Genomic DNA, 53685 nt, shown 5'->3' with positions numbered 1-53685 from the left:
CCAAGGCGATAAAGGCAGTCTCAGTGGGGGCTATAGCTACAGTAATAATGCTCAATCCATCAATATGAACGCCAGTGGTGGCGCATTGTTACATTCTGAAGGACTAACCTTAAGCCGTTCGATGGGCGATTCCGTTGCCCTGATTAGTGCACCGGGCGCCGAGGGTGTCAGCGTCAATGGCGGTACTGCCGTGACCGATTGGCGAGGCTACGCCGTGGCGCCTTACCTCTCCGACTATAACAAAAACAGCATTGGTTTAGACCCCAGTACGCTGCCTGAAAATGTCGATTTGCCGCAATCCAATACCAATGTTTACCCAACCAAAGGTGCGGTGGTGAAAGCCAGTTTCCGTACCCGTATCGGCTACCAAGTGTTAATGACCTTAAAACAGGGTGCCAAGTCTGTGCCATTTGGGGCGATAGCCACCTTAATAACCGATAACAGTGCTGACAACATGAGCAGCATTGTGGGGGATGGAGGGCAAGTGTACCTCACAGGTTTACCTGAAACGGGGGAATTGTTGGTGAAGTGGGGGGACGCGGCCGCACAGCAATGTCAGGTGAATTTTGATTTACGCCATGTGGACGTCTCCGCCGATATGCCTATCCGCCAAGTGACATATCCCTGTGGTACTGAAAGTAGAACAGAGGTGGTGTTAACTACGAAAGAGCCGGTTAGCTTTGCTTCGAGAATACAGAAATTAGAAGACCTAGCGCATGAAGAAAAACCGCCATTTTCACAATGGACAAACTTTAGGTAATAAAAGGATTAATAAAATATGAAACATTATTTTTATAAATTGATTGGGAGTATTTGTTTCTTTTTGCTAGGTCAGCCTTACGCTTTATCTCTTAGCGGAGCTTCTGGTGAATATGATGTGGGAGAGGGTTTAGTATGGAGTGATGCTGTTAATGATACATATCGTTCAGCAACAGGTTGGGGGTACCAAACTCTCATGGGTCAAAGCTGTTTTGCTTTTAATATTCGTAGTGCTGATGATAATTCAATATGGAATAGCGCAAGCACAACATATACATCTTCAGATGGTAAATATACGGGATTAAAGATTGCTGAAGACATCCTTTTTATTGTAAAGGATGCTACGGTTAATACTTATGGAGGAGGAGGAGATAATGGTGGAGCCACGTTTAATTCTTACGGAAAGACGACTGCTACTGGTAGCGCAGTGATCCAAAATTCTCCATTTACATATTGTGTTACAGGAACATCTTATAATAGTTTTCCGAACCCGATGGGAGCGGGAAGAAGTATATCTTTTAATGGAATGGTTGCTATTTATGTGGGACCTAATGCACAGCCAGGGAAATATAGTATCCCTGCTTTCTACGCTGGTCTATATATGGAGCCGGGGATCCCCCTTTCTTCAGCAGGATTTATCACAGTAAAAACTCGGTTATCCTGCTCTATTTCTACACCACCTAAGATTGATTTTGGCAAAGTGAATATTTGGGAGTGGGAAGGCAATACCTCTGGCACACCAGGAGGAAACCGCAAAGATGTTTTAGGGTCGATTGATGGGAATTTTACAATCAACTGTACTGGCAGTGCAGATGCACATACCCCCGCCAAATTGACGCTTAACGGCACGACTCAAACATATTCAAATGACTTAAAAATGACTATGGATGCTACCGGCGAGATCGCTCCTGCAACTATACGTGCTTCGATTAAATCGATATATGCACCCTGCCATACAAGTGGGATCAATTTTGGTACTGGTAATCTCACCCCACCTGCAAACGAAGTGAATTTGGGGGAGCTAACTGTCGGTCAAAATTTAATCCCTTACCGTTTTAGCCTCTGTGCACTTGGGCAGGGCTTTAAATCCGGCGCCGCCTCTGCTTCTGCGACCGTCACCATTGACTGGGAATAACCCACCTCACCGCTTAGTGGTTTTCACCACGCGCCACTAAGCCCATATACTTCAACGATAAGAATCTCATGATAGCCACTTACCGCCGCCACTTTCTAACGCTACTGTTCATCGGGCTTCCAATGCTGTTATACCGCCCTGCACTTTCGGCAACACCCTCAACCTCCCTTGAGCAAATTCATGACCTCGGCGTGCAATCCATCAATGGCGATGGCGTCCCTGTTGATCTTGCAAAAGGGCGTTACTATATTCAGCAATCCGCTTTACAAGGTTACCCTCTTGGTCAATACCACTTGGGGATTTTGTTTTTTACCGGAGAAGGCGGACCTCAAAGCTCAGCCTGTGCAACGTGGTGGCTGAAAAAAGCCATCGCCGCAAATAACGAAGTACAAGCGATGGCGCAAGAAGCGTTAGATGACATTCAGGACGAAATGCGTGTCACAGCAGATGAGTTTAATGCACAACTTTGCCAACAGTATTCATACTCCTTAGTCCGTTCTCCGATGACGGAACCCGTTCAACCTGAGTCACAAGCTGACACGATGGAATTATCTTCCAAGGAAAACCATGCATTGCTAGAGGCATCGCAAAACCATAAACCGCACCGAATTTACACCTCTATTCGGGCATTACAAAATGCGCTGACGACAATATGGCAACCTATTGCCCAGTATCGAGAACGTCTGATGCTCGCCGCGGCACATAACGCCCACCTCCAGCAACAATTACCTCCCGTGATAGACGAAACTGTGCCTGACGAACCCACGGAAGTGATCATTACCCTCGTGCTACCCCCGTCCGAACAAAAAAGTGAAACTGAACAGATAGAATCGATACCAATCGACATGCCTAGCAAGCCGATAGAAGTCACGATCCCCACGACAAAAAAAACCGCTGAGAGCACCAATTTAGGCGGCGATATTCGTTCTGCATCCTCTCGCCATTACACGCTACAACTAGGGAGTGCTGCCAGCGCTGAAGGGCTTTATGAACAAGCTCGTCGACATAAATTGAGTAATTATTTGGTGTATGAAACCGTCAGAAATAACCGCCAATGGTATGTGCTCGTGTATGGTGAATACCCGTCAATCCGCTCGGCCAAACACGCCATACACAATTTACCTTCTGCGTTTCAACGGGATAAACCGTGGGTGCGCAGCATTCAACATGTTCAATCTGAACTGAATTAATATATCGATGTTTAGGTATAAGAACCAAGCTTATTTTTAGCACCCACTATAAGATGTTTTACCCGTATAAGATCAATAATTTTTTACTCGTTTTATACAAAAAAAATCACATTATCAGTATTATTTTTTAATCACTTCGCTAATCCCCTTAAAGGGGATTAGTTTTTCATTTTTTCTTTACTTTAGATGTCATGAAAAAACCACCTATTGATATTCAATTTTCAACACACCCGTTGAAGTAAACAAACCCAAATCAATCTTCTTGGCTGTATTTAAAACAGGCGAAACGGTAAGTAATGGTTTTTTATTGTACGTGAAATTACGATATTCTCCGGGTGATAACATTTTATTATCCGCTTGAATTTTCAGACCTAAATTCACATTAGATGTTCTGACTAAATCAGTATTAAATTCTGCACTTGAACTCTCAAATTTTAGTTTAAAATTTGAATTACTGGGCGATTGAGAGCCACAATCAAAATAATAATCAATATTTTTGGTATATCTTTCATTCGTAAACTCGCTCACATTTATCTCGCCAAATGAAACCTCAATAGGATGACCGGGTCCATTTCCCCATACACGTCGCATGTTCTTCCAATCACATTGACTTTAATCGCTAACGTATAGGTTTCTGCAATACAAAAATGACTAAAGAAAAAAACATTGAACGCTAAAAAACAAACACCATTTTATTATTCTTTCAATATCAAACACCATAATTATTCAAACTCCAAAATAAATACCCCATCATATAGAGTGAAAAAAGCTAAAGTTTCTATTAATTGATAATAATCGTTTTAATCTATATACCACGAGTTTCATTAACTCGCGGTGAAATAATATTTTCTACTTTTAATTATATGCTAACGTAAAATTAGTCATTGCTTGGAATTTCCCTGGTTTTACAGGAATAATTTTACTCTGCGCATCAACTTTCTGAACGCCAATAAGTGATGCTTGAATTCTCAACGTATTACTTCCTTCAACATAGTTCTGTTTGGCACTAGAGTTAATTTTAATATGAGAACCTGATGCATTCATTATCTTTACTGCAGCACCGCTTGTATCGCCCGTAATTTGTATATAGCCTGTATTTTCTCCTGCGTCTGTTCCTTTGAAAGTGACTGCGACTTGGTTATCACCTTTTAGATTACAACCTTCTAATTTAATCTGGAATGGTTGCGCGGATGATTCGCCACCATTATCTAATGTCATATTCGACACTTAACCCAATGGAACTTCTTGATTTTCCTCACCAGGGGCAATTGAGCATGGTGCTTCAATAATAGAACCAGAAAAAATCACAGTCCCACTACCAGCATCAACGGCCATAGCTGATGTACCCATTTCACTAAAAATGAGTGTTGATAGAATAGTTTTTTTCATATTATCCTCCTGTAATAAACATAGATAAAATAATTTATTAAAATAAATTAATAAAAATAAACAGTATCAGACGCAGATATTTTGTTTTTCAATTCAGTCGCATCATCTGAAGGCGATTTCTGTAATTCTAGGATGATGAATTTAATTATTCTCTCAAAAGGTATATCAAGAGCCACACTAATATTAAATAACATATCAAGACTAAATTTAGTTATTCCAAGCTCATAACGTGACATTTGCTGCTGTGAGATATTTATCTTTTTTGCTAACTCATGTGCAGAAATACCATTTTCTTTGCGTATTTCCCTTATAATTAAACCACAATAAAAAGATAATAAATTATCTCTCCCCTCACATTTAGAAGCACTTAATTTATTTTTATTCATAATAAAAATTCAAATCTCAAATTAATAAAAATTTAATTGAAATATTTAATTTCTCGCTGAATGATTAAAATTATAAGAGTGCTATTTTTAAATATCAAATAATAGAAACATAACACTTCATAGAAATAATTATATTTACATTTCTTACAATTAGGTTATTTCACTTACATAACAGCTAATTATATAATTAATCCTCTGATTCATTTTTAAAAATAAATATCTGACATTAATTAACTAGTTTTTTAATCTATTTTTCAAATAAAAATAATACATTCATCTAAAATTAATCCTTTTTAACAACTACTCACATATAGTAACAAAAATCGCAATTTCAACTCAAAAAACCCACATATGGAGTAATCGGAAGTGTTAAAAACAAGCAAAATCCCAATAAAATAACTAATAATCAACAGGATATAAAAAACCCATTTTATGGGTATGATTTACGCAAAATAATCTAGATAAGCAAAAGAAGGGATTGTTTTATTGATTTAAAAACAAAGCGTGTCGGTCTAATGGGCTAAAAAAAAATGATAAATAGCATCCCACCGCGCATGCTGACAATGCCACGATTCACCTTACGACATCCAATTTTCATGTGGTCACCCCCATGTGAGTCAGAGATAGAGACACATTGTATCCCTTTCACCCTCCCAGACAGAATGGTGTATACTTGCTGACAAGAAATTTATTCATGGTTAATTAATAATGAAAGAAATCGAAAAAACACAGATCAAACTTCTGAGCGACCGCTTAGATCTTATTCGTCACCAGATGGCAAGTCTGCAACTGTCGACACAAGCTGAAAAGTACGCTGAACTTGAAAAAGAAAAAGCGACACTGGAAGCCGAAATTGCTCACCAGAAGGAAAAACGTAGTAAGAAGCTCAGCAAAGAAGCGCAAAAGTTGATGGATATGCCATTCAAGCGTGCTATCACTAAGAAAGAACAAGCTGATCTTGGCAAACTGAAGAAATCTGTACGAGGTCTGATAATTGTCCATCCCATGACGGCATTAGGTCGCGAAATGGAATTGGATGATATGACTGGTTTTTCTAAGACTGATTTTTAGCTAAAAAATCTCCGCAACTAAAATCTGTTATGAACCACGAATACAAAGCGATTTTAACTGCACCTTTCACAGTTATCCGCCATTAGTGAATCATTTGCTGTATCTGCTTCTGACTGTGGATTCAATAGATAGATGTAAAAATTACGGGTGGCCCAGACCACCCTCGATATACTATTACGTTAATCTTATCTGTTTACCAAACCTGATTTTCTTTTTGCAGTGGCAGTACTAAATTCATGTCATTTTTAATATTGGTATCCAGAGTTCCGGCAATCTGCTTAAGAATTTCCCGATCACCATCAATCTTAGCTTTACCATTGGCGATTAAGTCATCCATATCCAGTGCAATGGTGTGGTTACCCAGTGTCCTCGCTTTAATCTAATCTGACACCATGCGATATAAAAAATCAGTATTTCTAGCAGCAGTGCTGCGATAACGTTAGGAGATGTGGTGCTCAGTTTATTCGGTACTCTCCCCCGTGTGCAGTGCGTATGCCCAAGACAAGCATATGAGGTATATGTTGCGATAAAGCACCGTTTCTTACTGGTAGCCTAACTGTTCCAACGTACCTACCAGCAGATAGTTGATATCTTTGTTACTCACGCTGTAAGCAACAATCTTGTTAAGTAAGTCTGCTTCGAAGCGATAAGCGCTTTTGTTATAACTCTGAACCGCAAGCTTAACGGGGTTCAGGACACCTTACATCCACTTTGACCATGAATATTCTCCGAGATAAATACCCTATATTACCAATTGAATACATGACTGAATCTGTAGGTATGTTTATTTTTCAATGAGTAACTGTAAATCAATGCAAATTAAAAAATTAGAATAATTATAGATATTAGGTGGTTATTTAACATAATACGATAATTTTTTATTATTATTGTAATTTTTACAATTGGAAGTGTATGAACAAGTTAATTACCGTAAGTTAAATGTATATTTTTCTTATTTTTCAATATGATAAACATGACTATAGTCACGTGGTTTATTTTATTTTTACTCGTATTACGCGATAATGTTAACGTTATCATTTGATATTACGAAGAGATTGAGAAGAAATAACACTGATATTTTTTATTGCTCAATAAAATGTAGATATTTTGTTAACACTCAAACTTTTTGTGTTATTAATTATTTCATTTTATGTCAATGTAATTTTTTATTACTGTAAAAAAGTAAGTGAATTAACGGAGATATGCTGAAAAAGAAATCAACATACTCAATATAAGTGTATTTGAGAAATAGTTGATGTTTGTTAAACCCAATAGAATAAATTAAATTAGTTTTACTTACCTAATATGAATAATCTATTTAATTATTTTTTGAATTATATTAATTAACATTAGAGATTCTGGTGATAAAAATGAACTTTACAGATGAAATGTTAAATGATGTTGCATCCTCATTTTTAAGGAGGATAAGAAAGCAGAATGGCATTACCGAAGGAGAATTGGCAGTATTACTGAAAATAAGCCAACAGCAAGTATCTAGATATGAAAATGGAAAGACGATGTTAACTATAGGACGTATTAATCAATATCTGAATGTTTTTGGTTTAAATTGGGAATGCTTTACCAATGAAATAATTAAAAGCACAGGAAAACCTCAAGATATTTAATATTATTTAATAATATTTTTTTATGAATACGGTTGCTCTGTATGAATAATTATTTTTTATTTTAAATAAATATATTAATTTGGAGTATATATGAATATTAATAAAAAAATTGCTATGTTGTCTGTTGTTATTTCCTCTATTGTTTGTAGTGCTGCATTTGCAGAAAATGAGCCGCTTCCTGCGCAAGTAGTTAATGGTGGTAATATTACATTTAATGGGGAAGTAACATCGGGACCATGTGCAGTTTCCAGTGCAGATACTGATAAAATTGTTACATTAGATACTGTTAAGTCTACAGTATTTACAGCTGCCGACCAATTAGCAAACGCAAGTAAACCATTTAATATCAATTTACTTGAATGTGATACAGACGTTCGTAAATCAGTTCAAGTTACATTTAATGGACAAACAGTAGAAGGTAAACCTGGTTTATTAGCTAATACTGCGGGTGTAGGTTCAGCTAAAAATGTTGCGCTACAATTATTCAACCCAGATGGTAGTGCATTAGACATTGGTGCATTAAGTTCTAAAGTCAATTTAGCTGAAACAACGACTATTCCATTATCTGTAGATTATAAATCAACAGCAGCCGCAGTTACAGCTGGTAAAGTTCAATCTGTTGCTAATTTCACGTTGACATACAATTAATTTTATTTAAATGCAATAAACTGATGATTAATCATAATGGTTAATCATCAGTCATGGAGTTTTTATGTTAAAAAAAACATATTTATTTTTTTGTCTTTTATTTTTCACTCAATATGTATATGCGGGAGGAGTATCCTTAAGTGCAACCCGATTAATCTATCCTTCGGATAAAAATCAAATATCATTAAAATTATATAATAGTGATAAAGATGGAAGTTATCTTATCCAATCGTGGGTGTCAGATGAAAATGGAAATAAGGTGTCTGATTTTATTGTCACTCCTCCATTATTTGTTATAAAACCTAATTCAGATAGTTTATTAAACATAGTCTATAGTGGAGATAAAAATAAATTACCTAATGATAGAGAAAAAATATTTTTCCTAAATTCAAAAGTTATACCTTCGTTGACAGAAGAAGAACAGAAGTTAGATAATGCATTATTAATTTCTACAACAACAAAAATAAAATTATTTATTAGACCTAGTTCAATTACCGAGAGCTCATTTAACTCTTATGAAAAATTAAAATGTTCTTATGAAAAGAACAAGTTAAAGATTGAAAACCCTACGGCTTTTTATATGAATTTAAGCTCATTATATATTAGTGGAAATGAAATATCTAAAGCCGAAACGATACCACCTAAGTCAGATATTTATTTAGATTTAACAAATAATAACAAAAGTAAAATTCTAAATTTCAATTTTATTAATGACTATGGCGTTCAAATAAAAAGCAAAGAATGTGTTTTTTAATTAAATTTGGAAATATATCTATGTGCCAAATAAAAAAATATTTTTTTATTATTTTTAGCTAATGTCAATAATTCATATGCGCAAGATTATTTCAATCCATTATTTTTAGGTTCTGATGTCGATTCAATCCAAGATTTATCGTATTTATCGGCAGGTAATAATGTTACTCCGGGTAAATATTTTTTAAATGTTAATATAAATGATAATTTCATTAAAAATATTAACATTGTATTTATAGAAGAAAAAAACAAGAAAGTTACGCCATGTTTTACTACAGAAATTATTAATGCCATTCCTTTTAATAAGGATGTATTAAATAAATTAAAATCATTGCCAGATAATGAATGCATAGATATAAGTAAGTATATAAATAATTTTAGTTATGATGTTGATTTATCTAAATTAACATTAACTTTATCAATACCTCAAATTTATCTTAAATCTATTAGATCAACATTAGCTGATGAATCTGATTGGGATGATGGCATCCCAATGTTTATGATGAATTATAATTTAAATGGCTCATTTTCTAAAAATAAAAATATGGATGATTATTCATCACTTTTTTTAAATTTAAATAATAGATTAAATCTAGGGTCATGGCGGATACAATCAAATTTATATTATAACAAAAATAAAGTTGGCTCTCGTACATATGATGACTGGAAATCTAATAACTCCTCAATATCAAGAAATATAAATTCAATAAAAAGTAATCTCATTGTTGGTCAGAGTGTTTTAGGCTCAATGCTATTTGATTCAGTTTCATATACAGGCATTACGCTCGCTACAGCTAATGAGATGCTACCTGATAGTGAAAGAGGATATAGTCCAACGATTAAAGGTATTGTAGACTCAAGATCTAAGCTCACTATTAGACAGAATGGCAATATATTATATCAGGAATACATCAACCCTGGTCCTTATAATATTGATAATTTAAATTCAGTAGGAACAAGTGGTGATTATGAAGTCGAATTAACCGCAGCCGATGGAGCTATCGTAAAATATAACGTTCCTTATTCTTCGTTACCAAACTTATTACGTAAAGATAGTTTTAATTATTCTGTGAGTTTAGGACAATTAGATATTACGTCAGCCAAAAGAAATAAATTTTCTCAAGGTACACTAGGCTTAGGATTGCCTTTAGATAGTACAATCTATACCGGTTATCAAATTGCTGATGATTACTTTTCTGCTGGATTAGGTTTAGGAACGGATATGGGAAAACTTGGTGCATTATCAATTGATGCTATGCAAGCGCAAGCTAAAATATATGACAAAAGTTATACTGGTGGCTCATATCGAATTTTATACGCAAAATCATTCAGTGACTCAGGAACTAATATTCAATTAACAGGCTACCGATATTCGACATCTAATTATTATACATTTACTGAAGCAAGCTATAGGAATAACTATAAAAATAGTTTCAGCGATGAACTATTTAATTATAATGAAAGAAAAAAGAATAGCTTTCAATTGAATTTATCTCAAAATCTAGGTGATTATGGTCAACTATATTTATGGGGTAATGTAAATTCATATTGGAATAGCGATTATAAGTCTAAAAACATCCAAGCTGGATGGAATAAAACACTTCCAGAGTTTAACAATATAATTATATCTACTAGTTATAATAAAAATACCTATATAAACAACACTGAAGATATTTTATATTTATCAATATCAGTTCCATTATCTAATGCAATAGATAAAAATACAGTATATTTAACCAATAGCACAAACTATAACAAATCTAAATATAATAATTTGACTAGTTTATATGGATCAGCTTTAGACAATAAATTAAATTACAATTTTTATCAAACTGTGAGTAATAATAGTGAGAATAAATCAAATTTAAATTTACGTTATAAAGCAAATATTGCCGAATTTAGTACGGGTACATCTTATTCTAGCACTACAAAAGAATTTGATTATGGAGTTACTGGTTCTATACTTGCTCATCAAGATGGAATTATATTTGCAAGAGAAGCAAATGATACCGCAATATTAGTAAAAGCAATAGGAGCAAGTGGCGCTAGGATTGATAAATCCGGAGAAAATATCACTATTGGTGATAACGGATATGCTCTTATTCCTTACGCTACCGCATACCACTATAATGATGTCGGGCTTTTCCCTGAAACATTTGGTATGGGTTACGATATAGATGGAAAAGTGATGAAAGTAGCACCAACTAGAGGTGCTGTAAGTAAAGTTGTTTTTGATGTACGTAAAGGATATAACTTTTTAGTATCACTTAACTATCAAGGAAAAAAAATAAAGTTTGGAACTCTTGTTATAAATAATGATGATAAAATGACATCAATAGTAAATGATGATAGTACAGTTTATTTAACTGGCGTTAAATCAAACTCAAGCTATACCGTTAAAATAGATAAGAGTACCAGTTGTCAATTTACTATTAATTATAATAAGAATAATGCGATGAATAACATTAATAAAGAAAGCGTCATTTGCAAATAATGGAATACTCAGAATGAAAAATAAATTTATTTTATTCATACTTTGCTTTTTTTGTTTTTCTGCATATTCTGCAGATGTAACATTAAATATTAACGGAGCTATATTAGGACAAAGTTGTAATATTTCCAGTAATGATTTAATTAAAAATGTTAATTTTCAAGATTTAAATCCAGGCGATTTTAATAATATAGGTGATGTTAGTCCTGAAAAATCAGTTTCAATACATTTAGAAAATTGTAGTGGTAATGTAAATAATATGATGTATCAATTTTCAGGGGAAGCAGATGCAAATGATACCACATTATTAAAGATTATAGGAAAATCAGGTAGCTCTATAGATGGGGTAGCTACAGGGCTCGCAATAGAAATACTAAATAAAAATAAAGATAGAATCAAATTAAATTCAAAAAAATTTTTGAATGAAACTATTACTACAACGAGTTATGATTTTACATTCTATTTAAGATATATATCAACAAACCAAAATGTTAGTTCAGGTGATGCATCTTCACTACTCTATCTGGATATCTATTATGAATAAAATAGTCTTGTTTTTTTTTACATTATTAATATTTCCAAGGTTAAGTATGAGTGATCGAATCACTATTAATATTAATGCGAATGTTATTGAGAAAAGTTGCACAATTTCAAAAAGTTTATCAAATTTAACAATTACATTAGGAACAAACGATTTAAGAGATAAAAAAATTGGAGTTCCATTTGGAGAAACTCCTTTTACAATAAGTCTAGAAGATTGTCCTACAAATATCTCTACTGCATATATTAAATTTACAGGAGAAAGTGATTTAGTAATGAGCAACTTGCTAAAAAATAATAATAATACAAATGAAGGAGCGAAATCAATTTCTATAGGGCTATATGATTTCAATAAAAAAAATATTGACATTAAAAACAATAAGACATCACTTAATATAAGTCATAATGAAAATAATAATATATTCCATTTTTTTGCTTATTACATTAAAACTAGCCAAAATTCATCTCCAGGAAAAATAACAAGTATTGTAGACTTTGAGATATTTTATGATTAATAAAGTTATAGTAATGTTTTTTATTTTATTTTTGAATCCTGCATTTAGTGGGATCACTATTGTTGGAACTAGATTTAATATAGATCAAAATGATAATCATACTAATATTAAAATTATTAATGATAATGAAAACGAATATTTGATAAAGAGTGTTATTGATGATGATAATTTTATTATTTCTCCACCTTTGTTTTTGATCTCAAAGGATAATAGTAGAAATATAACCATTATCCCAACTAATAAATTAAACTATCACACTGATAAAATCATAAACTTAACAATTATAGCAATACCGAAATCAGAATTTGATGACAATATATCATCCATATCTTTAGCTATAAGAAGTCATTTTAAATTGATTTTTCGTCATGCCGAGTTAAAAGAGAATGATTTTAAATTAATTAATATAGTAAAAGAAAATAATAAATACTTTTTATTTAATGAATCTAAACATGTATTTACCATCTCAATCTCGAAGAAAAAAACTACTGAAAATGAAAAAATATTTAGCATTTCCCCTAATGATAAACTTGAAATAAATAATATATGTGGAAATTCAAACCGTTGTGATTTTTTTATTCATTTCTATAATGAAAACAATGATGTAGTAAAGGTAACAAACTTATCATATAAATAAATTCAGGATTAAAATATGCAATTTTTTAATATAAAACATATGGTGTTTTTCATTATGCTATTACATATAAATTATTCTTTTGCCATGCCAGAGATTACTTATACTACAAATTCTTTTGGTTATGTTGATATTTCAGGGCCTGCTGACAGAATAACTTATGGCTCAGTTATTGCAAACACGGGCAGCTGGAGTGCTTTAAAGATCTGTAATAATAGCGATATTAATTATACGCTGAGCAGAATAGATTATGAGCCTATTGCGCAATGGACCGGACAAACATTTCAATCTACGAGTGCACATCCAGTGATTTATTTATTTGAAACTGGAGTTACTGGGTTTTCATTCGCTCCAGTAGGAGGGTTTAGTTATACTACAAATGATTTTCGACCCTTGCCTGGTATAACAACTACTGTTTGGCAAGGAAGCATAAATAATAGCTTGCGTATATCGTCTCCTAAGCTTGTGACTATCGGGGCTTATATTTATAAAGGTCCTGATAGAATTGTAGGGAGTACTGTTTTACCGTCTATGAAAATGTATCGCTATGTTTGCTACGATGAAGCGGGAAAAGCACGAGAAGCAGCCAATGTACAGTATAATGCAGTGACTATTAATGGTGCCGTTACTGGTTGTGAGCCAACGAGCAAAGTAATGGCATTAGATATGGATAAGATCCCAGCGAGTTCTATTGAGAATTCTGATGCATCCTCAAATATACGAACGAAACAACAAACATTTTCATTGCAATGTGATCCGAATATTGACGTTCTTGTCTCTTTTGTTGATTTAACTGATACAACGAACAATACCAGTGTCGCACATTTAACATCTGATTCCACTGCGTCGGGAGTTGGTTTTGCAGTTACTAGTGGAAGTGGTCAGCGATTTTTATTTGGGCCTGATGGTTCTGCTGCAGGCATTCCTGGGCAGAAAAAGTATTATGTACAGCGATCTGGAACTGCAAATAAAAACAACCCGATGAGCTTTACGATAGGTTTCAGCTATGTCAGAAAACCGGAAGAAACATTTAAGACTGGGTCAGCTAAAGCGATGATTGGTTTAACTTATTCTTATCAGTGATGTATGAGCCCTCATTTAGAAAACCGCTAAACGACATATCCTAACTAGTTTGAAATTGAGTATCAGAGAGCTTTAAAGAGAGAATGATCGGATATCATTAAATATCCGATTTAGATCGACAGCATAAAAACGCTCACCTGGAGAATTGTTCTCACTGGAGGGTATTTTTATTTAGCGAATAGACATTATTTCAGTTCTACTGAGAGGTTGTAATGCAAAGTATTACGATTAACTTGCCGATTACCTTCTTGCCGAACTTGTAAGAAAGACTCACAAGTTGAATTTTGAACAAACTCACCCTCTTCGTAGATAACTTTAACATGTTGAGTTATTGCTTGAGGAGTTACCTGATAAAGGTTGGCAATTTCAGCCTGAGATAATCACAGCGTATCCGATTCAAAGCGGCATTTGACGTGAATTTTCCCATCTTCACTACGGAATAAAACAAATTCACCCTGTGGTGCTTCAGGAAGATTTTCACTCATCAAATTGCCTCCATTTGGATATTCGGAAAAAGCTTCAAAACCAACAATATACTATGTTGCACACAAAGATAGGATGGTTAGCAAGAACCATTTTAGCTCTGCATGTCTTTATCGCGAAACCGCGAGCCAAAAAAGGGTAGTGAATGCCTACCAACCTTTATAGATTAAGACAAACTACAAAAAATGGTATTGATACAAAGGTAAGAGGAGAAAAAGTGGCGGAAGATCACAGGAGTCGAACCTGCCCGGGACTGCTGGCAGCCCCAACTGGATTTGAAATCCAGCCGCCTCACCGGAGACGACGATCTTCCTCTATTTGGTAGGTGTTCGATTATAAACTGAATTATTTATTTTCCAAGGTATTGTAAGAACAACCCTACAAATTATTGACGCACGCCAATAAGTCCTGTCTCCATTCTCAAAAACTGATAACAAAAAGCACAATTGTGATATTGAGGTTTATATATTTGTCCCCATATACTTATTCATGTCCACATACGGCGCGCTGATTTCAAGAGCAATCACCCCGCCAACACTTTCATTGTCAGCACAGTAAGCCTTGGCTCCCGAGCGCAAGCCTGCATTCAAGGATGTTTTTTTATGACAAATTCATTATTAGCCAATTCAGCATTACCTCGCTTTGAACACATTGAACCTGCACATATTTTTCCAGCTGTCGAACAAACTTTAGGCGAATATCGCCAAACCGTTGAGAAATTACTCGCCGCGAACAACCATTACACTTGGGACAATCTGTGCCAACCATTAGAAGAAGCAAGCGACAAACTTTCCCGTGTTTGGTCTCCTGTTAGCCACCTACATTCTGTGAAAAATAGCCCTGAGCTACGTGAAGCCTATGAACAATGCCTGCCATTACTGTCTGAATTCAGTACATGGATGGGGCAACATGAGCCGCTATATCAAGCCTATAAATCCCTAAAAGAAGGGGATGAATTTAAACATTTAAGCCAATCTCAGCGTAAATCTATCGAAAATACACTGCGTGACTTTGAACTGTCCGGCATCGGACTACCTGCTGAAAAACAGCAACGTTATGGTGAGATCGTCGCACGTTTATCGGAGATCGCCTCTAAATTTAGTAACAATGTACTCGATGCCACTATGGGTTGGAGCAAGCTTATCAAAGATGAAAGCGAGCTTGCTGGCATGCCTGAGAGTGCAATCGCCGCAGCAAAAGCCATGGCGGAATCCAAAGGTGAAGAAGGCTACTTACTGACGTTGGATATGCCAAGTTACCTGCCTGTTATGACCTATGCGGATAACGCTGAACTGCGCCGTGAAATGAGCTATGCCTATAGTACCCGAGCTTCAGACCAAGGTCCGAATGCTGGTAAATGGGATAACAGCGAACTTATTGATGAATTAATGGCGCTACGACATGAACTGGCTCAACTGCTTGGTTTTAAAAACTTCGCAGAAAAATCTCTCGCAACAAAAATGGCGGAATCCCCAGAGCAAGTGTTAGGTTTTCTGAATGACTTGGCTAACCGAGCTCATCAACAAGGTAAAGAAGAGCTCGCTGAACTCACCGCATTCGCGAAAGAAAATTATGGTGTTGAAACGCTTGAGTCATGGGACTTAGCGTATTACAGCGAAAAACAAAAACAGCATAAATTCTCACTCAGTGATGAGCAACTGCGTCCTTATTTCCCTGAACAGCGTGTATTAAATGGCTTATTTGAAGTTGTTAATCGTATTTATGGTTTAACAGCAAAAGAGCGCCATGATGTTGAAACTTGGCATAATGATGTGCGTTTCTTCGAGCTGTATGATGATACCAACACACTGCGTGGTAGCTTCTATCTGGATTTATATGCTCGTGAACACAAACGCGGTGGTGCATGGATGGATGATTGCGTGGGTCGCATGGTACATAAAGATGGCTCACTACAGAATCCGGTTGCTTACTTAACATGTAACTTTAATAAACCATTGGGGGATAAACCCGCGTTATTCACTCATGATGAAGTTATCACCTTATTCCATGAATTTGGTCATGGTCTGCACCATATGTTAACCCAAATTGATGTTGCTGATGTGGCGGGTATCAATGGGGTTCCATGGGATGCGGTTGAACTACCAAGCCAATTTATGGAGAACTGGTGCTGGGAACCGGAAGCGCTCGAGTTTATCTCTGGTCACTATGAAACCAATGAACCTCTGCCGGCTGAAATGCTAAAAAGCATGTTAGCCGCGAAAAACTACCAGTCTGCAATGTTTGTTCTGCGCCAACTGGAGTTTGGTTTGTTCGATTTCACCTTACATGCTGAATACGACCCAGCGAAAGGTGCGCAAGTGATGCCAACACTGTATGCCATCAAAGAAAAAGTTGCAGTGGTGCCATCTCCAAAATGGGGGCGCTTCCCTCATGCGTTTAGTCATATCTTTGCAGGCGGTTACGCTGCGGGTTATTACAGCTATTTATGGGCGGATGTCCTGGCTGCTGATGCCTTTTCTCGCTTCTCAGAAGAAGGTATTTTCAATCGCCAAACGGGTCAATCCTTCCTCGACAATATTTTAAGTCGCGGTGGTTCTGAAGAACCGATGGTATTGTTCGAGCGTTTCCGTGGTCGTAAACCTGAATTAGATGCGATGTTGAAGAGCTACGGTATTCATGGCTAATCACATTGCTATCCAATTAATCTGTGAAGAGGGTGCCGATGCAGGCACCCTTGCTCAACTTGCTGAAAAATGGCAACTCACTCATACGCCTGATGCTTTAATGGCATTAGTGCTAACCCCTGAAAACCTACAACTACGAAAAATGGATGAACCCAAATTAGGCGGCATTTTTGTGGATTTTGTTTCAGGTGCTATGGCACATCGCCGAAAATTTGGGGGAGGACGAGGTGAAGCTGTTGCAAAAGCCGTGGGAATTAAAAAAGAATATCTGCCTGATGTTATTGATGCGACGGCGGGTTTAGGTCGAGATGCCTTTGTACTCGCAGCATTAGGTTGTAAGGTGCGAATGTTAGAGCGTCACCCTGTGGTGGCAGCACTCCTCGATGATGGTTTACAGCGCGGTTATCACGATCCTGAAATTGGTGAATGGTTGCAATCACGTATGTCACTGATCCACGCATCAAGCATTACAGCATTAGCTGAAATCACTGAGGCGCCTGACGTTATTTACCTCGACCCGATGTACCCACATCGACAAAAAAGTGCATTGGTGAAGAAAGAGATGCGGGTGTTTCAATCATTGGTCGGGGCTGATGATGATGCTGATTCTTTATTGGCTCCAGCAATTGCGCTGGCTAAACGCCGTGTTGTGGTTAAGCGACCTGATTACGCTGAACCGCTTGCGGGGCAAAAAGCACCTTCAGCAGTCACAACCAAAAGCCATCGATTTGATATCTATCCCTGTATTAAACACAGCGATTAAAACGTAACGGCGAAGGGCGTTTGCACGGCTTATTACAAGTACATTAGCAACAAACTTGCGCGACCGCCCTTTCGCTTACGTTTTGGGTTAAACCTTACACAACACCTTGTGCAAACATAGCATCAGCGACTTTAACAAAGCCTGCAATGTTCGCGCCTTGGACGTAGTTGGTTTGTTTGGCTTCGCCACCGAATTCAACACAGTGGTGGTGAATGTCCAACATGATGTGGTGTAAACGCGTATCCACTTTTTCTGCTTTCCAGCTTAAGCGTGCTGCGTTCTGCGCCATTTCCAGACCAGAAGTTGCAACACCGCCAGCGTTTGCTGCTTTACCTGGAGCAAACAGAACGCCAGCTTCCAGGAATAACTCAGTTGCAGGAATAGTAGTTGGCATGTTTGCGCCTTCCGCGACAGCTTTAACACCGTTTTGGATCAGCACTTTAGCCGCTTCCACATCCAGTTCGTTCTGTGTTGCACATGGCAATGCGATATCCACAGGAACACCCCAAGGTTGTTTGCCCGCTAAGTAAGTCAAACCAAACTCTTTCGCGTATTCTTCAACACGGCCGTAGTTGTTTTTGATAGCTTCTAAGCGTGCTAATTTTTCAGGTGTGAAGCCTGCTTCATCGACCACTGTACCGCTGGAGTCAGATGCAGTGATGACTTTCGCGCCTAATTCCATACATTTTTCAATGGTGTATTGAGCAACGTTACCTGAGCCAGATACTGCAACACGCATCCCTTCAAAACCTAAACCGTGACGTTTAAGCATGGCGTCAGTGAAGTAAACGAGACCGTAACCGGTTGCTTCTGGACGAATTAAGCTGCCACCAAATGACAGACCTTTACCGGTGAAAACGCAAGAGGTGTCATTAGACAGTTTTTTCATCATCCCAGTCATAAAGCCAACTTCACGACCGCCCACCCCGATATCCCCAGCCGGAACGTCAGTATCCGCGCCTAAGTGACGATAAAGTTCAGTCATTAACGCTTGGCAGAAACGCATCACTTCACCATGGCTTTTTCCTTTAGGATCAAAGTCTGCCCCCCCTTTTGCACCACCCATAGGGAGGGTTGTTAGTGCATTTTTTAGGGTTTGTTCGAAACCTAAGAATTTCAGGATGGATAAGTTCACAGAAGGGTGGAAACGCATGCCGCCTTTGAATGGACCAATCGCAGAGCTGAATTGTACACGCCATGCGCGGTTTACTTGCACCTTGCCTTGATCGTCCATCCAACATACGCGGAACTGGATCACTCTTTCTGGCTCAACGAAGCGTTCGAGTAGTGCTTGATCGCGATATTTTGAATTTTGTTCAATGAAAGGCCAGAGAGAAGTGAATACTTCACGTACCGCTTGTAGGAATTCAGGTTGTGAAGGATCTCTTTTTTGGACAGACTCCAAGAATGAAGATAGTGTTTGCGCCATCTTTTTCTTCCTTTTTAATGTGGATATTGTTGTGAGATGCCTCACTATTTCTTATCTTTTTTTTTAGAAAATGTGAGGTCGATTTGTGTTTGCCTATTGAATATATCATTAGTTTATATTCTTAATTCAAGGTTTTTTTTTACTCATTTGAAAAAAAAATTACTTGACCTGCCAATCACTCCCTTCAGACGATTATTTTGTCACAAAAAAAACGCCTGCATAGGCAGGCGTTTTTAGTGAATAGTTTTTCAATTTGACTGTAATGAATTATTCTTCTTCATCATTCAGTGGAACAATCAGCATATCCACATGAACGGTATTAATCAGCTGACGAGCAGAAGACATCAACTTACTCCAGAAATCTTGGTGATGCCCGCAAACAACGAGGTCCATGTCGTATTTCTTGATAGCATCAACTAATACTTGACCTAAATCACCACTACCACTCAGTGTTTCTTGAATGTCATAGCCGGCGCCCGCTGAAAGGTCTTTTAATGAATTACGAGTTTCATCAGTGATGCGTTGCTGCATATCACCTAAATTCACATCGATAAGACCGGTGTACAGATCCGAGTAATTAACATCAACATGGATCATGGATACTTTGGCTCCGTACGGTTTCGCCATAGAGACAGCCTTATCCAGTAAAACTTTACTTTCAGGTGATAAATCAACCGCGACAAGAATATGTTTATAAGCCATAAGTAAACTCCTTCCAAATGCTGATTTAACTGGTGGTTAACGACGTTCACCAATATCTTATGAATATACTATACCTGCTAATAGCGATAATGAAGTGTCGTTTTGATCACATCTAGCAGATTAATTTTTAAGGATTAAAAGACAGAACATTTGATAAAACAATAACATCATTCATTCAATATTAATATATATCGACTCAAAATTCGAATTCCAATGATGCCTGTAAGTGTAATCAACAATCGATAAATTAACAGCTTGCAGCGAACAGTTTTTTGAGCTCAAAATTAGAACTAACTGCACTTTTTTTAAGCAACAATTTGTCCTACAATGAAAATAAATGATGTGTGTGCAGTATTTTGGCGGTATTTCCTTTAATGACAACGGGGCAATTTAGGTTCGTTCTAAGGAGGGGATTATGTTCAGTATAATCGCATTGTTTTGGGCATTATGCATTTTGTGCATCTTGAATATGATGCGCTATTTTTCTTCCATTCGCGTTTTATTATCTATTCTGCGGGACTCCGATCCCCTACTTTATCAATCCGTTGATGGTAATGGCTTTTTTACCACCCATGGGCAACTCAATAAGCAACTGCGCCTTGTTCGCTATATCAATTCCAAGCAATACCTTGAGCACTACGATCCTGATGTAATATTCCGTTGTGAACGTATTCGTAAGCAGTTTATGTTAATCAGCAGATTGAGCATTTTAGTCGTCGTGAGCTTGGCCTATATGCTAATCGCTAACTAGTTTGGCGTGGCTTATTCCCTTTATTCAAACCAAAAAAATAGTGATGACCGAAGCCGGTCATCACTATTTTAGAATGCTGATTGCACCATAGAACGTTAAATAAACGCACTATCGCTGATTAAATAATCTTCAGAGCAATCCAGTACAAGACACCCGATAAAACGATAGAAACCGGAAGGGTCAGTAACCATGCCAATGCAATGCTCTTAATGGTTTTACTCTGAACACCGCCACCGTCAACAACCATTGTCCCTGCAACCGCAGAAGAAAGGACTTGCGTTGTCGAAACAGGCATTCCCGTATAACTTGCCACGCCGATAGATACAGCCGCAGTTACCTGAGCCGACACACCTTGCGCATAAGTCATCCCTTTCTTACCGATTTTCTCACCGATAGTCACTGCCACACGCTGCCAACCGAACATGGTACCGAGAGCCAGAGCTAACGCAACAGCGACGATAATCCATAATGGAGCATATTCAACGGTATACAGCAGATCATTACTCAGTTTTTTCAGTAAGCTTGCATCTTTCGCACTCGTTTCAGGTAATTTCGCCACCGCATTCGCAGTATCCGAAATACACATTAACAAGCGACGAGTTTGGTTGCGTTGCTCTGGTGTTAACTCATCATAGCTCTGAATGCCACTCAGCATCTTCTGAGCTTGGCTTAAGATGATCGGGGTACGTGAACTATCACAATGGAACTCGCCTTCTTCAGGCTTGCTCTCAGCGACCATTGGCGTATTTTCAATCGCATGGTTTAACGCTGGTTTATGTGTTTCATAGTATTGTTGCAGGTGAACCACCGCATCATGGGTTCTCGCGATATCATAACCGTTAGAATTCATGTTAACGACGAAGCCTGCTGGCGCAACACCGATAAGTACCAGCATAATCAGACCAATACCTTTTTGCCCATCGTTCGCACCGTGAGAAAAACTCACACCAACAGCGGATAGGATCAAAGCGGTACGCGTCCAAAATGGTGGTTTGCGTTTACCATCTTTCTTCTCGCGTTCAGCTGGCGTTAAGTGAATACGGCGACGTTTTTTGGTTCCACTCCAATAACGGCGTAGCACAAAAATCATCAGCCCAGCGATCACAAAACCGATAGCAGGAGAAAGAATTAAGGACATGAAAATGCTGATCATTTTAGGAATATTCAGCGCATCAACCACCGAAGATTCAGTCACAATTGCGTTGGTCAAACCAACACCAATAATTGCACCGATCAGCGTGTGAGAACTTGATGCAGGAATCCCTAAATACCAGGTTCCAAGGTTCCAGATGATAGCTGCCAAGAGCAATGAAAAGACCATTGCAAGGCCGTGAGCAGAACTCACGTTAAGGAGAAGGTCTGTTGGTAAAAGATGAACAATGGCGTATGCCACGCTCAACCCTCCCAGCAAGACACCGAAAAAGTTAAATACCCCGGCCATGACAACCGCAAACTGAGCACGCATTGCTCGGGTGTAGATCACCGTCGCGACCGCGTTAGCAGTATCATGAAAGCCATTAATCGCCTCATAGAACAGCACAAATAACAGTGCTAGAACTAACAAAAGACCTGTGTAAAATTCTAAACCTGTAAAAAGATGTAGCATAGACGTTAAGCCATTATATGTTGGACATGAACGCGGCGCATTATCAGTGACAAACGCTAGCGGTGGAAGCGAAATCTGACCTTTTTTTGATTTAAATACTAATCAAAAAAGCATCAAATACAAACTATCCCTTTAATATCATTTGGTTACCATAATTAAAGTTATTCTGAATTTTTGAAACTTTTTTATGATAATTTGTGAATATAAGGGGGAAATAGTCTTTTTTCGCGATTTTTCCTAATTATAATACGTCTACCGTACTTTTCATTAATTCTTCGTTGATCCGTTGCATTACAACCGGCGCTAAATCGCGTAAAATAGCGGTATTAATTATCGTAATTACGATTAAAATCAAATATATATAGAGAATTCCAATTGTGAGAAATATCGATGTTATTATTTTAGGTGCAGGTGCTGCTGGGCTATTTTGTGCTTCACTCGCGGGTAAGCGCGGTTTAAACACCCTTGTGCTGGATAATGGCAAAAAATTAGGGCGTAAAATTTTGATGTCCGGTGGTGGTCGATGCAATTTCACCAATATGTACGCCGATCACAATAACTACCTTTCAACCAATCCTCACTTTTGTAAGTCAGCACTTGCTCGCTATACACAATGGGACTTTATTGAACTAGTCGGTAAATACCAAATTCCTTATCACGAAAAAACGCTAGGGCAGCTATTTTGCGATAATAGCGCACAAGATATTGTCGATATGCTGCAAAATGAGTGTGATTTGCCCAACATTACGATAAAACTACGTAGTGAAGTCACTCAAGTAGACAAAACAGATGAAGGTTATGTTGTTACTGTAAACGGAACTCAAGTAAGTGCTCGCTCACTTGTAGTCGCAACGGGTGGACTCTCAATGCCAGGTTTAGGTGCAACACCGTTTGGCTATCGCCTTGCTGAGCAATTTGGGCATACAATCATCCCTACCCGTGCAGCTTTAGTACCATTTACCTTACACAAACCGCTGTTAGAAGCCCTACAAGCGCTTTCCGGTGTATCTGTCGCGGCAACCGTCACTTCCGCCAGCGGTGTCCTATTCAAAGAAAACATCCTGTTCACCCACCGAGGATTATCAGGACCTGCAATTTTACAAATTTCAAATTACTGGCAACCCGGTGAGTATGTGAGTATTAACTTACTTCCAGAAATTTCTCTGGAGGACTATCTCACTACAGAAAAACAGCGACATCCTAATCAATCACTGAAAAATACATTGGCTACACAGTTGCCTAAGCGCTTAATCGAAGTCTTACAACAATTAGGGCAAATCCCCGACTGTCCGCTAAAACAACTTAACCACGCACAAATCGACTCTCTCAATGACACATTGCATAACTGGCAAGTGCAGCCGAATGGCACCGAAGGCTACCGTACTGCAGAAGTCACCCTTGGTGGCGTCGATACTCATGAAATTTCATCAAAAACGATGGAGTCCCTCAAATCATCTGGACTCTATTTCATTGGGGAAGTCCTTGATGTCACGGGTTGGCTAGGTGGCTATAATTTTCAATGGGCGTGGAGCTCAGCTTCTGCTTGTGCAGAAAGCTTACCCCATCACATGAAGTAGCCCATTTTATTTAATCCATTGAAAAATAATGGATATTATTTATTTTCAACCAAATCAGTTAGTTGAGCAGCGGGTTTAAATAAATCTAAAATTGGTTAAAAATAACCCTTTACAAACGATAGTGATAACTATTATCATTATCACATCTTCCGCAGGTGACTAACTTAGTCAGTCTCTTGTAGGAGGTACGACATTGCTCACATTGCTTCCAGTGTTTACTTTAGCCAGCTTAATGCTGGCTATTTTTTTATCTATAACTTTCTACAAATCACCTCTATTTGAACCTTTCTATAACCTGCTGACCCCCTCATTTCCATACGGCAAATAATCATTGTGATACGCCTCAATCTTATTCAAATTTTTTGGATCCTATGGTTAATGACCCCTACTTTTCTCTTTCTACAATTTGGCTAAACTGTCATCAACAAGTTAAGCAAGAGCCCAATGAAAATGGGATATCCGCTTTTAAGGAGATGACTCAATGATCTATTTACGCCAAGCAAATGAACGTGGACACGCAAACCACGGTTGGTTGGACAGTTGGCACACGTTCTCATTTGCTAACTATTACGATGAAAAATTTATGGGTTTCTCAGCGTTAAGAGTCATCAATGAAGACTACATCGCTGCGGGACAAGGGTTTGGTACTCATCCCCACAAAGATATGGAAATTCTGACCTATGTTCTTGATGGTGCCGTTGAGCACAAAGATAGCATGGGGAATATGGAGCAGATCCCTGCGGGTGAATTCCAAATCATGAGTGCGGGAACAGGAGTTCGCCACTCAGAATACAATCCTGATAACGAAAAAGAACTACGTTTATACCAAATTTGGATTATTCCAGATAAAAACGGCATTGAACCACGCTATGAGCAAAAACGTTTTGACTCAAAAAGTGGTAAACAATTGGTGTTATCACCAGATGCACGCGATGGCTCATTGAAAGTAAACCAAGATATGACGCTATGGCGTTGGGCGCTCCCTGCTAATGATCAAAGCACCTATGACATTGCAGAAAAACGCGTTATTTGGATCCAAGTCGTCAAAGGTAATATCGAAGTGAATGGTCAAAAAGCAACCACCAGTGATGGTTTAGCGATTTGGCAAGAAAAGCAGCTGACAATTAAAGCTGATGAAGAGAGTGAAATTTTAGTCTTTGACTTACCCGCTGTGGAATAAATCCTCCGGTAAGTAAACGCTAACACCAATGGGAAAGGCTCTACATCACTGTAGAGCCTTTTTTTATACCCTATGCCCGCTATTACAGTTTAGGACCGGCTTTAACCAGTGCTGCACCTGCTGGGGTATCAGTGTACTTATCGAAATTCTTCACGAAACGATCGGCTAAATCTTTAGATTTCTCATCCCACTGAGATTTGTCCGCGTAAGTATTACGTGGGTCAAGGATATTAGTATCCACGCCCGGTAATGCGGTTGGGACTTCTAAATCAAAGACTGGCAGCTTGATAGTATCCGCTTTTTCGATATCACCACTTAAGATTGCATCGATGATTGCACGCGTATCTTTAATAGAAATACGTTTGCCTGTACCGTTCCAACCAGTGTTAACTAAGTAAGCTTTCGCTCCTGCTGCTTCCATACGTTTCACTAACACTTCAGCATATTGAGTTGGGTGCAACGATAAGAACGCCGCACCGAAACATGCAGAGAATGTTGGCGTTGGTTCAGTTACACCACGTTCTGTACCTGCTAATTTCGCAGTAAAACCAGAGAGGAAGTGATACTGAGTTTGTTCCGGCGTTAAACGAGAAACAGGTGGTAACACACCGAATGCATCCGCCGTCAGGAAGATAACTTTTGTCGCGTGACCCGCTTTAGACACAGGCTTAACGATATTCTCGATATGATAGATTGGATAAGAAACACGGGTATTCTCAGTTTTAGAACCATCATTGAAATCAACAGAACCGTCTGCCAATACCATGACGTTTTCCAGCAATGCATCACGTTTGATAGCGCCGTAAATGTCTGGCTCAGCTTCTTTAGACAGGTTGATGGTCTTCGCGTAGCAACCGCCTTCAAAGTTAAATACGCCGTCGTCATCCCAACCGTGCTCATCATCACCAATTAGCTTACGTTTTGGATCGGTAGACAGTGTCGTTTTACCTGTACCAGATAATCCGAAGAAAATGGCAACGTCGCCTTTTTCACCCACGTTTGCAGAGCAGTGCATAGACGCGATGCCTTTTAATGGCAGCAAGTAGTTCATCATAGAGAACATACCTTTCTTCATTTCGCCGCCGTACCAAGAACCGCCGATTAACTGCATACGCTCAGTTAAGTTGAAAGCAACAAAGTTCTCTGAGTTCAGACCTTGTTCTTTCCAATTTGGGTTTGTGCATTTAGCACCGTTCATCACAATAAAGTCAGGTTCGAAGCCAACTAATTCTTCATCAGATGGACGAATAAACATGTTTTTAACGAAATGAGCTTGCCACGCAACTTCAGTGATAAAGCGAACTTTTAAACGAGTGTCTGCGTTTGCACCACAAAATGCATCAACAACAAACAAACGTTTGCCTGATAACTGCTCAGTCACTAAGTGTTTTAAGCTGCTCCACACTTCTTGACTCATTGGCTTGTTATCGTTTTTACCTTTACCTTGGTCAGCCCACCAAACGGTATCGCGAGTGATATCATCGCGAACGATATATTTATCTTTTGGGGAACGTCCTGTAAAAATACCGGTATCAACAGCAACAGCACCTAATGTAGTGACGGTACCACGTTCATAACCTTCTAGACCTGGTTTGGTTTCTTCCTGAAATAACAGCTCATAACTTGGGTTATAAACGACTTCAGCGACGTCATGAATGCCGTACTTTTCGAGATCCTTCAGGGTAATGCTTTTAGCGCTCATTATATTGCTCCTGGTAAACATAGCTATTCTGCCGACGATCATAAATCTTTACGACTAATTAACAGCGATAGCTATCAAAGAATTGAAAAAGCATAATTTTTTTTAATTCATAATGAGACTTAGAGCACGTTATAATCCTTTAAAATTATAAAAAAAGGGTGCAAAATTGCACCCTCGTCACATAATTAGGTTGCTAAATCGTATCAGTGAAGTTGCTGATTTTGCTCATTATTTAACCCAATGATATCGGATTCAATAAATACGTAGTGTGAGCCACAATATTCACACTCCATATCAATTTTTCCATCTTTGTGCAAAATATCCATAACATCTTCATGAGTTAACGTCGCTAGCGAAGCTTCGCAACGCTCACGTGAACATGTGCAACGAAACTCAACAGATTGTGGATCATACAGTGTGACATCTTCTTCATGATACAGACGATGCAGTACCTCTTTCACGTCTAACTCGCTCAGCTCTTTACCTTTGATAGTCGCAGTCAGTTGCACTAAGTGATCAAAGAACTCATGGCTCGATTCTCCCGCAGCAGGAAGAACTTGCAGCAGCATTCCACCCGCGATTGCTTTACCATCTTGTTCACTAACACGGATGAATAAACGAGTAGGTAACTGCTCTGATTGACGGAAATAAGCATCAATACTCTCTTCAATGCTATTGCCTTCAATTGCTACGATCCCTTGATAACGTTCACCTTGTTTTGGTGTAATTGTAATGACAATAAACCCATTACCAATCATTTGTTGTAATGTGCTACCCGCCACAACAGGACCATCAACACGGGCGACACCGCGCATTTGTTGTAAGTTATTACCGTTAATTACCGCTAACTTAACAGGGCCATCACCTTGAATTTGAACGGTAATATCACCATCGAATTTTAACGTTGCAGTGAGTAAGCTGGTCGCTACCAGTAATTCACCCAGCAGCATTTTAACGGCTTCTGGGTAATCATGATTTTCTAAAATATGATGAAAAGTCTCATCGACAGTAATCATTTCTCCACGTACCGCATGCTGTTCAAACAGGAAACGGTGGAGTTGGTCTTGTTTAGCCATAATTTCTCTCTATTACTCAGGCAGTCTATTAAGACGATTCATGGGAATTAGTTTGTTTAAATTTTAGCAAAGTCCGACGCTCTTTTTTATCTGGGCGTCGGTCAGGATGTGGCATCGTAAGTGCATTCATTTTACGTGCCATTGCCATTTTTTCGCGTTGACTAAGGCTTTCTACTGTTTCACGGTAGAGCAATTGCGCTTCTGGAGCGCCTTTACGTTGGCTGCTGATTTCCAGCACTTCGATAGTCCGTTCGTCATTACCTTGTCGCAATTTTATCATCGCGCCGAGTTCAACAATCTTTCCAGGCTTACTTCTTTGCCCATTATAGTGAACCTTACCACCATCAATCATCTCACGGGCAATGGAGCGTGTTTTATAAAAACGTGCAACCCATAGCCATTTATCAAGGCGAACTTGCTCATCAGGCGCTTGTTTTGTAGATAACGACTTCATGGTGCCTCCTCACACTTAGTTTGAATGCCAAACCAAAATGAGGCTCCATCATTGGGAAAGGATAATACTATCTAGAATCGGAAGGATTATCGGCCTCATAGCATTTATCGTAATATTCAGTGATTTTACGCAAACGCCGTTTGTTATTCAAAACTCGAATAATAATTAATGTTCCATTTACTAAGGTGCAAATGATCAAGAAAAAACCAGCATTGAACGACAAACATATTCAGATAAAACATCTTCATCCAAGCGCTCATGAATCACCACTTGCAATGTGCCATTCGCATCTGTCGAAATATTCGTAACCACCCCTTCAACATCAAATGGCGTATTAATCAGAATACTAGACAAACGCTTTAGCTCATTCCATCGCTGAACTTGGTTCATTTCGCTTAATGTCGTCACTGGCACTAAATCTACCAATGGAAGGTTTTCATCATTGATCAACAACACACCACCTGGTGGCGGGCTATTCAGTTTGCGGACTTCGGTATCAAGTTCTTTCTTGATAAAATCATATGTGGTGTCTTCAACTAAGTTTTCCAAGGCATCCGCACTTCCTGCACGTAATAAAACATGCGCACCGCTCAATTTACCTGAAGAAGCCTTACTCACCAATACAGGCCAATCATCCGCACTTCCGCCTAAGTTAGACAGTGCGCTTTTGAGTTTAATACAATGGTCTTTTTGTTCACACAATGCATTGGTTTTTAAAACAATTTCTGAAAAATCAAAGATAATATTCATCCCTGATTTCATAATTTCACGCTGTAGTCTTGGGTTAATTCCTGGGGCATCTTTATCTGGATGTAATTGATTTTTCACACTGTTCAGCAAATCAATTGCTCGATTGACAACCTCAGATTGCGGCTCTGTAATCAGATTAATATTATTCCAATACACACCAGAACAATCGAAAGGTACAAACAGCGCTTGGTTTGCATCATTTAAATTAGGCGGGCGATAACACATACCCATACCCTTGGCTAATAAGGTATCTCCCACTCTAATTTTTCGCGATGTTAAATCAGACGGATCGACAACAGTGACTTTTTTGGCGCCCTCAAGCCACGCAAAACCTAACTTAACGGGTAAACTGATCGACTGATAAGAGAACACTAACACTAAAACACACAATGCACTGAAAAACATCAGTATATTCTTTTTAAAGCGTTTATAAGGGTAATAACGTTCCTCTTCATGAATAGAGAGGCAGCGACCGTATTTTAAAACTTCGCCCGTCGAATAGAGATCGATATTCGTGGGATGACCGAGTTCATATTTTAGGTAGGGAAGCCAATACGTTGGGTAGTGTAAATCTACCCCCCCAATCGAAATCGTTGATGAATATTTTTTGTCTAATTCTCCGTACAGTTCCCACCGTTTAGCCTGCCCATAGATGCATTGCACATCTTGATAGGGTTTAGGAAAAAGACGTAATCGAAATAACAAAAATACCCCGATAAGAAATACCACAGCCGTGAATGTGACTCCCCACCCATGAAAAATAGGAATAGAGATAATCGTTAGGTAACCAATAAAAAAGCTGAGACTGACAACGATGGCGCCTAACCATCCTGAAGAGTTGTGTAACCGATGCTCCTCTTTGCTTTCCTTACGCATTTTCAGCAGTTGGATGGTGTTAGGTTCACCTTCATGAATAGCTGCTTCAGGTTGAGTGCGTTGGTCTTCTAACGGTGTTTCCCACTCATAGTTAAATTCTTTCAAAGAGTGGTTATTGAGCCCCACAATTAAAGGCAAATGATCCGTTTCCACAATTTCCATGACATTTTGTCGTTGTAAAAACGGTTCTAATTGAGAAGGCAACTGCACTTCAATCGTATCAATAAAATAACGCCAACCTTGACCTTGCTCTTGGCGTAAATTGAATCGTGTAACAGCATTACAGATGGTTGCAACGGTAGCATTTTTTTTGATTTGCCGTGCAGGCTGAGAAGGCGAATGAAGATTCTTTGAGGCGCTGTGATTAAGGTACTGGGTAATAGTCTGGAAATCAGACTCAATCATTTTTTTGAACGCGGGTGTCGCTAGAGAGGGTATTTGATAGACACTCGAACGCCGTCCCCGCCGAAAAAACAGAACGGAAACCATTATAATTAGGCTAGCGATGATCAAAGCCAGTATAATGACGGTGTTTAGCATTTTTTTCTCAACAGAATTGCCTACCTGAAAAGCATAGCAACACAATGCCAATCACTATATAAGCCAATTCCTATTCTCTTCTATTTTTTGTTTTATTTTACAATATGTTGTAAATAAAATATTTTACTTATTAATCCGTGTGATTTTCATAAGTAGATTATACTAACAGCATTTTATCCACCCTATAATCTCTATCATTTTTTTTTGATATGCGTCATAGTTAAAGACAATGTAAGCTTGCCCTCATGGATCCCATTCATCTGATTCGGAAATTGTTATGACAGAGTTAAAAAAACCAAAAATCCTGAATATTCAAGACATTGCTCAATCTAAATTATTCAGTATCCAATCTGTTGATCTCGAATTCAGTAATGGTGAAAAACGTGTTTATGAAAGAATGCGCCCAGCAAAACGTGAAGCGGTTCTTATTGTTCCAATTATTGATGACCATCTTATCTTGATCCGTGAATACGCCGTTGGTATCGAAAACTATGAGTTAGGTTTTCCAAAAGGAGCAGTTGACCCTGGTGAAGCCCCTCTCGATGCTGCTCAACGCGAACTCAAAGAAGAAATCGGTTATGGAGCTCGCCAGATTACACCTCTGGCAAAACTCACCATGTCTCCATCGTACTTTTCCAGCAAGATGAACATACTTATCGCTAACGACCTATTTAGCGAAAAACTTGAGGGTGACGAGCCAGAGCCTCTGCAACAGGTCAGATGGCCAATTGCACGTATGATGGAGCTCCTCGATCATCCGGACTTCAATGAAGCCCGCAATATCAGCGCCCTGTTCTACGTTGAACGCTACCTAAAAAATCACGCTAAATAACCGCTCACATATTTCCTCTTAAACAATTGCACCCCATGCCAAACGGCAATGGGGTGCAGTGTATTTGCCTATCAGACAACGGGTTAAAATAGCTCTTGGCTCGCTCCACTTTCCGTTGAAATTATCGTACCCACTTCTTGAACTGCGCGCTCTTTTGGTTCCGTGCCCTCAATGAAGTACTCATTACGAGAAGGTCCGCCTGATGACAGTTTGCCAGTACGGGTATCGATAGAGACAGAAATGACCCCTTTTGGCGGCTGCATAACTTTCACAGGGACACCGTCAAGAGCTGCTTTCATAAAATCATCCCAAATCGGCTGAGCGCTTTTCGCACCAGCTTCACCGCCACTGATCCCCGTACGACCTAATGTGCGCTTGTTATCATCAAAGCCAATCCATGCGGAAGCCACGATATCAGGACCATAACCGGAGAACCACGCATCTTTTGAACTATTCGTGGTACCCGTTTTTCCGCCGATATCCCGACGACCACCGAGGTCGCGACCCGCTCGCCAACCCGTACCCGACCAACCTGGTTCCCCATAAATATTAGTCACCATGGCATCACGAATTAAGAACGCCAGCGGTGTACTGATAACGTGCGGGGCATACTTGTCTTCTGGGCTAAGCTGTTCAGCGGTTGTAGAGAGCGCCATAGTCGGCTCTTGATTCACCGCGCTGCTCTGCGACTGGGTAACTTCTTCCGTCGTGTCATCGCCTTCAGAATCGCTCAGCGCAATCGTACGGGCTGTATCACCATAAATCACCGGAATATCTGTACACTCAGGGCAAGCAATTTTAGGCTTGGCTTCGAAAATCACTTCACCATTATGATTCTCAATTTTTAAAATGTAGTAAGGGTCAATAAGGTATCCGCCGTTTACCATCACCGCATAACCTCGCACCATTTGCATTGGTGTAAATGATGGCGCACCGAGGGCTAATGCTTCAGTACGGTTGATGTTCTCTTTCGGGAAACCAAAACGGAGTAAATAATCCGCAGCATAGTCAACCCCCATCGCACGCATCGCACGTACCATCACCACGTTTTTCGACTGACCTAAGCCTTGACGCAAGCGGATAGGACCATCGTAGCGTGGCGGTGAGTTTTTCGGGCGCCAGTCTGAACCAGCTCCCGCATCCCAGCGGCTAATCGGTACATCGTTAAGTAACGAAGCAAGCGTTAAGCCTTTATCCATTGCAGCGGTATACAAGAATGGCTTAATGTTTGAACCCACTTGGCGCAATGATTGCGTCACGCGGTTAAATTCACTCATATTGAAGTCAAAACCACCCACAAGAGCGATCACCGCACCATCATTTGGATTCAACGCAACAAACGCCGCATTGACATCAGGAACTTGCGCTAACCACCAGCTATCTTTTACCTGACGAACCCAAATTTGTTCACCAGGCTGTACCACTTTATTCACCGCAGATGGTGTGCCACCTTGCTGAGTATCTGAAATAAATTTACGCGCCCAGCGAACTCCTGCCAGTGTGATTTGAATTTCAGAGCCATCGGCCAGCATCACGTTAGCATCGCTATTCGTAGCTGCGGTGACCACCGCAGGAATGAGAGAACCGTAATTGGGTAACTTTTTCAGTTTTTCTATGATTTGTTCTTTATCCCACGCGGTTTGGCTTCCGCTCCAGAGCACTTCAGCAGGTCCGCGATAACCATGGCGAATATCGTAATCTATCAAATTATTACGTACCGCTTCTGTTGCCGCTAACTGGTCTTTACGCACAACCGTGGTATACACCTTGTAGCCATCGGTATAAGCATCTTCACCATATTTTTCATACATGGTTTGACGTGCCATTTCCGCTAAATAAGGCGCTGAAAAATCCACTTTAGGTGCATGATAAGAAGCAACAATTTTCTCACTCTTCGCTTGTTCATACTGGTCTTGCGTAATGTATTTCTCTTCTAACATTCGCATCAGCACGACGTTACGACGGTTTACCGCGCGTTCATAAGAATAAAGTGGGTTAAATGTTGATGGCGCTTTTGGCAAACCAGCAATCATCGCCATTTCACTCAGCGTCAATTCATTTACGGTTTTACCAAAATAAACATAAGCGGCTGCCCCCACCCCATAGGCTCGGTTACCTAAATAAATTTTATTTAGGTACAGCTCCATAATTTCATCTTTGGTAAACAATTGTTCAATACGAATTGCCAGAAATGCCTCTTTGGCTTTACGCATTAGCGTTTTTTCTGGACTTAAATAGAAATTTCTCGCCAGCTGCTGAGTAATTGTACTCGCGCCTTGGGATGCATGACCCGATGAGGCCATCACAGTCACCGCGCGGAAAATACCAATTGGGTCAATGCCATGGTGCTCATAGAAACGGCTATCTTCAGTGGCAATAAACGCATGCACCAACATCGGAGGAATGTCAGCTAATGGTAATGGAATACGACGTTTCTCACCATATTGGGCGATCAGTTCATTATCTGCACTGAATACCTGCATTGGCGTTTGCAGACGAATGTCTTTCATTGTTGCAACGTCAGGTAGCTCACCTTCGACATATTTATACATGCCATAAATCGAGGCGCTTCCCAAAAAAATGCAACAGAAAACCAGAATTAAAAAATATTTTACGAACTTCACCGAAGAATTCCCATACGCAACTGACAGGCGGGTTTAGATATCACTGCCGCATAGTATAAAGCTTATACAGCCCAATAGAAAACGTAATTTAATTGCTAATGATAAGGATATTATGTATGTATTCACCAAAATGGCACATAGGAATTGAGCTATCGCAACACCACATCCAATTAGTCGCTGTGAAAAAACATCGCAAATTCTGGTCGTTATGTGAATGTTGGCAACAAGAGATACCTTTTGACAGCTCATTACACGTACTTGACGAATACCGAGTAATTCTACGCAATATTTTGCGCCAATGGCGTCAGAAATTACCTAAAAACTGTTCCGTTTCGATTGCATTACCCTCACTACGCTCACTTAAGAAACAACTCTCGCTTCCCAACCAAATGAGCTTACAGCAACCTGAACTTAACTGGTATTTACGCGCTCAAATTGACCAACTCTTCCCGATGCAAGCACAAGAGCTGACAGTAGATTATCGGATCATTGGGCAACAAGTTTACTTTCATGCCGCTCGCCAATCTGATATTACCTTTTGGCAAAATTTATTACAGGAAACGGGTTACCATCTGGTTGCTATCGATATTGCACCGATTGCGCTGCGCTATCTTGCAAAATATGCACAATTACCCGATGAGTGCTGGATTGTTTATTATCGCCAAAATGAGTGGCTCTGGTCAGGACCCGTCAGCCAACCTGCAAACTATAACCATATTCAAAATAGTCAATTAACACATATCCATCAAATTCAGCCCTTATTGACCGATAATCCCGATGCACTAGCATTACCAATTTACTGTATTAGCGATCAACATATTCCAGATGCACAAAAACAATGGGATTTACTGCAAGCTTTTCACCACTACCCCATCAAGTTACCTCATCAATTAGGAAGTTTTGTGATTGCGGCCGGACTCGCATTACGCCATGGGGACCGTTGATATGCACCAAGTTAATTTTCTCCCTTGGCGCATGAATCAACTCATTCATCAACGCCGCTATTTTTTTATCATCATCTTCACGAGCTGCATGACAACTGCCACTATTTTTGGTTATTTAGTGGGTTTGCTTCTGCTAGATATTTCACAAAACCACTATCGCCTTGCTGCTCATCAGCAACATCAACAACGCACTGAGCAGCTAAAAATACAGTTACAAACACAGCAACAGCAATTAGAAAAGCTCACTCTTCGGCAAATCCAACGTCGAACTTATACTCAACACAATCAATCTCTACTTGATTTATTAACCTCACTGTCCAATTTAACGCCCCCTAAAAGCTGGTTATCTTCCTTCCAGCTACAAGCGGGACATCTAGAAGTCAACGCACTTAGTTATCGTTTTGAAGATCTTAATGTGCTTTTGGCTCAATTTAGCCAAACGCCACAGGTTAGCAATGTGCAGCTACGCAAACTACGGCGAGTTGATACCCTACATCAGTTACATTTAATTGCTGATTATCAAGGGGTTTCGAATGAATAGCAGTCTGGATAAGCAGAAAGATCAGCACGTTGAATATGGGCGCTTTTGGTATCGACCACGGTGGCAGCAGTATCTTGTACTGCCTTTGACTCTGGCTACACTGCTTGCTAGCGGCTATATTTTTATTTGGAAAGATAAGCAAAATCAATTAGCAAACTTACGGCAAGATAATGTCGTTTTCGCACATAAAAACCAAGAAAGTAGCCAGTTTTTCGCCCAAAATCCGACACGCTTTTGGATAGAACAAGAAATGGCTTCATTGGATTTCGATGAAGAAACCATTCCCGACTCCCAATACCTCGTTCTTCATTTACAACGGCTAGTTTCTCACGCTAACGTGGTTTTAAATCAGCTTCAGCCAACGGATCCAACGAATTCTCATTACCAACTTGAGATCCAAGGAAAATTTAAGGATCTCCTTGAATTCATGCGCTCACTCATGATCTTTCTACCTCAGCCGCACTGGCAATTCTCTAACGTTATCTTCACCACGAAAAACCAGATACTCACAGCCCATTTATCTCTCTCATTTATCAAGGATGAACAACAGCACAATGAGCAACACTAATTTTTTCACTATTCTGTTAACGCTATGCATAACACTTTCGGGATATGCTCAATCCCCCCGAGATCCCTTTGAGCCAATCCTGCCGACATTGGAAGATACGCAACTTTTAGATGCCATCATCCCACCTAAAGCAGAGATCACACTGACAGAAAAAATATTTCCGCTCGTCTCTATCGATGCCAACAGCACTTACCAACAAATTACTCAGCCAAATATGCACCTACTTTCAAGTAACGGTAAGGCTCATGTCGATACCATCACCAACAGTTTAATCATCACGGATACCCAAGAACGCTTCGCATTAATTGAAACATGGCTAACGCAAAAAGATATTCCCCAGCAACAAGTGCAAATCACGGCTCACATAATTAGTAGCTCACGTACAGCCTTGCAAGCACTGGGGTTAGAGTGGGGAGTCCACAATGATTCAGCAACGGATGGGCATCATAGTCGTTATAACCGATACAGTAGCCAGTCGGGGCAAATGGCGTTAAATGTTTTACGACTTGGAGAGGGATTACTCGAAATGAAGCTCAATGCCTTAGAAAAAGAGAATTTACTGTCTATTATTGCGAGCCCACGCTTAGTTGCCTCCCATAAGAATCCCGCAAGCATTCAACAAGGGAGCGAAATTCCTTATGTCACCACTTCAGAGAAAAAAAGCCACGTACAATTTAAAGATGCGGTATTGGGTATGGAAGTGACCCCGACAATTTCTCGTAATGACAACGTCGAAATGGTATTAAAAATCAGCCATAACTCCCCAGATACTGCCTTAACAACCAATCCTAATCAGCATTTAGCCATTAATAAGCAAGAGATAGCGACCTCAGTCACCATCAAAAATAACAACACATTAATTCTTGGCGGTATTTTTCAGCAAAAGCAGGAAAAAACAGATTCAGGGGTCCCTTTTCTGTCACAAATCCCATTATTAGGAAACTTATTTATCAATAAGACACAACATGTTGATAAACGTGTTTTAGTGGTATTTATTACACCAAAACTTATTAATATTTAGCGTAAAAAATAACACTCATACATTCAATTAGTTGAATGTTCAAAGCATCAAAGTGCCGTGAAATTATTACTTTTTGTGCCATAAACCTACCGGATAAATTTGACGCTGAGGTCGTTTTAGCATACAAGGTTATCCATTGAGTGTTCTAACTATCGGTAGATGAAAGAACAAACTATCAGCCGCTTATAAAATAGCTACATAAATTTTACTTTATAATTAACAGGTTAGATTATTTTCACGGACTAATCGACCTGTTAATAAGCTCACTAAACAGTGCATAATGTAATGTAGACGGCTCAAATATATAGAAACCCGCAACGAAGAATATGGCACTTTGTTTTCTAAGTGCCATATTTATATAGTTGCAATTCAGGTTGATGTATTGAGATAATTTTCTTATCTGATCTCACATCATCACTTATGAGGTTTCAGTTTAGGTCCCGCCGCTAATTCGATTGGCGGGGCGGGTGATCATTAACGAATAATCGTAGTAATACCAAAAAACATGGCAGAGAAACGCAATATCTTTCTGGTTGGACCAATGGGAGCCGGAAAAAGCACTATTGGTCGTCAGTTAGCTCAACAGCTTAATATGGAGTTTTTTGACTCCGATCACGAGATTGAAAAACGCACTGGCGCAGATGTAGGTTGGGTATTCGACCTAGAAGGTGAAGAAGGCTTTCGCGATCGCGAAGAAAAAGTCATCAATGAACTCACCGAAAAACAAGGCATTGTCTTAGCGACAGGTGGTGGCTCTGTTAAATCCAAAGAGACACGTAACCGCTTGTCTGCTCGTGGGGTTGTCGTGTATCTCGAAACCACCATTGAGAAGCAATTATCCCGCACGCAGCGCGATAAAAAACGTCCTCTATTACAAGTGGATGAACCTGCTCGCGAAGTTTTAGAGAAATTAGCTGATGAACGCAATCCTATGTATGAAGAAATAGCAGATATTACTATTCATACAGATGAGCAAAGCGCCAAAGTTGTTGCTAACCAAATCATTGAACTGTTAGAAAAAAACTAATTTTTATACATCAAAAGTCATGAATTCAAGGTAAAGCAAGATGGAAAAAGTCACTGTTACGCTGGATGAACGCAGTTATCCAATCAATATTGCACCCAGTTTATATCAACAGCAGGATGCATTTTGGCCACTAACTGCAGGCCAGCGAGCAATGATAGTGACGAACGAAACCCTCGCCCCACTTTATCTGCATAAGATCCAAACTGTTCTTGAAGCCTCAGGCGTAAAAGTTGATTCCATCATCCTGCCTGATGGCGAACAGTATAAATCTTTATTCATCATGAATGATGTTTTTACCGCATTACTCGAAAAGCACCATAACCGAGATACAACCCTCATCGCCTTAGGTGGGGGAGTTATCGGTGACTTAACTGGATTCGCAGCAGCGAGCTATCAACGAGGCGTACGTTTTATTCAAGTGCCCACAACATTACTTTCCCAAGTAGACTCTTCGGTGGGTGGAAAAACAGCTGTTAACCATCCGTTAGGGAAAAATATGATCGGGGCATTTTACCAGCCGGCTTCCGTGGTCATTGACCTTGATTGTTTAAAAACCTTACCTAAGCGTGAGCTCTCTTCAGGTCTAGCTGAAGTTATCAAATACGGCATCATTCTTGATGGTGAGTTTTTTAGCTGGCTCGAAGAAAACATTGATGCGTTAATGGCGCTGGATAACCAAGCCATGGCGTACTGCATTCGCCGTTGTTGTGAATTGAAAGCACAAGTTGTTGCCGCTGATGAAAAAGAAACTAGTGGGCTGCGAGCATTATTGAATTTAGGGCACACATTTGGTCATGCGATTGAAGCCGAAATGGGCTACGGCGTATGGCTTCATGGTGAAGCTGTTGCCGCAGGGATGGTCATGGCCGCGAAAACCGCTGAACTTATCGGTCAATTTACGCCAGAGCAAACTGGTCGTGTCATCGCCCTGTTAAAACGCGCAGAACTTCCAGTCACCGGACCAGCAAAAATGCAGCCCGATGACTATTTACCTCACATGATGCGAGATAAAAAAGTCATGGGAGGCAAATTGCATCTTATCCTTCCAACCACAATTGGTCATTCAGAAATGCGTTCCGATGTGGATGCCTCAACGGTTACTGCCGCCATTTCGGCTTGCATACCATAAAAATCACCGAACTAAGTAAAAAGCATTAATTAGCTCCTGAATATTTTTAGGGGTTTTAAAATGTTACTGGCAGATATCCACTAAAGCCGTTAAATTATAACGCTATGCCTAGCACCTATAACGAATCACAAACAAGATAGTCGCAGTCTCATTGAAATTGGAATGAAATTGCTAAACAATCTATTCTTTAAATGTGAGCAGAAGCAACTGCTTAGTCGTGAACAGGTCGTAATGATAAGAGACATTTTATCTCTACTACAGGCGAACTAATTTCGGGAGAGGAAAATGGACGAATTTAAACCAGATAATCAGCCTCAAGTGCAAAATGATTTAAGGCCTGATACATCAGATAGACCAACCGGACGCTCGCGCCCTGCTGCTGCGGCTAAGCCAAAAATCGCGTTATCACGTCAACACATCATGATTGGTGTAGGCGTTTTAGTGCTATTGCTGCTGATAATTGCCATCAGTTCTGCATTGAAAGCACCAACAGAACACGAGAAATTACAAACAGATAGTGCTAACCAACGTAATATTGATTTATCAGGTTCTTCATCACTAACGAATTCAAATACCCAAACTCCAACGCAACCACAAACAGGTCAAGCGCAAGAGTTAAATGGTCAGCAAATCAACCCAATGCCAACGCAAGCCGACACTCAGACACAACAAAATGGTCTTGGTGAGCGTATTGAAATTCCTGGTGATGTTGCCGATGCTCTCAGTCAAGGTCAAAGCCTGCCATCTGACGGCACTACCACGCCACCACAAAACGTGACTCCATTGACGCAACCGCAAGTTAAACCTGTGGAAAAACAGCCAACAGTGAAACCTGTCACACCAGAAAAAACTCAGCCTAAAACGACTAAGCCGGTTGAACAAAAACAGCCTGCCCAGCCAAAAACAACCACGAAATCGACTACTAGCACAAGCTCAAATAGTCATGCAGCTGCACCATCTGGTAGCTATACATTACAATTAAGTAGCGCAAGTCGTTCAGATACACTGGAAGCTTTCGCAAAAGAGAATAAACTTGCTAACTATCAAGTGTATAAAACCATTCGTAATGGACAAACTTGGTATGTTTTAATCCACGGAAACTACAGCTCAGTGAACGAAGCAAAAAATGCAATTGCGACCTTACCTGCCGCAGTGCAAGCGAAGAAACCGTGGGTGCGTAATATGAAACAAGTTAAACAGGATCAAAAATAACAACGTTTTTCCCCGGGCGCATTATGTTGTCCTGAAAGAGCCGCCAAGTGGCGGCTCTAAACGATTGTAATAATAAGACGGCATGAAAAAGAAACGCGCTTTTTTAAAATGGGCTGGGGGTAAATACCCTCTTGTGGATGAGATCAAAAAACACCTTCCACAAGGTAATTGCTTAATAGAACCTTTTGTTGGTGCAGGATCGGTGTTTTTAAATACTAACTACGATTCATATGTACTGGCAGACATAAACAGTGATCTCATCAACCTCTACAATACGGTTAAATATCGCTCTGAGGCTTTTATTGAAGAAGCTCAGCGGCTGTTCACACCTGAATTTAATACTTCAGAACAGTATTATTTAATGCGTAAAACATTTAACCAATCAGATGACCCTGCTAAACGCAGTATTCTCTTTTTGTATCTTAATCGCCATTGTTATAACGGACTATGCCGTTACAACTTACGAGGGGAATTCAATGTCCCTTTTGGGCGCTATAAAAAACCGTATTTTCCAAAAGACGAGCTCTTGTGGTTTGCAGAAAAAGCCCAGAAAGCCACGTTTGTAACACAGTCTTACAGCAAAACATTACTCGACGCCCCAATGGGCTCAGTGATTTACTGTGATCCGCCTTACGCTCCGCTATCTGAAACTGCGAATTTTACGGCATATCACACCAACTCATTTAGTGCTCAAGAACAACAAAATCTCGCTTTGTTAGCACATAAGCTATCATCTGAGCGCGAGATCCCAGTTCTTATCTCAAATCATGAGACCCCGATGACCCGAGAGTGGTATCATCAGGCACAATTACATATCGTTAAAGTACGTCGCACCATTAGTAGAAATATTTTGAACCGTGCCAAAGTCAACGAGCTTTTGGCTTTATATGCGGGAGCATCTAAAAAATAATAGGTGCTGTCAGATAACGACGAATAATCGGAGACAATTATGAAAGATTTTCTCATTGCCCCATCTATTTTATCTGCTGACTTTGCACGTTTAGGCGAAGATACCGCCAAAGTTCTTGCTGCAGGCGCAGACATTATCCATTTTGATGTCATGGATAACCACTACGTGCCGAACCTCACGTTCGGTGCGCCAATCTGCAAAGCGCTACGCAATTACGGTATCACCGCGCCAATTGATGTTCATTTAATGGTTAAACCTGTCGACCGTATCATCCCTGACTTTGCAAAAGCGGGAGCAACTCACATTAGCTTCCACCCAGAAGCCAGCGAACACATCGATAGAACGCTACAACTCATCAAAGAGAATGGTTGCACCGCAGGTCTGGTATTTAACCCAGCAACCCCGCTAAGCTATCTGGATTATGTGATGGATAAAGTCGATATGATCCTACTGATGTCGGTTAACCCAGGATTTGGTGGTCAATCTTTTATTCCACAAACCCTGAATAAATTGCGCCAAGTTCGTAAACTAATTGATGAAAGTGGTTATGATATTCGCTTAGAGGTCGATGGTGGTGTGAAGGTGAATAACATTGCAGAAATTGCCGCAGCAGGTGCAGACACCTTCGTTGCTGGCTCCGCAATTTTTGACCAGTCCGATTATAAAAAAGTCATCGATGAAATGCGCCAAGAATTAAAAAAGGTATCTCAATGACACATGCGGTTTTAGAAAGTATTAAAGCAATTGCGTTTGATTTAGATGGCACCCTCGTTGATAGCGCCGGCGGTTTAGCGGACGCCATCGATAAAACGCTGGAAGAACTTAACCTGCCACCAGCAGGTAAAGAGCGCGTCTCCATCTGGGTAGGCAACGGCGCCGATATGCTCGTCGAGCGCGCGCTAAAATGGGCGGGAATGACGGTTACTCCAGAGCGACAAAAGCAAGCTCGTATACGCTTCGATGAACACTATGCAACAACCGTTAATACCGGCAGCCAGCTGTTTCCTGAAGTCAAAGAGACCCTCGAAACGATTGCAAAACACAATATGCCAATGGCCATTGTGACCAACAAACCGACCCCGTTTGTGGCGCCACTATTAGAAAAATTGGGTATTGATAGCTACTTTTCATTAGTGCTTGGTGGTGACGATGTTGTGAAAACTAAACCACACCCAGCGCCACTCTATTTAACAATGGGTCAGTTCGGTTTACGCAAAGAAGAATTGCTTTTTGTCGGCGATTCCCGTAATGATATTATCGCAGCCCACAATGCTGGCTGCCCAAGCGTAGGGCTAACCTACGGCTACAACTATGGTGAATCAATCGCAATTACCGAGCCCGACTACGTGTTAAGCCACTTTTCTGAGCTACTTTCCGTTATTGATTTAGCAAAATAAAATCCCCAATAATTCGAGCTACCCATTCACTACGTCGCTCGAAACCTAAAAGGGTATAAAAAAATACTACAAGGACATACAAAGAAATGAGTACACCCACTGAGAAATCTAAACAACCCCATAAACCTATTGTATTCAGCGGCGCACAGCCTTCCGGTGAATTAACCATCGGTAACTACATGGGTGCGTTACGTCAGTGGGTTAAGATGCAAGATGATTTTGACTGCATTTACTGTATCGTTGACCAGCACGCCATTACCGTTCGCCAAGACCCAACTGAACTGCGTAAAAGAACTCTCGATACATTAGCGCTCTACTTAGCTTGTGGTATTGATCCGAAGAAAAGCACCATTTTCGTTCAATCTCATGTACCACAACACGCACAATTAAGCTGGGCATTAAACTGCTACACCTATTTCGGCGAACTCAGCCGTATGACCCAGTTCAAAGACAAATCTGCTCGCCACTCAGAAAACATCAACGCGGGTCTGTTTGACTACCCAGTTCTAATGGCCGCCGATATTCTGGTTTATCAAACTAACCAAGTTCCTGTCGGTATTGACCAGAAACAGCACCTTGAACTGAGCCGCGATATTGCTCAACGCTTCAATGCAATTTACGGTGATATTTTCACCGTACCAGAGCCATTTATCCCAACCGATGGCGGTGCTCGTGTAATGGCATTACAAGAGCCAACGAAGAAGATGTCTAAGTCTGATGACAACCGTAATAACGTCATTGCGCTGTTAGAAGATCCGAAATCGGTGGTGAAGAAAATTAAACGTGCCATGACTGACTCTGAAGAGCCACCACGTATTTGCTACGATGTTGAAAATAAAGCAGGGGTTTCTAACCTATTAGACATCCTTGCAGGTGTGACAGGCAAAAGTGTGAAAACACTGGAAGCTGAGTTTGAAGGCCAAATGTACGGTCATCTGAAAGGCGCTGTTGCTGAAGCAGTTTCTGACATGCTAACGAACTTACAAGCGCGCTACCATGAGTTCCGTAACAACGAAGCGTTACTGAACCAAATTATGGATGAAGGTGCTACCAAAGCAGCAGCTCGCGCCCAAGAAACCTTAGATAAGGTTTACGATGCAATCGGCTTTGTAAAACGTCCACAGCTGTAATCGTACATCGCTATTCAATAGCAAAAAGCCAATAACTCACTCACGGTTAATTGGCTTTTATTTTATCTGTAGTCCACTTACTTCACAGTATACAACTTACCGTCTTTAATCAGCCCCTGCTTTAATAGCTCGCCATCCTGTCCGCGCTCTTCAAGAACACCTTCGGCGGCCCCATTCACAAAACTCGTTTTAAGATGCAGATTATTTTTCGGTGTATCGTAGTAGGATTTATAATCGCCGTTTAGCCTGTCATTGCTATATCCCATCTCAGTATCTAAATTCCCATTAGGATGGTAAGACTTAATGACGCCATCTACTTTGCAATCTTTTATCGGAATAAACATTTTTGGCTGACCGTTTTTATAATAAACCGTAATGCTCTTATCTAAGCAGTTGTTTTTCACCCACGATTTAAACTGAATGGCACCATTTCCATAACGTTCGATATAGTCCCCATCCGGCGCCCCTTCAGGAATGTTCAGCTCTGGCATTCTCAAGCTTTCTAGCTCTTTAAACTCTTCTAACTGGATGCCATTGTTATCATACTGAGGTGCGGGTTGAGAAAGGCATCCAGATAACATAAAGGCAATAGAAAATGCCATAGCGATATTAATAGTTTTCATAACAATCCTTTTAACGGAATCACGGGTTCACACGGAGACATCATACCTATTTAGTATTCCTGATCGTTCATGTTTAAGATGAATAAATGAAGAGGAACGCTCCGATTTTGGCTAATCCGAAGCATACTAGAAACCCACATTCAACTCACTTATCAATGCTTTGATTGTTCTATTTTCAGAACAATCAAACCTATTTTTGCCTCTACTCACCCAGCTTTAGCTCTTCTATTATTAGTTCATCGAAATGATGAGTTCATAGAGCTGATCTGTTTATAAAACCAGTTTGGAGTCACACCATGAAAAAGATTATTGGTATTTATCAATCCCCACGTAGCCACTGGGTTGGTGATGGTTTCCCTGTTCGCTCGATGTTTAGCTACAACAATCACGGGAAATACTTGAACCCATTTTTACTGTTGGATAGAGCGGGTCCGCACCCATTCCCTGCATCTGAAGGGGATAATCGTGGTGTTGGCGAGCATCCGCATAAAGGCTTTGAAACCGTCACCATCGTATATGACGGCGAAGTCGCTCACCACGACTCTACGGGTGAAGGTGGCGTGATTGGTCCAGGCGATGTGCAATGGATGACCGCTGCATCAGGAATACTTCATCAAGAATATCAGTCTGATAACTTTATGAAAAATGGCGGAACCTTAGATATGGTGCAACTGTGGGTTAATTTACCCGCTAAAGATAAACTTGCCGCACCGGGATACCAGTTATTGGCGAGCGATACCATTCCAACCATTAGCCTCGCGAATGAAGCAGGTACGTTACGAGTCATTGCCGGTGATTATTTAGGAAACACGGGTGCCGCACGCACATTTACCGCCCTTGATGTGTGGGATCTGCGTTTAAATAAAGGCAAGGTCATAGGGTTACCGACTAAATCAGGTCGTAACGTTGGATTGGTCATGCTCAAAGGCAGTCTCTTTGTGGATGGGCATACCGCATTGAATGAAGGCGAATTGATGATTTTGGATGCTACAGATAGCAATGTGCTGTTAGAAGCCACTACCGATGAGGCTTTAGTGCTACTGCTCAGCGGTGATCCTATCGATGAGCCAGTGGTGGGATATGGTCCATTTGTCATGAATACGAGCCAAGAAATCAATGAAGCAATTAATGATTTCAATAGTGGCAAGTTTGGGCGCATCCCTAATGCCAGCTAATCATAATGTCCTCTGAATTTTCAGAGGACATTATTTTTCTCCTGCCACCATATTTTCCGCTAAGTACGTTAAAAATAGCTGTACTGCGGGTAACAGCCCTTTACGCGATGGGTATACGGCATGAATAATATCTTCAGGAAACTGCCAATGAGGCAGCACCTCAACCAGCTCCCCTCTTTTTAGCTCTTTTTCAACCACGCCCTGTGGCAAACGAGCAATACCTAACCCTTTTACTGCTGCCCGGTACAATGTCAAAATATCAGTCGTTGCCAATTTTGGGGTCACATGAACCGTCACACTAAGATCATCGCTGTTTTTCAATGAAAGTGTATAACGCTGGGAATGCTCAGTATTGGCGAGAATAGGATAATCCACCAGCTGCTCTGGCGTTGAAGGGTAACCTTTTTCGTTAAATAAGCTTGGGCTTGCAATTAAAATTCGCCGAGAATACCCCAGCACTTTCATCATCAACCCTGAATCATCAAGGGGGAGCGAACGTACTCGCAGCGCTAAATCCAGCCCTTCACTAATGACATCAACAGGACGATTTACCGCGAGAATTTGCACATCGATATCTGGGTATTTCGCCATAAAATCAATCAATGTATCTTGCAAATATACCTGTAATAAAGTCACTGGGCAGGAGAGTTTTATCGTCCCTTTTGGGTGAGTTTGAACTGAACAGATCAGCTCGTGAGCAATATCCGCTTCTTCCACCACATTCTTACATTGCTGATAAAAAACTTGTCCAATTTCAGTTACATGAAATTGCCGAGTTGAGCGGTAAATCAAAGAGACATTTAGTTTTTGTTCTAAGTCTGCAATACGGCGGCTCAACTTGGATTTTGGAATGCCTAACGCTGCACCCGCCTGAGAAAAACCACCATATTCAACAACTTTAACAAAATAGTAGAGGTCATTTAAATCGTACTGCATGCGTTTTCCTCCATTCGAATCTGGCGGGTAAATAATCAGTGACGTCGACCAAATAACCGATGGCTAAATTCTTCAATCTTATGATGCTCTAAGCGATTTTGCATCGTCAGGCTCCAGCTCGCCGATAGCCCCGCAGCTGAGAGCAACCGCTGATACAGTTCTTCGTCATACGGTGCATGGAACGCAATCATGATGGCTTCTTGCAGAGAAACATCACTATTACGGCTAAGGAGCCTCAGAGGCGTCTCTGCGCTTACACTGCCACCTTTGATTACACGATACAACCAGCCACAGCGACCTTCGTCTTGCATGACCTGAGCAAAGTTTTCCACTCCCGTTAATCCATTTAGTTTATAGCAAGGGGAACGGGGTTGAGTGATTTGAATACGTGCATCACCCCAAGCATAGATATCACCGATAAAGACATTTTCTTCAGTCATTCCTTGAGTGGATAAGTTTTCACCAAAAGCAGAAGGAAGGAATAAATCCTCTAATTGTGGGTATCGCTGTCGCCAAAATTCATAATGTTCTTGCGGGTAATGGCATAGCGCTCTATCAGGTCCACCGTGAAAACGCGTTTCTGCTTGTTCATCCCCTTCAATTCCTAAACTATTTAAGGTTAATACCCCATCCGCAGCTCGCTTATGAATAGCACTCACACCACAATGGGCAGTGCTTTGAATGGTACCAATAAAAACTTGAGGATGTATCTGCACGGTTTGGCTCCCTAATGAACCCATCTGAACGAGTTTTCATCATAAAGAATGACCATAGAGATAACAACGTTATCCCCAAGACAAAAACAAAAAACGCGGCTCTGAAGAACCGCGTTAAGCGAAAATTTGATTAATCAAAAATCTTATTTGGTTTTTTCTGCGAAGCGTTTTGCTGCTTCATCCCAGTTCACAACTGACCAGAATGCCTTGATGTAATCTGGACGGCGGTTTTGATATTTCAGGTAATAAGCATGTTCCCAAACATCTAAACCAAGGATTGGATAGCCCGAAGCGCCAGAGATAGCTTCACCCATCAATGGGTTATCTTGGTTTGCAGTGGAGACCACCGCCAACTTACCATCATCTTTTAATACCAGCCATGCCCAACCAGAACCAAAACGGGAAGCCGCTGCTTTTTCAAAAAGGTCTTTAAACGCATCAACGCTGCCAAAATCACGCTCAATCGCGACTTTCAACTCGCCATTCAGTTCTGTGCCTAGTTTTAAGCCTTTCCAGAACAGGCTATGGTTTGAGTGTCCGCCCGCGTTGTTACGTACGAAAGTACGTTGATCGGCAGGAATTTGATCTAATTTTTGAATTAATACATCGATATCTAGACCTGCAAGCTCAGGTAATTTTTCTAATGCTGTGTTGGTGTTATTCACGTAGGTTTGGTGGTGCTTGGTGTGATGGATTTCCATGGTTTGTTTATCAAAATGAGGTTCCAGCGCATCATAAGCATAAGGTAAAGCAGGTAATGTGTAACTCATATTGTTAGCCTCCAGTGACTTCTTTTCTATCTCACAGACTGAATTAGGATTTCAGTAACTGCGTGTTTGTAACCACGCAACCATTATAGTTATTTTAGTGTTAATGAAAATCATTATCATATCCATGTGAATTCTGTGGATTTTTCCATCGGCTATCATCACGAGTTTATTCAGTAACTAATACCACTATAGTTCGTCTTTGTTTTTCTTTAATTCCAATGTTAGTTATATTTTTGAATTTTTATTTCAATCATGGATTTAGCATCAAATGATCATACTGCAAATCCCATTACTATTAATACGTGATCTTCCGCGCAAAAGAAAAACAAAATAACCCGCCATACTTCAGTTAACCGATTTTTGACATACTATTAACATCTGCAAGGAGATAATAATATGACACAAATAACTAAACATCCCGTTCCTGCTAATATTGCTAAAAATGCCCTGATAAACGAACAACAGTATAACGATGAGTACCAACGCTCGATTCAAGACCCCGAAGGATTTTGGGGCGAAAAAGGGAAAATCGTTGATTGGATTAAACCTTACACTCGGGTGAAAAATACTTCATTCGATCCCGGACACGTGAACATTCGCTGGTTTGAAGATGGCACCCTAAACCTGAGTGCCAACTGCTTAGATCGTCACCTCGCCACTCGAGGAGATCAAACCGCTATCATCTGGGAAGGCGATGACCCAACCCAATCAAAAAATATCACTTACCGTGAACTGCACCATGATGTGTGCCAATTCGCAAACGTCCTGAAGAAGCAAGGTATCCGTAAAGGTGATGTCGTCGCTATCTATATGCCAATGGTGGTTGAAGCAGCGGTAGCAATGCTGGCGTGTGCACGTATTGGTGCTATCCATACTGTCATCTTTGCTGGGTTCTCACCTGAAGCTGTTTCTGGGCGTGTTATTGACTGTAAAGCTAAGCTTATCATCACCTCCGATGAAGGCTTGCGTGCCGGTCGAGCCATTCCGTTGAAAAAGAATGTTGATGACGCATTGCAAAATCCACAAGTGACTACGGTCGCCAATGTGATTGTTTATCGCCGTACAGGTAATGCACCAAGCTGGGTTGAAGGTCGTGATCTTTGGTGGCACGACGTTATCCAAGGTGTCAGCGCGGATTGCCCACCGGAAGAGATCAATGCAGAAGATCCGTTGTTTATTCTCTACACTTCCGGCTCAACTGGTAAACCTAAAGGGGTTCTCCATACTACGGGCGGTTATCTGGTCTATGCCACGCTGACATTCAAATACACCTTTGATTATCATGAAAATGAAGTCTACTGGTGTACGGCGGATGTGGGCTGGGTTACGGGTCATAGCTACCTGCTTTATGGACCGCTATCCAATGGTGCAAAAACCTTAATGTTTGAAGGTGTGCCAAACTATCCGGCAGTTAACCGTATGGCACAAGTCGTTGATAAACACCAAGTCAATATTCTTTATACCGCACCAACCGCTATCCGTGCACTGATGGCTGAAGGTGATAAAGCGATTGAAGGTACTCAACGTGATTCTTTACGGATTTTAGGATCGGTCGGTGAGCCTATTAACCCAGAAGCGTGGGAATGGTTCTACAAGAAAATGGGGAACAGCCGTTGCCCTGTTGTGGATACATGGTGGCAAACAGAAACAGGCGGCTTCATGATTACGCCTCTGCCGGGGGCAACTATGTTGAAACCAGGTTCTGCAACACTACCATTCTTTGGTGTTCGTCCTGCATTGGTAGATAACCTTGGTGAGCCTATCGAGGGTGCAACCGAAGGTAACTTAGTCATCGTAGACTCATGGCCAGGTCAAGCACGAACTCTGTTTGGTGATCATGAGCGTTTCGAGCAAACTTATTTCTCCACGTTTAAAGGCATGTACTTTAGTGGTGATGGTGCGCGTCGTGATGAAGATGGCTATTACTGGATCACGGGTCGTGTTGATGACGTACTCAATATCTCAGGTCACCGATTAGGGACAGCGGAAATTGAATCAGCTCTCGTTTCACATCCGAAAGTTGCTGAAGCTGCAGTGGTAGGTATTCCTCACAGTATCAAAGGTCAGGCGATCTACGCCTATGTAACCTTGATCTCTGGCGAAGAACCATCCCCAGAGTTGTACACTGAAGTGCGTAATTGGGTTCGTAAAGAAATTGGCCCGATTGCCACACCAGACGTTTTACATTGGACAGATTCTTTACCGAAAACGCGTTCCGGTAAGATCATGCGCCGTATCCTACGAAAAATTGCATCAGGTGATACCAGTAATTTTGGAGATACTTCCACACTGGCAGATCCAGGTGTTGTCGAAAAACTGCTCGAAGAAAAACAGTCAATGAGTATCTCGTAGCTATATAAATAGTTGTGTAGATAGCTCATGGCACTACAGGTCGCCTACGGGCGACCTAAAATCAATACTCAGCATCACTCAATCAGCAGAAATAGAGTCTGACCGAATACCCAGTTAATTCCTTGGGTAGCCATGTGTCGCCCTAAAATCCGCCTTTTGAGCTATCAGAGTATGCCAATAATACAATAACAGAGGAGAACTCTGATGAATGCTACTGCTTACGAAAAGGTCGAGGCGAACCCTCTCTTTCAAGAATTAGTGAGAAAACGTAGTCGCTTTTCATGGTTGTTATCTGCAATAACGTTAGTTCTGTATGTTGGTTTTATCTTTCTTATCGCGTTTGATCCAAGCTGGCTAGGTACCCCAATTGCTGAAGGTTCCTACATCACCCGCGGTATTCCTGTGGGTGTTGGGCTGATTGTAATCTCGTTTATCTTAACGGGTTTGTATGTCATCCGTGCTAACAGTGAATTTGACCGCTTAACCGCCGAAATCTTAAAAGAGGTAGAAAAATGAAAGTCTTGCTCTCGCTTATTCTGTTTTTCACCTCATCAATGGCGCTCGCTGATGCCCTGACAGGCAATGTTGAGCGTCAACCTGTCAATATTCAAGCAATCGTGATGTTCTTACTGTTTGTTGGCTTTACGCTCTACATCACTTACTGGGCTTCAAAAAGAACTCGCTCTCGCTCTGATTACTATACCGCTGGCGGAAAAATTACAGGTTTCCAAAATGGAATGGCGATTGCGGGTGACTTTATGTCCGCAGCCTCATTCTTGGGGATCTCCGCACTGGTTTATACTTCAGGATACGATGGGCTTATCTACTCCATCGGTTTTTTAATTGGCTGGCCAATTATTCTGTTCTTAATTGCCGAGCGCTTACGAAATTTAGGTCGCTATACTTTCGCGGATGTGGCTTCATATCGATTACAACAAAGACCTATCCGCATTCTGTCTGCAATGGGTTCCTTGGTGGTTGTGGCGCTGTACCTAATCGCTCAGATGGTTGGGGCAGGAAAGCTGATTGAGTTATTATTTGGGCTTAACTACCACATTGCTGTCGTGATTGTTGGGATATTGATGGTGCTGTATGTGCTATTCGGCGGGATGCTCGCAACCACATGGGTACAGATAATCAAAGCCATTTTACTACTAGCAGGTGCAACCTTCATGGCGGTTATGGTCATGAAACATGTCGGCTTCAACTTCAATACGTTATTTAAAGAAGCCGTTGAAGTACATAAAAATGGTATCGCCATTATGAGCCCCGGAGGACTGGTTTCTGACCCAATATCCGCCTTGTCTCTTGGGTTAGCCTTGATGTTCGGTACAGCAGGTTTACCTCACATCATCATGCGCTTCTTCACCGTTAGTGACGCAAAAGAAGCACGCAAGAGCGTATTCTACGCGACTGGATTCATCGGTTACTTCTACATTCTGACATTTATCATCGGTTTCGGGGCTATCGTTCTGGTTAGCTCAAACCCTGACTTTAAAGATGCCGCTGGCGCTTTAATCGGTGGAACCAACATGGCAGCGGTACACCTCGCTGATGCCGTCGGTGGAAACTTCTTCCTTGGGTTTATCTCTGCGGTTGCTTTTGCCACTATTCTCGCGGTTGTTGCTGGTTTAACGTTGGCGGGTGCGTCTGCGGTTTCCCACGACCTGTATGCGATGGCGATTAAAAATGGTAAAGCCGATGAGCGCGATGAATTGCGCGTATCAAAAATTACCGTGGTGATCCTCGGTTTTGTAGCGATTGGGTTAGGGATTTTGTTCGAGAAACAAAATATTGCCTTCATGGTTGGCTTGGCCTTCTCTATCGCGGCAAGCTGTAACTTCCCAATTATCTTGCTATCAATGTATTGGAGCAAGTTAACCACTCGGGGTGCGCTTGCAGGTGGTTGGTTAGGCTTGATTACCGCAGTCGTACTCATGATCTTAGGCCCAACAATCTGGGTGACTATTCTTCATCATGAAAAACCAATTTACCCTTATGAATACCCTGCATTCTTCTCATTAATTGTCGCATTCTTTGCTTCATGGTTATTCTCAGTTACCGACCATTCAGAAAGAGGCAAAATGGAAAGAGCACGTTTCAAAGAGCAGTTTGTACGCTCGCAAATTGGCTTAGGTATCGAGCAAGGCAAATCTCACTAGTTTCTCCTCTGAAAACAAAAAAGCGACTCCAATGAGTCGCTTTTCTTTTGTATAAATCAACTTATTAAATAGCAGCCCGTTTTTCTATTGATAACCAATCCTCTATCAAAGAATAAAAATCTTGTGGCTGACTTTGCTTTGCAGACATCAGTTTTTGATATTCAACTTTATCTTTAGGCGTATAGCGGGAAAGTAACTGTTCAAGCGTAGGGCGTTTATCTACAAATTTAATACCGACTTTAAACGTCTTATATAAACCTGCTGCAATCCCAAGACTTAAAGCAACAACAGCGATAATTGCTATCGCGTTATTCTCTAATCCTAAATGGTTTTTTATCATAACTAGCAACGAGAAAGGTACAAAAAACATCACTAAAAGTGAAAGAATGATGGCACCATCTTGCCCATTGTTAAACTCGTTTTCTTGCTGTTTATTGACAGAAATAATCTGCTCTAAAATCTGGCTATTCGTACTTTTCATTTTATTCATATAACCCACCCGTTTGATGAATATTCATCTATGTAGTTACTAGATTTAACAACCTAATATCTTAATTGCTTAAAAATAACCATTTTTAATAGTATAAGAAGAATAAAATGAAACATCAATTTAACAATATTTACCTATTATATTTTACATCGATAAATAACGAAGACTGATCTAAACAAAAAATAAAGTATAAATAACAAGTTGGATGTTCAAATGATAATCAATTAGTTTCAATAAACGATTATTAATTTTAATCAATTATAAGAATAGTGGTTTTTGCTGGTTTTTTATAGCTGGGATCACAGTGACTTTTCATGATAATGGGCCCCCCGAAAAATAAGCTGGCTCTCTTCCATTTGAGTGCCCCATGACT

The 53685-nt window shown here is 40.3% G+C and carries 49 protein-coding genes, 1 tRNA gene and 2 pseudogenes; 33 read left to right on the top strand and 19 right to left on the bottom strand.

Annotated elements, in window-relative coordinates; genetic code table 11:
* The 3 genes from PROVALCAL_RS02325 to PROVALCAL_RS02315 form a co-directional block, all read left to right on the top strand.
* A partial coding sequence (locus PROVALCAL_RS02325; protein WP_006657470.1) for a fimbria/pilus outer membrane usher protein occupies positions 1-760 on the top strand: 760 nt, incomplete at its 5' end.
* 18 nt (positions 761-778) lie between these two features.
* Positions 779-1894 carry a hypothetical protein gene (locus tag PROVALCAL_RS02320; RefSeq protein WP_006657469.1) on the top strand — a complete coding sequence of 372 codons (1116 nt, stop codon included), beginning with the start codon at positions 779-781 and terminating at the stop codon, positions 1892-1894.
* Between the two features lie 68 nt (positions 1895-1962).
* On the top strand, positions 1963-3084 hold the full coding sequence (locus PROVALCAL_RS02315) for an SPOR domain-containing protein (protein WP_050788068.1): 1122 nt from the start codon (positions 1963-1965) through the stop codon (positions 3082-3084).
* Positions 3085-3288: 204 nt separating this feature from the next.
* Here PROVALCAL_RS02315 and PROVALCAL_RS02310 read toward each other — a convergent pair whose 3' ends face one another.
* The 3 genes and pseudogenes from PROVALCAL_RS02310 to PROVALCAL_RS02300 all read right to left on the bottom strand — a co-directional run bounded on the left by PROVALCAL_RS02310 (position 3289) and on the right by PROVALCAL_RS02300 (position 4859).
* The gene (locus tag PROVALCAL_RS02310) at positions 3289-3675 is read right to left on the bottom strand and encodes a fimbrial protein (RefSeq protein ID WP_006657467.1); all 387 of its coding nucleotides are present in this window, start codon (positions 3673-3675) and stop codon (positions 3289-3291) included.
* A 264-nt stretch (positions 3676-3939) separates the two neighbouring features.
* A pseudogene (locus PROVALCAL_RS02305) lies at positions 3940-4473 on the bottom strand (fimbrial protein).
* A gap of 47 nt (positions 4474-4520) precedes the next feature.
* Entirely contained in the window at positions 4521-4859 is a 339-nt protein-coding gene (locus PROVALCAL_RS02300) for a helix-turn-helix domain-containing protein (protein ID WP_006657464.1), read from the bottom strand.
* 708 nt (positions 4860-5567) lie between these two features.
* Here PROVALCAL_RS02300 and PROVALCAL_RS02295 point away from each other — a divergent pair.
* A complete protein-coding gene (locus tag PROVALCAL_RS02295) occupies positions 5568-5930 on the top strand; it encodes a YibL family ribosome-associated protein (protein ID WP_006657463.1) in 363 nt (120 codons plus the stop codon).
* A 193-nt stretch (positions 5931-6123) separates the two neighbouring features.
* On the opposite strand, the gene PROVALCAL_RS19660 is transcribed toward PROVALCAL_RS02295, so the two are convergent.
* Positions 6124-6267, bottom strand: coding sequence for a hypothetical protein (locus tag PROVALCAL_RS19660; RefSeq protein WP_006657462.1), 144 nt, complete (start codon positions 6265-6267; stop codon positions 6124-6126).
* A 1033-nt stretch (positions 6268-7300) separates the two neighbouring features.
* On the opposite strand from PROVALCAL_RS19660, the gene PROVALCAL_RS02290 reads away from it, so the two are divergent.
* The 8 genes from PROVALCAL_RS02290 to PROVALCAL_RS02255 all read left to right on the top strand — a co-directional run bounded on the left by PROVALCAL_RS02290 (position 7301) and on the right by PROVALCAL_RS02255 (position 14219).
* Positions 7301-7555, top strand: a complete 255-nt coding sequence (locus PROVALCAL_RS02290; RefSeq protein WP_006657461.1) for a helix-turn-helix domain-containing protein — start codon at positions 7301-7303, stop codon at positions 7553-7555.
* 90 nt (positions 7556-7645) lie between these two features.
* Positions 7646-8203, top strand: a complete 558-nt coding sequence (locus PROVALCAL_RS02285; RefSeq protein WP_006657460.1) for a fimbrial protein — start codon at positions 7646-7648, stop codon at positions 8201-8203.
* Between the two features lie 64 nt (positions 8204-8267).
* Positions 8268-8957 carry a fimbrial biogenesis chaperone gene (locus PROVALCAL_RS02280; protein ID WP_006657459.1) on the top strand — a complete coding sequence of 230 codons (690 nt, stop codon included), beginning with the start codon at positions 8268-8270 and terminating at the stop codon, positions 8955-8957.
* 39 nt (positions 8958-8996) lie between these two features.
* Positions 8997-11450 (top strand): fimbria/pilus outer membrane usher protein, encoded by a 2454-nt coding sequence (locus tag PROVALCAL_RS02275; RefSeq protein ID WP_071586578.1) that lies wholly within the window; start codon positions 8997-8999, stop codon positions 11448-11450.
* A 13-nt stretch (positions 11451-11463) separates the two neighbouring features.
* A complete protein-coding gene (locus PROVALCAL_RS02270) occupies positions 11464-11991 on the top strand; it encodes a fimbrial protein (RefSeq protein WP_006657456.1) in 528 nt (175 codons plus the stop codon).
* A gap of 46 nt (positions 11992-12037) precedes the next feature.
* Complete coding sequence (locus PROVALCAL_RS02265; RefSeq protein WP_226890341.1) at positions 12038-12502, top strand: fimbrial protein; 465 nt, start codon at positions 12038-12040, stop codon at positions 12500-12502.
* Positions 12495-13139, top strand: a complete 645-nt coding sequence (locus PROVALCAL_RS02260; RefSeq protein ID WP_006657454.1) for a fimbrial biogenesis chaperone — start codon at positions 12495-12497, stop codon at positions 13137-13139. Before PROVALCAL_RS02265 ends, PROVALCAL_RS02260 begins: the two co-directional genes overlap by 8 nt.
* A 15-nt stretch (positions 13140-13154) precedes the next feature.
* A complete protein-coding gene (locus PROVALCAL_RS02255) occupies positions 13155-14219 on the top strand; it encodes a fimbrial protein (protein WP_006657453.1) in 1065 nt (354 codons plus the stop codon).
* A gap of 191 nt (positions 14220-14410) precedes the next feature.
* Here the strand turns inward: PROVALCAL_RS02255 and PROVALCAL_RS19150 are convergent.
* Together PROVALCAL_RS19150 and PROVALCAL_RS19655 are read right to left on the bottom strand one after the other, a co-directional pair.
* Positions 14411-14704 (bottom strand): annotated as a pseudogene (locus PROVALCAL_RS19150) (virulence RhuM family protein); the annotation flags it as partial.
* 216 nt (positions 14705-14920) lie between these two features.
* Positions 14921-15015: transfer RNA gene (locus PROVALCAL_RS19655), tRNA-Sec, on the bottom strand.
* A 289-nt stretch (positions 15016-15304) separates the two neighbouring features.
* Here PROVALCAL_RS19655 and prlC point away from each other — a divergent pair.
* Together prlC and rsmJ are read left to right on the top strand one after the other, a co-directional pair.
* Positions 15305-17347 carry an oligopeptidase A gene (gene prlC, locus PROVALCAL_RS02250; protein ID WP_006657452.1) on the top strand — a complete coding sequence of 681 codons (2043 nt, stop codon included), beginning with the start codon at positions 15305-15307 and terminating at the stop codon, positions 17345-17347.
* The gene (gene rsmJ / locus PROVALCAL_RS02245; protein ID WP_006657451.1) at positions 17340-18110 is read left to right on the top strand and encodes a 16S rRNA (guanine(1516)-N(2))-methyltransferase RsmJ; all 771 of its coding nucleotides are present in this window, start codon (positions 17340-17342) and stop codon (positions 18108-18110) included. Before prlC ends, rsmJ begins: the two co-directional genes overlap by 8 nt.
* A gap of 94 nt (positions 18111-18204) precedes the next feature.
* Here rsmJ and gdhA read toward each other — a convergent pair whose 3' ends face one another.
* Together gdhA and uspA are read right to left on the bottom strand one after the other, a co-directional pair.
* The gene (gene gdhA, locus PROVALCAL_RS02240; RefSeq protein ID WP_006657450.1) at positions 18205-19539 is read right to left on the bottom strand and encodes an NADP-specific glutamate dehydrogenase; all 1335 of its coding nucleotides are present in this window, start codon (positions 19537-19539) and stop codon (positions 18205-18207) included.
* A 267-nt stretch (positions 19540-19806) separates the two neighbouring features.
* Entirely contained in the window at positions 19807-20241 is a 435-nt protein-coding gene (gene uspA / locus PROVALCAL_RS02235; protein WP_006657449.1) for a universal stress protein UspA, read from the bottom strand.
* A gap of 415 nt (positions 20242-20656) precedes the next feature.
* Between uspA and uspB the strand changes: the two genes are divergently transcribed.
* Positions 20657-20992 (top strand): universal stress protein UspB, encoded by a 336-nt coding sequence (uspB, locus tag PROVALCAL_RS02230; RefSeq protein WP_006663504.1) that lies wholly within the window; start codon positions 20657-20659, stop codon positions 20990-20992.
* Between the two features lie 118 nt (positions 20993-21110).
* Here uspB and pitA read toward each other — a convergent pair whose 3' ends face one another.
* The gene (gene pitA, locus PROVALCAL_RS02225; protein ID WP_006657447.1) at positions 21111-22598 is read right to left on the bottom strand and encodes an inorganic phosphate transporter PitA; all 1488 of its coding nucleotides are present in this window, start codon (positions 22596-22598) and stop codon (positions 21111-21113) included.
* Between the two features lie 377 nt (positions 22599-22975).
* Between pitA and PROVALCAL_RS02220 the strand changes: the two genes are divergently transcribed.
* A complete protein-coding gene (locus tag PROVALCAL_RS02220; RefSeq protein WP_006657446.1) occupies positions 22976-24175 on the top strand; it encodes a BaiN/RdsA family NAD(P)/FAD-dependent oxidoreductase in 1200 nt (399 codons plus the stop codon).
* Between the two features lie 481 nt (positions 24176-24656).
* A complete protein-coding gene (locus PROVALCAL_RS02215) occupies positions 24657-25355 on the top strand; it encodes a pirin family protein (RefSeq protein ID WP_006657445.1) in 699 nt (232 codons plus the stop codon).
* An 82-nt stretch (positions 25356-25437) separates the two neighbouring features.
* Here the strand turns inward: PROVALCAL_RS02215 and pckA are convergent, their stop codons facing one another.
* From pckA to PROVALCAL_RS02195, 4 genes are all read right to left on the bottom strand, one after another.
* A complete protein-coding gene (gene pckA / locus PROVALCAL_RS02210) occupies positions 25438-27057 on the bottom strand; it encodes a phosphoenolpyruvate carboxykinase (ATP) (RefSeq protein WP_006663506.1) in 1620 nt (539 codons plus the stop codon).
* A 203-nt stretch (positions 27058-27260) separates the two neighbouring features.
* Complete coding sequence (gene hslO / locus PROVALCAL_RS02205) at positions 27261-28133, bottom strand: Hsp33 family molecular chaperone HslO (RefSeq protein ID WP_006657443.1); 873 nt, start codon at positions 28131-28133, stop codon at positions 27261-27263.
* 28 nt (positions 28134-28161) lie between these two features.
* Positions 28162-28587, bottom strand: coding sequence for a ribosome-associated heat shock protein Hsp15 (gene hslR, locus PROVALCAL_RS02200; RefSeq protein ID WP_006657442.1), 426 nt, complete (start codon positions 28585-28587; stop codon positions 28162-28164).
* Positions 28588-28782: 195 nt separating this feature from the next.
* Positions 28783-30702, bottom strand: a complete 1920-nt coding sequence (locus PROVALCAL_RS02195) for an IgaA/UmoB family intracellular growth attenuator (RefSeq protein ID WP_243441087.1) — start codon at positions 30700-30702, stop codon at positions 28783-28785.
* Positions 30703-31030: 328 nt separating this feature from the next.
* On the opposite strand from PROVALCAL_RS02195, the gene nudE reads away from it, so the two are divergent.
* Positions 31031-31585, top strand: a complete 555-nt coding sequence (nudE, locus tag PROVALCAL_RS02190; RefSeq protein WP_006657440.1) for an ADP compounds hydrolase NudE — start codon at positions 31031-31033, stop codon at positions 31583-31585.
* Positions 31586-31668: 83 nt separating this feature from the next.
* Here the strand turns inward: nudE and mrcA are convergent, their stop codons facing one another.
* Positions 31669-34209 carry a peptidoglycan glycosyltransferase/peptidoglycan DD-transpeptidase MrcA gene (gene mrcA, locus PROVALCAL_RS02185; protein ID WP_036974276.1) on the bottom strand — a complete coding sequence of 847 codons (2541 nt, stop codon included), beginning with the start codon at positions 34207-34209 and terminating at the stop codon, positions 31669-31671.
* A 116-nt stretch (positions 34210-34325) separates the two neighbouring features.
* Between mrcA and pilM the strand changes: the two genes are divergently transcribed.
* The 11 genes from pilM (at position 34326) to trpS (ending at position 44088) form a co-directional block, all read left to right on the top strand.
* On the top strand, positions 34326-35153 hold the full coding sequence (gene pilM, locus PROVALCAL_RS02180) for a pilus assembly protein PilM (RefSeq protein ID WP_006657438.1): 828 nt from the start codon (positions 34326-34328) through the stop codon (positions 35151-35153).
* A 1-nt stretch (position 35154) separates the two neighbouring features.
* Positions 35155-35694, top strand: a complete 540-nt coding sequence (locus tag PROVALCAL_RS02175) for a PilN domain-containing protein (RefSeq protein WP_006663511.1) — start codon at positions 35155-35157, stop codon at positions 35692-35694.
* Positions 35687-36262 carry a hypothetical protein gene (locus PROVALCAL_RS02170; RefSeq protein WP_006657436.1) on the top strand — a complete coding sequence of 192 codons (576 nt, stop codon included), beginning with the start codon at positions 35687-35689 and terminating at the stop codon, positions 36260-36262. Before PROVALCAL_RS02175 ends, PROVALCAL_RS02170 begins: the two co-directional genes overlap by 8 nt.
* The gene (locus PROVALCAL_RS02165) at positions 36249-37283 is read left to right on the top strand and encodes a transporter (protein ID WP_006657435.1); all 1035 of its coding nucleotides are present in this window, start codon (positions 36249-36251) and stop codon (positions 37281-37283) included. Before PROVALCAL_RS02170 ends, PROVALCAL_RS02165 begins: the two co-directional genes overlap by 14 nt.
* Before the next feature lie 505 nt (positions 37284-37788).
* Positions 37789-38310, top strand: coding sequence for a shikimate kinase AroK (gene aroK / locus PROVALCAL_RS02160; protein WP_006657434.1), 522 nt, complete (start codon positions 37789-37791; stop codon positions 38308-38310).
* Positions 38311-38350: 40 nt separating this feature from the next.
* Positions 38351-39439: a 3-dehydroquinate synthase gene (gene aroB, locus PROVALCAL_RS02155; RefSeq protein WP_006657433.1), complete on the top strand. Its 1089-nt coding sequence runs from the start codon at positions 38351-38353 to the stop codon at positions 39437-39439.
* A gap of 285 nt (positions 39440-39724) precedes the next feature.
* Positions 39725-40651 (top strand): SPOR domain-containing protein, encoded by a 927-nt coding sequence (locus PROVALCAL_RS02150; protein WP_006657432.1) that lies wholly within the window; start codon positions 39725-39727, stop codon positions 40649-40651.
* A gap of 82 nt (positions 40652-40733) precedes the next feature.
* Complete coding sequence (gene dam, locus PROVALCAL_RS02145) at positions 40734-41561, top strand: adenine-specific DNA-methyltransferase (RefSeq protein ID WP_006657431.1); 828 nt, start codon at positions 40734-40736, stop codon at positions 41559-41561.
* Between the two features lie 39 nt (positions 41562-41600).
* Positions 41601-42275, top strand: coding sequence for a ribulose-phosphate 3-epimerase (rpe, locus tag PROVALCAL_RS02140; RefSeq protein ID WP_006657430.1), 675 nt, complete (start codon positions 41601-41603; stop codon positions 42273-42275).
* On the top strand, positions 42272-42958 hold the full coding sequence (locus PROVALCAL_RS02135) for a phosphoglycolate phosphatase (protein ID WP_006657429.1): 687 nt from the start codon (positions 42272-42274) through the stop codon (positions 42956-42958). Before rpe ends, PROVALCAL_RS02135 begins: the two co-directional genes overlap by 4 nt.
* Positions 42959-43044: 86 nt before the next feature.
* On the top strand, positions 43045-44088 hold the full coding sequence (trpS, locus tag PROVALCAL_RS02130; RefSeq protein ID WP_006657428.1) for a tryptophan--tRNA ligase: 1044 nt from the start codon (positions 43045-43047) through the stop codon (positions 44086-44088).
* A gap of 77 nt (positions 44089-44165) precedes the next feature.
* On the opposite strand, the gene PROVALCAL_RS02125 is transcribed toward trpS, so the two are convergent.
* Complete coding sequence (locus tag PROVALCAL_RS02125) at positions 44166-44711, bottom strand: toxin-antitoxin system YwqK family antitoxin (RefSeq protein ID WP_006657427.1); 546 nt, start codon at positions 44709-44711, stop codon at positions 44166-44168.
* Positions 44712-45007: 296 nt separating this feature from the next.
* On the opposite strand from PROVALCAL_RS02125, the gene PROVALCAL_RS02120 reads away from it, so the two are divergent.
* Positions 45008-45886 (top strand): pirin family protein, encoded by an 879-nt coding sequence (locus PROVALCAL_RS02120; RefSeq protein ID WP_006657426.1) that lies wholly within the window; start codon positions 45008-45010, stop codon positions 45884-45886.
* Between the two features lie 30 nt (positions 45887-45916).
* Here PROVALCAL_RS02120 and PROVALCAL_RS02115 read toward each other — a convergent pair whose 3' ends face one another.
* The 3 genes from PROVALCAL_RS02115 to sodA all read right to left on the bottom strand — a co-directional run bounded on the left by PROVALCAL_RS02115 (position 45917) and on the right by sodA (position 48308).
* Complete coding sequence (locus PROVALCAL_RS02115) at positions 45917-46822, bottom strand: LysR substrate-binding domain-containing protein (protein WP_006657425.1); 906 nt, start codon at positions 46820-46822, stop codon at positions 45917-45919.
* A gap of 35 nt (positions 46823-46857) precedes the next feature.
* The gene (gene yiiM, locus PROVALCAL_RS02110; protein ID WP_036960018.1) at positions 46858-47538 is read right to left on the bottom strand and encodes a 6-hydroxyaminopurine reductase; all 681 of its coding nucleotides are present in this window, start codon (positions 47536-47538) and stop codon (positions 46858-46860) included.
* Positions 47539-47681: 143 nt separating this feature from the next.
* Entirely contained in the window at positions 47682-48308 is a 627-nt protein-coding gene (gene sodA, locus PROVALCAL_RS02105) for a superoxide dismutase [Mn] (RefSeq protein ID WP_006657422.1), read from the bottom strand.
* 396 nt (positions 48309-48704) lie between these two features.
* On the opposite strand from sodA, the gene acs reads away from it, so the two are divergent.
* The 3 genes from acs (at position 48705) to actP (ending at position 52822) form a co-directional block, all read left to right on the top strand.
* A complete protein-coding gene (gene acs, locus PROVALCAL_RS02100) occupies positions 48705-50660 on the top strand; it encodes an acetate--CoA ligase (RefSeq protein WP_006657421.1) in 1956 nt (651 codons plus the stop codon).
* Positions 50661-50864: 204 nt separating this feature from the next.
* Positions 50865-51176, top strand: coding sequence for a DUF485 domain-containing protein (locus PROVALCAL_RS02095; protein WP_006657420.1), 312 nt, complete (start codon positions 50865-50867; stop codon positions 51174-51176).
* Positions 51173-52822, top strand: a complete 1650-nt coding sequence (gene actP, locus PROVALCAL_RS02090) for a cation/acetate symporter ActP (protein ID WP_006657419.1) — start codon at positions 51173-51175, stop codon at positions 52820-52822. Before PROVALCAL_RS02095 ends, actP begins: the two co-directional genes overlap by 4 nt.
* Before the next feature lie 64 nt (positions 52823-52886).
* Here the strand turns inward: actP and PROVALCAL_RS02085 are convergent, their stop codons facing one another.
* Positions 52887-53312, bottom strand: coding sequence for a hypothetical protein (locus PROVALCAL_RS02085; RefSeq protein ID WP_006657418.1), 426 nt, complete (start codon positions 53310-53312; stop codon positions 52887-52889).
* Positions 53313-53685: the final 373 nt, after the last annotated feature.

Origin of the sequence: Providencia alcalifaciens DSM 30120 (assembly GCF_000173415.1) — a bacterium.
Classification (GTDB): Bacteria; Pseudomonadota; Gammaproteobacteria; order Enterobacterales; family Enterobacteriaceae; genus Providencia; species Providencia alcalifaciens.
This window is presented reverse-complemented; position numbering and strand designations above follow the sequence as displayed.

Bases quoted from the DNA above. Each gene is read 5' to 3' on its own strand.
- PROVALCAL_RS02320 (WP_006657469.1), top strand. From the start codon at position 779: ATGAAACATTATTTTTATAAATTGATTGGGAGTATTTGTTTCTTTTTG.
- PROVALCAL_RS02315 (WP_050788068.1), top strand. From the start codon at position 1,963: ATGATAGCCACTTACCGCCGCCACTTTCTAACGCTACTGTTCATCGGG.
- PROVALCAL_RS02310 (WP_006657467.1), bottom strand. From the start codon at position 3,675: ATGCGACGTGTATGGGGAAATGGACCCGGTCATCCTATTGAGGTTTCA.
- PROVALCAL_RS02300 (WP_006657464.1), bottom strand. From the start codon at position 4,859: ATGAATAAAAATAAATTAAGTGCTTCTAAATGTGAGGGGAGAGATAAT.
- PROVALCAL_RS02295 (WP_006657463.1), top strand. From the start codon at position 5,568: ATGAAAGAAATCGAAAAAACACAGATCAAACTTCTGAGCGACCGCTTA.
- PROVALCAL_RS19660 (WP_006657462.1), bottom strand. From the start codon at position 6,267: ATGGATGACTTAATCGCCAATGGTAAAGCTAAGATTGATGGTGATCGG.
- PROVALCAL_RS02290 (WP_006657461.1), top strand. From the start codon at position 7,301: ATGAACTTTACAGATGAAATGTTAAATGATGTTGCATCCTCATTTTTA.
- PROVALCAL_RS02285 (WP_006657460.1), top strand. From the start codon at position 7,646: ATGAATATTAATAAAAAAATTGCTATGTTGTCTGTTGTTATTTCCTCT.
- PROVALCAL_RS02280 (WP_006657459.1), top strand. From the start codon at position 8,268: ATGTTAAAAAAAACATATTTATTTTTTTGTCTTTTATTTTTCACTCAA.
- PROVALCAL_RS02270 (WP_006657456.1), top strand. From the start codon at position 11,464: ATGAAAAATAAATTTATTTTATTCATACTTTGCTTTTTTTGTTTTTCT.
- PROVALCAL_RS02265 (WP_226890341.1), top strand. From the start codon at position 12,038: ATGAGTGATCGAATCACTATTAATATTAATGCGAATGTTATTGAGAAA.
- PROVALCAL_RS02260 (WP_006657454.1), top strand. From the start codon at position 12,495: ATGATTAATAAAGTTATAGTAATGTTTTTTATTTTATTTTTGAATCCT.
- PROVALCAL_RS02255 (WP_006657453.1), top strand. From the start codon at position 13,155: ATGCAATTTTTTAATATAAAACATATGGTGTTTTTCATTATGCTATTA.
- prlC (WP_006657452.1), top strand. From the start codon at position 15,305: ATGACAAATTCATTATTAGCCAATTCAGCATTACCTCGCTTTGAACAC.
- rsmJ (WP_006657451.1), top strand. From the start codon at position 17,340: ATGGCTAATCACATTGCTATCCAATTAATCTGTGAAGAGGGTGCCGAT.
- gdhA (WP_006657450.1), bottom strand. From the start codon at position 19,539: ATGGCGCAAACACTATCTTCATTCTTGGAGTCTGTCCAAAAAAGAGAT.
- uspA (WP_006657449.1), bottom strand. From the start codon at position 20,241: ATGGCTTATAAACATATTCTTGTCGCGGTTGATTTATCACCTGAAAGT.
- uspB (WP_006663504.1), top strand. From the start codon at position 20,657: ATGTTCAGTATAATCGCATTGTTTTGGGCATTATGCATTTTGTGCATC.
- pitA (WP_006657447.1), bottom strand. From the start codon at position 22,598: ATGCTACATCTTTTTACAGGTTTAGAATTTTACACAGGTCTTTTGTTA.
- PROVALCAL_RS02215 (WP_006657445.1), top strand. From the start codon at position 24,657: ATGATCTATTTACGCCAAGCAAATGAACGTGGACACGCAAACCACGGT.
- pckA (WP_006663506.1), bottom strand. From the start codon at position 27,057: ATGAGCGCTAAAAGCATTACCCTGAAGGATCTCGAAAAGTACGGCATT.
- hslO (WP_006657443.1), bottom strand. From the start codon at position 28,133: ATGGCTAAACAAGACCAACTCCACCGTTTCCTGTTTGAACAGCATGCG.
- hslR (WP_006657442.1), bottom strand. From the start codon at position 28,587: ATGAAGTCGTTATCTACAAAACAAGCGCCTGATGAGCAAGTTCGCCTT.
- PROVALCAL_RS02195 (WP_243441087.1), bottom strand. From the start codon at position 30,702: ATGGTTTCCGTTCTGTTTTTTCGGCGGGGACGGCGTTCGAGTGTCTAT.
- nudE (WP_006657440.1), top strand. From the start codon at position 31,031: ATGACAGAGTTAAAAAAACCAAAAATCCTGAATATTCAAGACATTGCT.
- pilM (WP_006657438.1), top strand. From the start codon at position 34,326: ATGTATTCACCAAAATGGCACATAGGAATTGAGCTATCGCAACACCAC.
- PROVALCAL_RS02175 (WP_006663511.1), top strand. From the start codon at position 35,155: ATGCACCAAGTTAATTTTCTCCCTTGGCGCATGAATCAACTCATTCAT.
- PROVALCAL_RS02170 (WP_006657436.1), top strand. From the start codon at position 35,687: ATGAATAGCAGTCTGGATAAGCAGAAAGATCAGCACGTTGAATATGGG.
- PROVALCAL_RS02165 (WP_006657435.1), top strand. From the start codon at position 36,249: ATGAGCAACACTAATTTTTTCACTATTCTGTTAACGCTATGCATAACA.
- aroK (WP_006657434.1), top strand. From the start codon at position 37,789: ATGGCAGAGAAACGCAATATCTTTCTGGTTGGACCAATGGGAGCCGGA.
- aroB (WP_006657433.1), top strand. From the start codon at position 38,351: ATGGAAAAAGTCACTGTTACGCTGGATGAACGCAGTTATCCAATCAAT.
- PROVALCAL_RS02150 (WP_006657432.1), top strand. From the start codon at position 39,725: ATGGACGAATTTAAACCAGATAATCAGCCTCAAGTGCAAAATGATTTA.
- dam (WP_006657431.1), top strand. From the start codon at position 40,734: ATGAAAAAGAAACGCGCTTTTTTAAAATGGGCTGGGGGTAAATACCCT.
- rpe (WP_006657430.1), top strand. From the start codon at position 41,601: ATGAAAGATTTTCTCATTGCCCCATCTATTTTATCTGCTGACTTTGCA.
- PROVALCAL_RS02135 (WP_006657429.1), top strand. From the start codon at position 42,272: ATGACACATGCGGTTTTAGAAAGTATTAAAGCAATTGCGTTTGATTTA.
- trpS (WP_006657428.1), top strand. From the start codon at position 43,045: ATGAGTACACCCACTGAGAAATCTAAACAACCCCATAAACCTATTGTA.
- PROVALCAL_RS02125 (WP_006657427.1), bottom strand. From the start codon at position 44,711: ATGAAAACTATTAATATCGCTATGGCATTTTCTATTGCCTTTATGTTA.
- PROVALCAL_RS02120 (WP_006657426.1), top strand. From the start codon at position 45,008: ATGAAAAAGATTATTGGTATTTATCAATCCCCACGTAGCCACTGGGTT.
- PROVALCAL_RS02115 (WP_006657425.1), bottom strand. From the start codon at position 46,822: ATGCAGTACGATTTAAATGACCTCTACTATTTTGTTAAAGTTGTTGAA.
- sodA (WP_006657422.1), bottom strand. From the start codon at position 48,308: ATGAGTTACACATTACCTGCTTTACCTTATGCTTATGATGCGCTGGAA.
- acs (WP_006657421.1), top strand. From the start codon at position 48,705: ATGACACAAATAACTAAACATCCCGTTCCTGCTAATATTGCTAAAAAT.
- PROVALCAL_RS02095 (WP_006657420.1), top strand. From the start codon at position 50,865: ATGAATGCTACTGCTTACGAAAAGGTCGAGGCGAACCCTCTCTTTCAA.
- actP (WP_006657419.1), top strand. From the start codon at position 51,173: ATGAAAGTCTTGCTCTCGCTTATTCTGTTTTTCACCTCATCAATGGCG.
- PROVALCAL_RS02085 (WP_006657418.1), bottom strand. From the start codon at position 53,312: ATGAATAAAATGAAAAGTACGAATAGCCAGATTTTAGAGCAGATTATT.